Here is a 48,789-nt window from a genome sequence, read left to right as displayed (position 1 = left end):
TGGTTGCGGGGGCCGGATTTGAACCGACGACCTTCGGGTTATGAGCCCGACGAGCTACCAGGCTGCTCCACCCCGCGTCACCGTACTGCTATTACTTCATCAAATTTTGATTGGTTGCGGGGGCCGGATTTGAACCGACGACCTTCGGGTTATGAGCCCGACGAGCTACCAGGCTGCTCCACCCCGCGTCCGTGGATGCGCACTATACTCCGCTCGCGTTTTCATGCAACCTTTTTTTTACTCTGATCACGGATTTGGCATGATTTTGAACAAAAACAAAGCATTGAAGTCTATTTTTTGTACAAAATTTGCATCAGGGAATACTACGGATTTCATTAAAGGCGACGGTTTGTTATCTTCATTAACGCCTTATTTTTTAACCTGAAGAAGAGAACAATGAAAGGACGTTGGGTAAAGTACCTTCTTATGGGCGCGGTTGTGACGATACTGGCCGCCTGCTCCTCCAAACCAACCGATCGCGGACAGCAATATAAAGACGGGAAATTTACCCAGCCTTTCTCTCTGGTGAACCAACCAGATGCTGTTGGCGCGCCGATTAACGCCGGTGATTTTGCCGAACAAATTAACCATATCCGCAACGCGTCGCCGCGTCTGTATGGCAACCAGAGTAGCGTTTATAACGCCGTGCAGGAGTGGCTGCGTGCAGGCGGTGATACCCGCAATATGCGCCAGTTCGGCATTGACGCCTGGCAGATGGAAGGTACGGATAATTACGGTAACGTACAGTTTACGGGCTATTACACGCCGGTGATTCAGGCGCGCCATACTCGTCAGGGCGAGTTCCAGTATCCTATTTATCGAATGCCGCCAAAACGTGGGCGTTTGCCGTCTCGCGCGGAGATCTACGCGGGAGCATTGAGCGATAAATACATCCTCGCTTACAGCAACTCTCTGATGGATAACTTCATTATGGATGTGCAGGGTAGTGGGTATATCGACTTTGGTGATGGCAGTCCGCTTAACTTCTTCAGCTATGCCGGAAAGAATGGTCATGCCTATCGCAGTATTGGCAAGGTGTTGATCGATCGTGGCGAAGTGAAAAAAGAAGATATGTCGATGCAGGCGATTCGTCACTGGGGTGAAACACACAGTGAAGCCGAAGTTCGCGAGCTGCTGGAACAGAACCCGTCTTTCGTCTTCTTTAAACCGCAGTCTTTTGCACCGGTGAAAGGGGCAAGTGCGGTGCCGCTGGTTGGTCGCGCTTCAGTTGCCTCCGATCGTTCCATTATCCCGCCAGGTACAACCTTGCTGGCAGAAGTGCCGCTGCTGGATAATAACGGCAAATTTAACGGTCAGTACGAACTGCGTTTGATGGTGGCGTTAGATGTCGGTGGTGCAATCAAAGGCCAACACTTCGATATCTACCAGGGGATTGGACCGGAAGCCGGACATCGCGCAGGTTGGTACAACCACTATGGACGTGTCTGGGTGCTGAAAACCGCCCCGGGCGCAGGTAACGTCTTTAGCGGCTGATGTGATATTCTGTATGCCGTTTTTACGGATAAGGCAGGGTGAGGGATAATCTCACCTCCTGATTGTTGACTAAGTGCGCGTTGTTCATGCCGGATGCGGCGTGAACGCCTTATCCGGCCTACAAATCATGCAAATTCAATATATTGCAGGAGTTATGTAGGCCTGATAAGCGTAGCGCATCAGGCATTTATGCGTTTAGGGTGAGGGATAACCTCGCCCTTTTTAATTCTGAGGTGCTATGTCTGTTGTAATTAGTGATGCATGGCGTCAGCGTTTTGGTGGCACAGCGCGTCTGTATGGTGAAAAAGCGTTGCAACTGTTCGCTGATGCGCATATTTGTGTGGTGGGTATCGGTGGTGTCGGTTCCTGGGCTGCGGAAGCGCTGGCGCGCACGGGGATTGGCGCAATCACGCTTATTGATATGGATGATGTGTGCGTCACCAATACCAATCGGCAAATTCATGCGCTGCGCGATAACGTCGGGCTGGCAAAAGCGGAAGTGATGGCGGAGCGCATTCGCCAGATTAACCCTGAGTGCCGTGTAACAGTAGTAGATGACTTCGTGACGCCGGATAACGTAGCGCAATACATGAGTGCAGGTTATTCGTATGTAATTGATGCCATTGATAGCGTGCGACCCAAAGCGGCGCTGATTGCTTATTGTCGGCGCAATAAAATTCCGCTAGTCACGACCGGTGGCGCTGGTGGGCAGATTGATCCGACGCAGATTCAGGTTACCGATCTGGCGAAGACGATTCAGGATCCGCTGGCGGCGAAGCTGCGCGAGCGCCTGAAAAGCGATTTCGGCGTGGTGAAAAACAGTAAAGGTAAGCTCGGCGTGGATTGCGTGTTCTCTACCGAAGCACTGGTGTACCCGCAGTCAGACGGCACGGTCTGTGCAATGAAAGCCACGGCGGAAGGGCCAAAGCGGATGGATTGCGCATCTGGATTTGGCGCCGCGACGATGGTAACCGCCACCTTTGGGTTTGTTGCGGTTTCTCATGCGCTAAAGAAGATGATGGCGAAAGCGGCGCGTCAGGGGTAAACATTAGGTCGGATGCGACGTCTGGTGTGTCTTATCCGACCAGAAACTGTGTAGCATCAAGCTTGCTTCGCCGCGGCGAGAATTGCCTCGCTTAACGCATTCAACCCCTGACTGCGAGAGGCGCTAAGTTGCGCACGCAATCCCAGCTCATCAAACAATGCCAGCGGCGACAGTGCTTGTAACTCGGCGGCAGTTTTGCCCTCAACGGCAGTCAGCAATACGGCCAGCAGACCGCGCACAATGCGCCCTTCGCTATCACCAAAGAAATGCATCCTGCCGTTTTCTGCGACGTTATATCCAAGCCAGACGCGGTTTTCACATCCGGCAATTTCTTTGGCCTGTGCTTTTAATTCGTCTGGCAACGCAGGAAGCTGTTTCCCCAACATAATCAGCTGGCGATATTTGTCTTCCCATTGCGTCAATGGCGCGAAAGTATCGCGTAACGTCTCTACGGTAACGGTTGTGCCGAACGGATGTCCGGCGAATTGCGGGTTCGTCATTAATCCACCAATAATTCCAGCGCGCGGTCAACGGCATTCACCAGCGCATCCACATCACTCTTTGTATTATATGGCGCAAAAGAGGCGCGCAGGGTGCCGGTTACGCCTAATTCTGCCAACAGCGGTTGAGCACAGTGTTGCCCGGCGCGCAGGGCAATACCATATTCCGCCAGTAGCGTCACCATATCGCTGTGATGAACACCCGCGAAATCAAAGGCCAGCAGGCTGGAGTCCTGACAGCGGAATGAACGAAAGCTTGGACGTTTTGCCAGAGCGTCTTCTGCAAGCGTCGCCAGGCTACGGCTCCAGCTTTCTGCCTGGTCGATATCATAATCAGCCAGCCATTCCAGCGCTGCGCTTAATCCTATGACACCAGCGACATTTGGCGTTCCGGCTTCCAGTTTCCACGGCGCGGATTGAGTAGTGAAGCCGTCAAAACTCACTTCGTGAATCATTTTGCCGCCACCCAGCCAGGGCGACATCGCTTCCAGCAGTTCTGGTTTGCCGTAAAGCACGCCGATACCCGTCGGGCCATACAGTTTGTGACCAGAGAAAGCATAGAAATCGATATCCAGTTGCTGAACATCGGCAGGGAAATGCACTGCGCCCTGAGCACCATCAACCATCACCACCATCCCGGCTGAATGAGCAAAGGTAATCGCTCGCGCCAGATCCGGGCAACCGCCAGTGACGTTCGACATCTGGCCCAACGCCAGAATTCGACTACGGGGAGTAATTAACTCCGGCAATAAATCGACATCCGGCAACCGCTGCGCATTAAGCGGCAGTTTCACTACTTTGGCTCCGGTTTGTTGGGCAACCATTAGCCAGGGAACGAGGTTAGCGTGATGCTCTGCCACGCTGACAATAATCTCATCGCCCGGTTGCAGACGCGGACGGGCATAGCATTGTGCCACCATGTTGATGGATTCGGTGGTGCCGCGCGTCCAGACGATAGTTTTATCATCCGGTGCATTTAGCAATTGCGCTACTTTTTCCCGTGCAGCTTCATAACGTGCGGTCAGGCGTTGGGCTTCGGCAAACTGGCTGCGATGGACGTTTCCGGCGCTCAGGCTATAGAACTGCCGGGTTGCTTCAACCACAGCTTCGGGTTTGAGTGCGGTCGCTGCACTATCGAGATAAACGCCCGCATCCTGTAGCGCGGGAAACTGGGCGCGAAATTGCGCGGGATTAAAAACGTTCATGAGACTCCTCGGCTTGATTCGCCGATCGTGACGCAAAATTCACTTTGAAACAAGGTGAGTGCTAACCATCGGAATCGTCTGGATATCCTGTCGAAGCCGCGTCAGTAACATATGCTGAATAGTGTTAGGCGTTAATTTTAGCCTGTTAATCAATATTATTAAGATTTAGTAATCGCTTTAAGGAGAAGAAGATGAAAAAGACTGCCGCCATTATCTCTGCCTGTATGCTAACTTTTGCCCTTAGCGCCTGCTCCGGTTCGAACTATGTGATGCACACCAACGACGGACGTACCATTGTATCTGATGGTAAACCGATGACGGATGATGAAACCGGTATGATTTCTTATAAAGACGCTAATGGCAACAAACAGCAGATCAACCGTACCGACGTGAAAGAGATGGTCGAACTGGATCAGTAATTCGCGATCGCAAGGTAAAAAAAAGCACCGCAATTAGGCGGTGCTACATTAATCACTATGGACAGACAGGGTAAATGTACAGGAAGTGAAAAAAGGTAGCTTTGCTACCATGGTCTGAATCGCAGACCAATTGCAAACACAACAACACAACATCACAACCGTAAGCCAAAAGTTCACCAGAACACGCATTCCGATAAAACTTTTCGTTCCGGCTCAGGAAGTGCCGCCACTATAGGTATTTGCTGGTAGAAGCTCAACGGACAATTTATAATGGCTCAGATTAAAAAAACTAATAGGTTACACAGTGTGATCTAATTGTTAAATTCATTTAACATCAAAGTTTAAAAGCCATGTCTAAACGATTACCACCGCTAAATGCCTTACGAGTTTTTGATGCCGCAGCCCGCCATTTAAGCTTCACGCGTGCAGCAGAAGAGCTTTTTGTGACCCAGGCCGCAGTAAGTCATCAAATCAAGTCCCTTGAGGATTTTTTGGGGCTAAAACTGTTCCGCCGCCGTAATCGTTCACTTCTATTGACCGAGGAAGGGCAAAGCTATTTTCTCGATATCAAAGAGATATTTTCGCAATTAACCGAAGCGACGCGTAAACTCCAGGCCCGTAGCGCCAAAGGGGCATTGACGGTTAGCTTACTCCCCAGTTTTGCCATCCACTGGCTGGTACCGCGACTTTCCAGCTTTAATTCAGCTTATCCGGGAATCGACGTTCGAATCCAGGCGGTCGACCGACAGGAAGATAAACTGGCGGATGATGTCGATGTGGCGATATTTTATGGCCGAGGCAACTGGCCGGGGCTGCGGGTGGAAAAGCTTTACGCCGAATACCTGTTGCCAGTGTGTTCGCCTTTACTATTAACCGGTGAGAAATCCTTGAAGACGCCGGAAGATCTGGCTAAACATACGTTATTACACGATGCATCCCGGCGAGACTGGCAGACATATACCCGCCAGTTGGGGCTGACTCATATTAACGTTCAGCAAGGGCCTATCTTCAGCCATAGCGCCATGGTGCTACAAGCCGCCATTCACGGGCAGGGGGTGGCGCTGGCAAATAACGTGATGGCGCAATCTGAAATCGAGGCCGGACGCCTTGTTTGCCCGTTTAATGACGTATTGGTCAGTAAAAATGCTTTTTATCTGGTATGTCATGACAGCCAGGCAGAACTGGGTAAAATAGCCGCCTTTCGCCAATGGATCCTGGCGAAAGCCGCTGCTGAACAAGAAAAATTCCGCTTTCGTTATGAACAATAATTTATGTAGGGTACGACCATGACCAGCCGTTTTATGCTGATTTTCGCCGCCATTAGCGGCTTCATTTTTGTCGCTCTGGGTGCTTTTGGTGCGCATGTTTTAAGTAAAACCATGGGCGCCGTTGAAATGGGCTGGATCCAGACCGGCCTCGAATACCAGGCATTTCATACGCTGGCAATTTTAGGTCTGGCGGTGGCAATGCAACGTCGCATCAGTATCTGGTTTTACTGGAGTAGCGTCTTTCTGGCGCTAGGTACGGTGCTGTTCAGCGGCAGCCTTTATTGCCTGGCGCTGTCTCATCTGCGTTTGTGGGCGTTTGTCACTCCGGTCGGCGGTGTGAGTTTTCTCGCGGGCTGGGCGTTAATGTTAGTTGGTGCTATCCGTTTAAAGCGCAAGGGCGTAAGTCATGAATAAAGTTGTATTGTTGTGCCGTCCGGGCTTTGAAAAAGAGTGCGCCGCAGAAATTACCGATAAAGCCGGGCAGCGGGAAATATTCGGTTTTGCCCGTGTAAAAGAGAATGCGGGTTATGTGATTTATGAATGTTATCAAGCGGAAGATGGCGATAAGTTAATCCGTGAACTGCCATTTAGTTCATTAATTTTTGCCCGCCAGTGGTTTGTGGTGGGGGAACTGCTCCAGCATTTGCCGCAGGAAGACCGCATTACGCCAATAGTTGGCATGTTGCAGGGGGTGGTAGAGAAGGGCGGCGAACTGCGTGTTGAAGTCGCGGACACCAACGAAAGTAAAGAGTTACTGAAATTCTGCCGCAAATTTACTGTACCGTTACGGGCTGCCTTGCGTGATGCGGGCGTCCTGGCGAGCTATGAAACGCCGAAGCGTCCAGTGGTGCATGTGTTCTTTATCGCGCCAGGCTGCTGTTATACCGGCTACTCCTACAGCAATAATAACTCGCCGTTCTATATGGGCATTCCGCGCCTGAAGTTTCCGGCAGATGCACCAAGTCGTTCCACACTCAAACTGGAAGAGGCATTTCATGTGTTTATTCCTGCGGATGAATGGGATGAACGCCTGGCGAACGGGATGTGGGCGGTGGATTTGGGCGCTTGCCCGGGCGGCTGGACCTACCAACTGGTGAAGCGCAACATGTGGGTTTACTCCGTTGATAACGGCCCGATGGCGCAAAGTCTGATGGATACCGGACAGGTGACGTGGCTGCGGGAAGATGGTTTTAAATTCCGCCCGACACGTAGCAATATCTCGTGGATGGTGTGTGACATGGTGGAAAAACCGGCGAAGGTCGCGGCTTTGATGGCGCAGTGGCTGGTTAATGGCTGGTGTCGTGAAACTATCTTCAACCTTAAATTGCCGATGAAAAAACGCTACGAAGAAGTGTCACACAATCTGGCGTACATTCAGGCACAGCTTGATGAACATGGCATTAACGCCCAGATCCAGGCGCGTCAGTTGTATCACGATCGCGAAGAAGTGACGGTGCATGTCCGTCGCATCTGGGCTGCGGTAGGTGGTCGTCGCGACGAGCGCTAATCGCTGACTCCGTGTGCCGGAAGCTATAACTGTCTGCTCCCGGCATTGGTTTATCAGCGTTTAAGTCTTAGCTGCTGTAAATTGCCGTCGATATGCAAATCAGTCTGTAAGCGGGCGATATCACGGCACAGGAACGCCATCTCTTTATGGGCTTCTAATTTCTTGCGCCACTTTTCGGCAACCACTTCCAGATTCTCATAGATCCCTTCCAGACTCTGAAACTCGACCAGCAACTGCGTGGCGCTTTTGGGCCCAATTCCCGCAACGCCTGGCACCTTTGAACTACTGATCCCCGCCAGCCCCCAGTAATCGGGCAATTGCTGCGGTTGAACGCCAAATTCTTTATCGATAAACGGTGCATCCAGCCAGCGTTTCTGGAAGTAATCGCGAATACGTAATGTAGGTGAAAGTAGCTGACAGTAGCCTTTATCTGTCGAAACGATGGTTGCCTGATGCCCCGCCTGGGTCACTTTGACCGCCAGCGTGGCGGCTAAGTCATCGGCTTCGTTGCCGCTGGCTGACCAGCACGGGACACCGCGTTGCTCAAAGGCTGCGCGTAACGCGGGCATCTCGTTGTGCAACTCTTCCGGCATTGGCGGGCGACCCGCTTTGTAATCTGGCAGGCGCTGATGACGCCAGCCGCTACTGCGGTTTTCATCATCAAAAACGGCGACGGCGTGGGTCGGCTGGCTGTGCATAATAAGTTGATCAAGGGCGTGCTGACAGGTTTCCACGCAGGGTGAACCCTGCACGGCATGAATGCGACGAATAAGATTCAGTGCATCGACAATAAGCAAATGAACAGCCACGATAACCCCCTTAAAGATCAGGCGATAAGGGTAACATTCGATGCCGGAACAGGCTACGGCTGGATGAGAAAACAGGAAGAAGGCTCGCAAAACGAGATCTGATATTGATGACAACGCCAAATTGCCTGATGCGCTGCGCTTATCATGCCTACAAAAGAATCGCAATCTATTGAATTTGCGCTGTTTTATAGGTCGGATAAGGTGTTTACGCCGCATCCGACATAAACAACAGGTACATTCTCAACAATGTGAGGCCTCGCAAAACGAGGCCTCTGGAGAGCGATTAATCGCAGGCAACGATCTTCATTGCCAGGCCGCCGCGAGAGGTTTCGCGGTACTTGGCGTTCATGTCTTTACCTGTTTCGTACATGGTTTCGATAACTTTATCGAGGCAGACGCGCGGTTCGCTGGTACGGCGCAGTGCCATACGCGCGGCGTTCACCGCTTTCACTGCCGCAATGGCGTTACGCTCAATGCACGGTACCTGAACCTGTCCAGCAACCGGGTCACACGTCAGGCCGAGGTTATGCTCCATAGCGATTTCCGCCGCGATGCACACCTGCGCCGGGCTTGCGCCTAACAGTTCTGCCAGACCCGCCGCCGCCATTGAGCACGCCACGCCAACTTCACCCTGGCAACCCACTTCGGCACCAGAAATCGACGCGTTCATCTTATAAAGAGAACCAATGGCGCTGGCTACCAGCAGGTAACGAGCCAGAGAGTTAGCGTTCACTTCACGGATAAACTTGTCGTAGTACGCCAGCACTGCCGGGATAATCCCGCATGCACCGTTAGTCGGCGCAGTCACCACACGACCGCCCGCAGCGTTCTCTTCGTTCACTGCCAGTGCGAACATGTTGATCCAGTCAACAACCGCCATCGGGTCAGTGGTGGTTTTATCCTGGCTGACCAGCATCCGGCGCAGTGCCGCGGCGCGACGTGGAACACGCAGTTTGCCCGGCAGCACACCTTCGGTGGAAATACCGCGTTCAATACCGCCACGCATCACTTCCCAGACGTTCGCCAGGTGCTGTTCCAGCTCTTCTTTGCTGTGCAGCGCCAGCTCGTTTTTCATCATCAGACCAGAGAGTGACAGCCCGGTTTCCTGGCAATGTTTTTGCAGGTCGGCTGCTGAACTGTAAGGATACGGAACTTCAACCGGTGCGCTATCCTGCTGGCCAAAATGCTCTTCATCAACGATAAAGCCACCGCCGATGGAGTAATACGTCTGGCTGTAAACAACTTTATCGCCCGCCAGCGCGGTAATGCGCATGCCGTTCTCATGCAGAGAAAGGTTATCGGCATGGAAGTTCATGCATTCATCAACTGGAAACTCGACTTCGTGCTGACCGTTTGCCAGCATCAGGCGACCGTGAGTATTCACATCCTGAATAAAACCAGGGATAGAATCGATATCCACGGTATCCGGCAGATTCCCTGCCAGGCCCATAATAATGGCGATATCAGTGTGGTGCCCTTTGCCGGTCAGAGAGAGCGAACCATAGACGTCAACCACCACGCGGGTCACGTCTTTAAGCAGGTTACGGGCAATCAGATCGTCGGTAAATTGTTTACCCGCTTTCATTGGTCCAACGGTATGAGAACTGGAAGGGCCAATGCCGATTTTGAAAATATCGAATACGCTAATCATAGAAAATACATCGCGTTAAAACGGAGGAAGCGCCGCCCGAAAGCGGCGCGAAAGGACTTAGCTGAACAGAGAGTAGAAGATTGCGGAGATTGCAATCAGACCCATCACGACAACGAATACGTTGCTGATGTGACCGCTGTATTTACGCATTGCCGGTACTTTCTGAATGGCGTACATCGGCATCAGGAACAGGATCATCGCGATGATTGGGCCGCCCAGGGTTTCAATCATACCCAGGATGCTCGGGTTCAGGGTGGCAACAATCCAGGTCGTTACCAGCATGAACAGCGCAGTGATACGGTTCAGCTTGTTGATTTCGATAGACTTACCTTTACCACGCAGTGATTTGATCACCATACCGTTGAAGCCTTCACGTGCGCCCAGGTAGTGGCCCAGGAAGGATTTGGTGATAGCGATAATCGCGATAATCGGAGCCATCCACGCGATGATCGGCGCGTTAAAGTGGTTAGCCAGGTAAGACAGAATCGAGATGTTCTGCTCTTTAGCCGCAGCCAAGTCTGCCGGAGTCAGGCTCAGTACACAGCTGAATACGAAGAACATTACGGTCAGCACCATCATGATGTGAGCGAATGCCAGGATCTTCGAGCATTTCTGTTCTGCCATATCGCCGTACTCTTCACGCTTCGCAACGGCGAAAGAAGAGATGATCGGAGAGTGGTTGAACGAGAACACCATTACCGGAATTGCCAGCCACAGGGTCATCCACAGACCGTTTCCGGTTGCCGATGCAGTGTCCAGAGACAGAGTTTCCAGTGCTGCGCCGTTCCACTGCGGGATCAGGTACAGAGCCAGCAGCATCAGTACGCCAACAAACGGGAATACCAGAATACTCATCGCTTTAACGATCATCTGCTCACCGAAGCGAACGATGGTCATCATACCCACGATCAGGATCAGTGACAGAATCGCACGCGGCGGTGGCGTCATACCCAACTGGTGAGACATGAAGCTTTCAACCGTGTTGGTGATTGCCACGCTGTAAACCAGCAGAATCGGGTAGATAGCGAAGAAGTAAAGCAGGGTAATCAGTTTACCTGCGCCAATACCAAAGTGTTCTTCTACTACCTCGGTGATGTCTTCGCCTGGGTTTTTGCCAGACAGCACGAAGCGAGTCAGGCCACGATGCGCAAAGTACGTCATCGGGAACGCAAGGATAGCCATGATGATCAGCGGGATCATACCGCCAACACCGGCGTTGATTGGCAGGAACAGCACGCCCGCGCCGATCGCCGTGCCGTAAAGGCCCAGCATCCACATGGTATCTGTCTTGCGCCAGGCACTGCGAGAGTCTTTCGACGCAATCGTGCTGGTTTGAGTCGTTTCCATCTATTTCTCCTGGAGGAATGCAAATAATTCAGCTTTTAGCCAGTTCAGCCCGGGAAGGTGCCTGGCCGTAAAAATGAAATCTGTCTATCGGCGATGGCTTAATCATTTTCCGCCGTAATAATTTGAGGGCGGAAAGATACACACAAGTTATGTATCTATCAGTGATCTTGATCTCAAATACAATAATCTACTTGGAAGATAGATAATCCCAATGCTTTACTCTGTAAATCAAAAGTAAAAGAGAATTTAAGGGCAATATTTGGCAGATTAACGACATCTGGCCTCTTCCGGGGCGCGCAATATATGTAGGTTGAACTGCAAAAATCAATACTTTTAGTTAATGATTGCAAGATTTTCTTTTTTGCGGAGATAAAATGCGGTCTTCAAATTAAGGGAAACGTTTGCGTTGCAACATAAATTGTATGACATATTACAGGTGGTGATATTAATGACATGATGACGCGCTTAAACATTCATATAACAAATGAAATAGATTGATTAGTGAGCGACCAAAAAAGAGAAAAAACCGGCAACAAACGTTACCGGGGAAGGGAGGATTAGGTGCAGATTTCGTAGCAAGGGATGTAGGCAGAGCCTGGTAACTTCATACGATGTTGGGCAACAAACCCCTGAAGCAGGTCGTCCATACGGCGCATGATCTCTTTATCACCGTTGATTTTGTATGGCCCAAACTCTTCAATGGCGCGAATGCCGACTTCTTTTACGTTACCGGCTACAATGCCAGAAAATGCACGACGCAGGTCGGCAGCCAGCACTTCAACGGGCTGATCCGGGTAAAGCTTCAGATTAGCCATATTCTCGTGAGACGGCTCAAACGGCATTTGCAAATCTGGCGTAATGCGCATTGACCAGTTAAAGCTGTAGGCATCGCCCGTATCGCGACGGTTTTCTTTCACCTGCGCCATCGCTTTTTTCATCTGACGGGCTACTTCTGCAGCGTCATCAATGATGATGCGATAATGGCGGCGCGCGTTTTCTCCCAACGTATGCACGACAAACTCGTCCAGTACGCGGAAGTAATCAGCACTCTCTTTCGGGCCGGTGAGGATCAATGGCAAGACCTGATCTTTGTTGGCCGGATTCATTAAAATTCCCAGCAAATACAGTAGCTCTTCCGCTGTACCCACACCGCCAGGGAAGATAATGATGCCGTGGGCGATACGGACAAACGCTTCCAGACGTTTTTCGATATCCGGCATGATGATCAGTTCGTTAACCAGCGGGTTAGGCGGTTCAGCGGCGATAATTGATGGTTCAGTCATACCAATAAAACGGCTGTCTTTGTAACGCTGTTGGGCGTGTCCAACCGCTGCGCCTTTCATCGGCGCTTCCATCGCGCCTGGACCACAGCCAGTGCAAATATTTAACTCACGCAGCCCCAACTGATTACCAACGCGACGGGCATACAAATACTCGTTTTCGTTGATGGAGTGACCGCCCCAGCACACCACCATATTGGGCGCTTCGCCCACGTGCAGCGCGCGAGCATTGCGCAAGATAGAAAAGACCAGGTTGGTAATATGAACAGAGTTGTCGAGATTCAGATTTGGAAAACGAACGGTGTTATGGATTTGCCCATAGACGAAGAGAATGTCGCGCAGAACGGCAAACAAGTTGGCCTGCAAGGAGCGAATGATACGCCCATCGACAAAAGCTTCTTCCGGGGGATTGATCAGTTCTAACTTAACGCCGCGTTCACGGCGTAGCACGTTAATGTCGAAATTCTCAAAACGGGACAGCAATTCTTTGCTGTTATCGGTGAGGCTACCGGAGTTCAGAACAGCGAGTGAACAGTTGCGAAATAGTTGATAGAGGTCGCTGCTGGCGGTGCGTTTAAGCATGTCCACTTCCAACTGCGACAACATATCCATGGAGCCAAGAGGGCTAATATGTGTAATCAAGAAAAACTCCTTATGGGACGATTATCGTCATTCCCTTTGATTACAATAGCCCTGCCTGATGACCTTTCACAACCTTATGCGTGAATCCAGCCCGCAAAATTGAGAAAAATTTTATTGCCGTGCCAGACGGGTTGTCGATGGGACAAAATCACAGTTACTGCGCCATGGGTTAATGTCCAGACCGCCACGACGGGTATAACGTGCGTAAACGCTTAATTTCTCTGGCTGGCAGAAGCGTAACAGGTCATTAAAAATGCGCTCTACGCACTGTTCATGGAACTCGTTATGATGACGGAAAGAAACCAGATAACGCAGCAGTTTTTCCCTGTCAATCTTGCGTCCACGATACTGAATCTGGATAGATCCCCAGTCTGGTTGATGAGTAATCAGGCAGTTTGATTTCAGCAGGTGGCTAACGAGTGTTTCTTCCACCACTTTCTCGCCGCTGATGGCATTCTCAAGATAGTCAGTGGTGAATTCATAGTTATCGATAGCGATATCCTGGTCATCAATGCAGGTGCCATTGAAATGCCCCACCGGCTGACCTTCCAGTTCATCAAGACGATATAACGCCACGCTAACGTTACCCTGGGCGCAAGTGCTTAAGTCGCGCTCCAGCGTCTGGCGCACTTCATCCCAATTGTTAAAGCGTGTCTGGTTAAAGCTGTTGAGATAGAGCTTAAAACTCTTCGACTCAATGAGATTTACGCTGGTGTAATCAAGTTCAACATGACCCACGGCAACCTGCGGCAAACCTTTCGCATTCAGCCAGGAAAGTTCATATAGCGTCCAGATATCCGTACCGTGAAAAGGCAGATTATCTGCTTTCAGGCCCAGCGGATCGCGATTCAAACTACGTGGAACGCCTTGTAGCAGGCTGGCGTCATAGGTATCCCGGTAATCGGTTGATTTTCCAAGAGTCAGGCCCGCAAGTGCCTGATGGTTTGCATAAGAAGACATGTTTCACCGTCATAAACCAGATAAACTAAACGACAAGTGTATCTGGTTTAAGTGAAGAGAGAAATTAGTGGACGAATTGACCGCACAAGCCTTGAGAGATTTTACCACGCGTTACTGTGATGCATGGCACGAACAGCACAATAGTTGGCCGTTAAGCGAGGAGCTGTATGGCATTCCTTCACCGTGCATTATTTCAACCACTAATGATGCTGTGTTCTGGCAACCGCAGCCGTTTAGCGATGAGCAAAATGTAAACGCGGTTGAGCGTGCGTTTGATATTGTGATACAACCCGCAATTCATACCTTCTATACGACCCAGTTTGCCGGGGATATGCATGCGCAGTTTGGCGATATCAAACTGACATTACTGCAAACCTGGAGCGAAGATGACTTCCGCCGGGTGCAGGAAAACCTGATTGGACATCTGGTTACCCAGAAACGTCTGAAACTGCCCCCCACGTTATTTATCGCCACACTGGAAGAGGAGCTGGAAGTGATTTCGGTATGTAATCTCTCTGGCGAAGTAAGCAAAGAGACGCTGGGGACGCGGAATCGTATGCATTTAGCCTCAAATCTTGCGGAATTCCTTACGCAGCTTAAGCCTCTTCTGTAATCCAAATACCCCGTCTGGTTGTGAGAGATCTCTTACAGACCCTGTAGGAGATCGCCAGGAAGTAAGTGAATACTTAAAAAGATAAGAATCGATATTTCTATTTTAAATCAACGTATTGAAGAAAGATTCTTAACTTTCATATGAAATTTTCCTTAAGGCATTGTCTGTAAGCGCCTTGTAAGACTCAGCGAAAAAGACGATTCTATCTTCGTCGACAGGGAGTCAGACAACGAAGTGAACATCAGGATGATGACACTTCTAAAGGACACGCCAGGATGGTGCTTCAGGGAAAGGCTTCTGGATGAAGCGAAGAGGAAAACGCTGGATGCGTTAAAGGACACCTCCAGGACGGAGAATGAGAACCGGTTAGGATGATTCGGTGGGTCAGGATGGCCAGGGACACTTCAGGATGAAGTATCACATCGGGGTGGTGTGAGCAGGAAGCATTAGTTCAGGATGAACGATTGGTCGCAAGACCACAGGAAAAGTTGTCAAGGATGAGCAGGGAGCAACAAAAGTAGCTGGAATGCTGCGAAACGAACCGGGAGCACTGTTAATACAGTGCTCCCTTTTTTTATTCCTGCTATCCTTCGCGGCAGTTTTTTCTTCTTGAGGTTGTTTTATGACCACTCATGACCGCGTTCGTCTTCAGTTGCAGGCGCTTGAAACATTACTGCGTGAACATCAGCACTGGCGGAGCGATGAACCGCAGCCGCATCAATTCAACAGTACCCAACCTTTCTTTATGGATACGATGGAGCCACTGGAATGGTTGCAATGGGTACTGATCCCGCGAATGCACGATCTCTTAGATAATAATCAGCCATTGCCAGGGGCTTTCGCCGTGGCGCCGTATTATGAAATGGCGCTGGCGACGGACCACCCCCAGCGCGCGCTTATTCTGGCGGAGCTGGAAAAACTGGATGCGCTTTTTGCGGATGATACAAACTGATGCTGGAAATACTCTACCAGGATGAATGGCTGGTTGCGGTTAACAAACCGTCTGGCTGGCTGGTTCACCGCAGCTGGCTGGATCGTGACGAAAAAGTGGTGGTCATGCAAACCGTACGTGACCAGATTGGTCAGCACGTGTTTACCGCGCATCGGCTGGACCGACCGACTTCCGGCGTATTGCTGATGGGATTATCCAGCGAGGCCGGACGGCTGTTAGCGCAACAGTTTGAACAGCACCAAATCCAGAAACGTTACCATGCGATTGTGCGTGGCTGGCTGATGGAAGAAGCGGTGCTGGATTATCCGCTGGTGGAAGAACTGGATAAAATCGCCGATAAGTATGCCCGCGAAGATAAAGGCCCGCAGCCAGCAGTGACGCATTATCGCGGTCTGGCGACGGTTGAAATGCCAGTCGCGACCGGGCGTTACCCGACGACACGCTACGGTCTGGTGGAACTGGAGCCGAAAACCGGACGCAAACATCAGCTTCGTCGCCATCTCGCCCATTTGCGCCATCCGATTATTGGCGACAGCAAACATGGCGATTTGCGCCAGAATCGCAGCGCGGCTGAACATTTTGGCCTCCAGCGGTTAATGTTGCACGCCAGTAAGTTGTCATTGACGCATCCTTTTACTGGCGAGCCGCTGACTATCCACGCCGGTCTGGACGACACCTGGATGCAGGCATTATCACAATTTGGCTGGCGCGGTCTGCTTCCTGAAAATGAAAGGGTTGAGTTCAGCGCGCCATCGGGTCAGGATGATGAGATAAGTTCCTAACCCAGGGAGAAAACGGTATGGCGGAAATTGGTATTTTTGTAGGCACCATGTACGGGAATTCACTGCTAGTGGCCGAAGAAGCGGAAGCGATTCTGACCGCACAGGGCCACAAAGCAACGGTGTTTGAAGACCCAGAATTAAGCGACTGGTTACCCTATCAGGACAAGTATGTTCTGGTAGTTACGTCCACCACCGGGCAGGGCGACCTTCCTGACAGCATTGTGCCGCTCTTTCTGGGCATAAAGGATAACCTCGGTTTCCAGCCGAACCTGCGTTACGGCGTGATTGCGCTCGGCGACAGTAGTTATGTGAATTTCTGCAACGGTGGCAAACAGTTTGATGCTTTGTTACAGGAACAGAGCGCGCAGCGGGTAGGGGAAATGCTGCTGATCGATGCCAGTGAAACCCCGGAACCAGAAACGGAATCCAATCCGTGGGTTGAGCAGTGGGGGACGCTGTTGCCCTGATTTGTTCAGCGATCGGCAAAATACCGTTTTAGCGGTGCTGAATCGAGTCTTTTCAGGCAAATGCCTGTAAAAACTGCTTCTTAGCGCGGATTTTTACTGGCGTTTGCCTGGAGTCAAGCGATCCATTTCATACTCTTCTTTATTTCTCCGATTTAACCCTTCCTTTCTTGTTCTTGTTTTCATTTCCGTGAAGTGGATTCCACCGTCCAGGGCTAATGCCAAAATCGAGCCTCATTGAACGCATTAATGTTGTGTTGTTGCACGGTGAGCCGCTATGGCGCGCTTTTTATACTGCTATTGCCAGATATAAAACACGCGCCGCATTCGGCGAACGACCTATAAAAACGGCAAAAACACCCTACGTCACCTCTGATTTCCTGGCGATGTCGCAGTCCAGAGTGAGCGTGGCTAACGCGAATTTTCAGGAGTGCAACAATGAGTTCTTTAAGTCAGGCTGCGAGCAGTGTGGAAAAACGCACGAATGCTCGTTACTGGATAGTGGTGATGCTGTTTATCGTCACATCTTTCAACTACGGCGATCGCGCTACGCTCTCGATCGCCGGTTCGGAAATGGCCAAAGATATCGGTCTTGATCCAGTGGGTATGGGCTATGTGTTCTCTGCTTTCTCATGGGCTTATGTTATTGGGCAGATCCCTGGCGGCTGGTTGCTGGATCGCTTTGGTTCAAAACGCGTCTACTTCTGGTCAATCTTTATCTGGTCGATGTTCACCTTGCTGCAAGGTTTCGTCGATATCTTTAGTGGATTCGGCATTATCGTTGCCTTGTTTACTCTCCGCTTCCTGGTAGGGCTTGCCGAAGCACCTTCTTTTCCCGGCAACAGCCGAATCGTGGCAGCCTGGTTCCCGGCGCAGGAAAGGGGAACGGCGGTGTCGATTTTTAACTCCGCCCAATACTTTGCAACGGTGATCTTCGCGCCGATTATGGGCTGGCTGACTCATGAAGTGGGTTGGTCACACGTCTTCTTCTTTATGGGCGGTCTGGGCATTGTCATCAGTTTTTTCTGGCTGAAAGTCATCCACGAGCCAAATCAACATCCGGGCGTAAATCAGAAAGAGCTGGAGTACATCGCCGCTGGCGGCGCGCTGATCAATATGGATCAGCAAAACACCAAAGTTAAAGTGCCGTTCAGCGTGAAGTGGGGGCAGATCAAACAGCTGCTCGGTTCGCGGATGATGATCGGTGTTTATATCGGTCAGTATTGTATCAACGCCCTGACTTACTTCTTTATTACCTGGTTCCCGGTTTATCTGGTGCAGGCGCGCGGGATGTCGATTCTGAAAGCGGGCTTTGTGGCTTCCGTTCCTGCTGTTTGCGGTTTTATCGGCGGCGTGCTGGGGGGGATTATTTCCGACTGGCTGATGCGCCGCACGGGCTCGCTGAACATTGCGCGTAAAACACCGATCGTGATGGGCATGTTGCTGTCGATGGTGATGGTGTTCTGTAACTACGTCGATGTTGAGTGGATGATCATCGGTTTCATGGCGTTGGCCTTCTTCGGTAAAGGCATCGGGGCGCTGGGCTGGGCGGTAATGGCAGATACTGCGCCGAAAGAGATTAGCGGTCTTTCCGGCGGCCTGTTCAATATGTTCGGTAACATTTCCGGTATCGTCACGCCAATCGCAATTGGTTATATCGTTGGCACGACTGGCTCCTTTAATGGGGCGCTGATTTATGTCGGGGTTCATGCCTTAATTGCGGTGCTGAGCTACCTGGTGCTGGTGGGCGATATTAAACGTATTGAGCTGAAACCTGTCGCGGGGCAATAAGATGACGACACAATCCAGTCCAGTCATTACTGATATGAAAGTCATTCCGGTCGCCGGACATGACAGCATGTTGCTCAATATTGGTGGTGCACATAACGCATATTTCACCCGCAACATTGTGGTACTCACCGATAATGCCGGACATACCGGCATTGGTGAAGCACCGGGCGGAGAGGTGATTTATCAAACGCTTGTCGATGCTATTCCGATAGTTCTGGGCCAGGAAGTCGCGCGACTGAATAAAGTGGTCCAGCAGGTGCATAAAGGTAATCAGGTCGCCGATTTTGATACCTTCGGCAAAGGTGCCTGGACCTTTGAATTGCGCGTTAACGCCGTGGCGGCGCTGGAAGCCGCTTTGCTTGACCTGTTAGGTAAGGCGCTGAATGTTCCGGTCTGTGAACTGCTTGGCCCAGGTAAGCAACGCGATGCTATTACCGTCCTCGGTTATCTGTTTTATATCGGTGATCGGACTAAAACCGATCTTGCTTATCTGGAAAGTACACCAGGTAACCATGAGTGGTATCAGTTGCGTCACCAGAAAGCGATGAACAGCGAAGCCGTTGTGCGTCTGGCGGAGGCTTCACAGGATCGCTATGGCTTTAAAGATTTCAAACTCAAAGGTGGCGTATTACCTGGCGAGCAAGAAATCGACACCGTTCGTGCATTGAAGAAACGCTTCCCTGATGCGCGGATTACCGTTGATCCCAACGGTGCCTGGCTACTTGATGAAGCCATTTCTCTATGCAAAGGGCTGAATGATGTTCTTACCTATGCTGAAGATCCATGCGGCGCAGAACAAGGCTTCTCCGGCCGTGAAGTGATGGCGGAGTTTCGGCGGGCGACCGGCTTGCCCGTCGCGACCAACATGATCGCCACCAACTGGCGTGAAATGGGTCATGCGGTGATGCTCAATGCGGTAGATATTCCACTTGCCGATCCGCACTTCTGGACGCTTTCCGGTGCAGTCCGCGTGGCACAGCTTTGCGACGACTGGGGGCTGACCTGGGGCTGTCATTCCAACAACCACTTCGATATCTCTCTGGCGATGTTTACCCATGTGGGCGCGGCGGCACCGGGTAATCCCACCGCTATCGATACCCACTGGATTTGGCAGGAGGGCGATTGTCGCCTGACCAAAAATCCGCTGGAGATTAAAAACGGAAAAATTGCCGTTCCTGATGCGCCCGGCCTGGGCGTGGAACTGGACTGGGAACAGGTACAAAAGGCGCACGAAGCCTATAAACGTCTGCCTGGCGGCGCGCGTAACGACGCGGGTCCGATGCAGTACCTGATCCCCGGCTGGACCTTTGACCGTAAACGTCCCGTTTTCGGCCGTCATTGATTTTGAATAAGGATATAAATATGAATTCTCAATTTACGACGCCTGTTGTTACTGAAATGCAGGTCATCCCGGTGGCGGGTCATGACAGTATGCTGATGAATCTGAGTGGCGCACACGCACCGTTCTTCACGCGTAATATTGTGATCATCAAAGATAATTCTGGTCACACCGGCGTAGGGGAAATTCCCGGCGGCGAGAAAATCCGTAAAACGCTGGAAGATGCGATTCCGCTGGTGGTAGGTAAAACGCTGGGTGAATATAAAAACGTTCTGACGCTGGTGCGTAATACTTTTGCCGATCGTGATTCTGGCGGGCGCGGTTTACAGACTTTTGACCTGCGTACCACTATCCATGTAGTTACCGGGATAGAAGCGGCAATGCTGGATCTGCTTGGGCAACACCTTGGGGTTAACGTGGCATCCCTGCTGGGCGATGGTCAACAGCGTAGCGAAGTCGAAATGCTGGGTTATCTGTTCTTTGTCGGCAATCGCAAAGCCACACCGTTACCGTATCAAAGCCAGCCGGATGACAAATGCGACTGGTATCGTCTTCGTCACGAAGAAGCGATGACGCCGGATGCGGTGGTGCGCCTGGCGGAAGCGGCGTATGAAAAATATGGCTTCAACGATTTCAAACTGAAGGGCGGTGTACTGGCCGGGGAAGATGAAGCCGAATCTATTGTGGCACTGGCGCAACGCTTCCCGCAGGCACGTATTACGCTCGATCCTAACGGTGCCTGGTCGCTGAACGAAGCGATTAAAATTGGTAAATACCTGAAAGGTTCGCTGGCTTATGCAGAAGATCCATGTGGTGCGGAGCAAGGTTTCTCCGGGCGTGAAGTGATGGCAGAGTTCCGTCGCGCGACTGGTCTGCCGACTGCAACCAATATGATCGCCACCGACTGGCGGCAGATGGGCCATACGCTCTCCCTGCAATCTGTTGATATCCCGCTGGCGGACCCGCATTTCTGGACGATGCAGGGCTCGGTACGTGTGGCGCAAATGTGCCATGAATTTGGCCTGACCTGGGGTTCACACTCTAACAACCACTTCGATATTTCCCTGGCGATGTTTACCCATGTTGCCGCAGCTGCACCGGGTAAAATCACCGCGATTGATACGCACTGGATCTGGCAGGAAGGTAATCAGCGCCTGACTAAAGAGCCTTTTGAGATCAAAGGCGGTTTGGTACAAGTGCCGGAAAAACCGGGTCTGGGTGTAGAAATCGATATGGATCAGGTGATGAAAGCCCACGAGCTGTATCAGAAATACGGGCTTGGCGCGCGTGATGATGCGATGGGGATGCAGTACCTGATTCCTGGCTGGACGTTCGATAACAAGCGTCCGTGCATGGTGCGTTAAGACAGAAAACAAAAACCGGCTCTGTCAGGAGCCGGTTTGAGACTGATGCCAAACACAAAATTGCCTGATGCGCTACGCTTATCAGGCCCACATGCTTTTTTAATTCATTGAATTTGAATGGTTTCGTAGGCCGGTAAGGCGTTTTCGCCGCATCCGGCATAAACACAGGCACCTTGTCACCAGTCTGAAACCGGCTTCATAAGAAGCCGATTTTTACTCGATAAAATATTTATTACCCAAGAATTTTACTGGCTTCGCGTGCCACATTATCCATCTCGTCCAACAATTCCAGTAGCTCCGGCTCCAAATCTTCTTCTTTAGTACCGCTTCGTAGCTGTTGTTCGATAAGTTGACAGAGATTCTTCATACGCGGCACACCGCTATAGCCGCAACTGCCATGCAGTTTATGAATCAAATCAACCAGACCTTCCGGATTTTCCCCAACCAGTTGTTCCTCAACTTTGTTGCGAACTTCTGGCAGGAAATCGAGCAACATTTGCAGCATATCGCGCGCCAGATCGGTTTTGCCAGCGGCCTGGCGTAGCGCCAGTTGCCAGTCCAGAGTCGCATTCTGGTTCACCACAATTTCGTTCACTTCTGGCGTCACAACGCGGGAAGAAATGCCGCTGCCGGGTTTGTAGCGCAGCAGCAAATTATGCAATCGCTCTTCTTCTATCGGTTTCGCCAGATAATCGCTCATCCCCGCGCCAAGTAATTTCTCTTTTTGCCCAGCCATTGCATGTGCAGTCACCGCGATGACTGGCGTTTGTTGCTGGTGCGGAAGCTGGTGGATAAGTTCGCATGCACGAATGCCGTCCATGTCCGGCATTTGAATATCCATTAAGATTAAATCGAACGGCATCTGTTTTGCTCGTTCAACCGCCTGATGCCCGCTATCGCACAACTCCACATGCTGAACCATGTCCTCCAGCAATGCGCCGATAAGTTTCAGGTTGGCGGGATTATCATCAACAGCCATAACCGTCATTACCAGCTTACTTTCGTCGGTGACAGGCAACAGCGTATTTTGTGTTTGATGGCAAAACTCGGTCAGTACAGGTAACAGACGTGTAGGCGTCAGGGGTTTCAGCAGACACGCGCCGATACCATCTTGCTTGAGTTTTTCGGCATTGACCTGTGCATGGCACGGAAGGGCGAGCATCAGAAAATCGGTCATCGACACCGCTTTCGCTAACCGCTCATGTTGCATCGTTAGCGGTTCGCGGAAAGTCACCGCAATCCCTAACAACATCATGTCGTAATGCGCGGGAGGGAGTGCCGAGAAGCTTGGGCTGTAGACCACCTCAAGCGGTGTTTCGCTTAAAATATCCAGCGTGCACTGCGCGGCTGCCGAGTTCGGTTCGACATAAGCCAGGCGTTTGCCTGTGAGGCATTGGGTGGATGGTCCTTCAATAATAATATTCGGGTTCAGATCGAGATTAATATGGAACCAGAAGGTTGAGCCACGATTCGGCTGGCTATGGAACGAGATATCTCCGCCCATCTCATTAACCAGTTTTTGCGTAATTACCAGCCCCAGCCCGGTGCCGCCATGACGGCGTGAAATACTGGCATCTGCCTGCCTGAAAGCCTGGAACAGGCGCGATTGATCGCGTTCAGGAATACCAATACCGGTATCGCGGATCTGCACTTCAATCTGAACTTTGGTATTACTCAGCGCTCGTTTTTCCACCAGAATATCGATGTTGCCATTCTCGGTGAATTTAATCGCATTCCCTACCAGGTTAGTGATGATTTGCTGTAAACGCAGCGGATCGCCTATCACGTTATCTGGCACGTCGCTCTTAATATTGAGCGTCAATTCCAGCCCTTTATCGTGAGAAGAATGCGCCAGAAGAGTAACCACTTCATCCAGCGTGCTGCGCAGCGGGAACGGAATACTTTCCAGAATCAGCTTGCCCGCTTCCAGTTTCGAGAAGTCGAGAACATCATTAATAATTGCCAGCAAATTATTTGCCGAGCGTTCAATCGTGTTCAGGTGATCGCGCTGCGTTGGCGTTAATTCTGTTTTCAGCGTCAGGCGGGTAAAGCCAATAACCCCATTCAGCGGTGTACGCAGCTCATGTGACATGTTCGCCAGAAACTCGGACTTAATACGCGCCGCTTCCTGGGCGCGCTTTTTCGCCAGGTCCAACTCAACGTTCTGAATTTCCATCTGCTCCAGCGTTTCACGCAGATCGGACGTCGCCTGGTCGATATTGTGCTGCATCTCTTCGTGATAAGCCGCCAGAGACATTGCCATCGAGTTGATGCCGTTTTTCAGCATATCCAACTCGCCGAGCATAAATCCTTCCACCCGGCTGTCGAGTTGTCCTCGGCGGATGCGGTCGACAGTATTCACCATGTTGCGAATCGGGCCGGTTACATCGCGCATGAGTCGCCAGCCAAAAATAAGCGCAATACCAATACAGAACAGCATCATCACGCTGGAAATAAAAATCTCTTTATATTGCTGTAAGCGCACCGATTTAAGGTCCAGCTCAAGGGCAATATACCCCAGCATATTCTGACTATTTTTGGCATCGCTAATGGGCGATTCGTCGGGAGAATAACTCTCGGAGATAATCGGCGTACGCAAAATCATAATATCGCCATCACGTGTGACAGTGAGCTGGCGCGGAAATGGCACGTTACTACCGAGCTGCATTGCTGAAGGGTCGAGATGAAAATTGGAGGTGACAAAGAGTCGGTTATTTTCATCGTAAACTGAAATGGCGCGAACAATATCAGAATGGCGACGATGCAAAACGCTTATCAACTGACCGATAGATTCGCGATTTTGCAGGCTCATGCCATATTCAGTAGAAACTGCAAGCGGCTCAATAATGCTGGCACCGGCATCTTCCAGTTGACGCTGCAAGTCGTTATATCGATGCACGACGAAAAAGATACTGAGCAATAAACCAATAAGGACGGTCGGCGCCAGGATCAGAATCATCATGCGTGCGCGCAGGCTGTAGTTGGTCATGGAGTTCCGTTATGGGACAATTAAGGTCACACTGTTAAATTGAGAAAGTCTCGCCAATGGCGCAATTCTACTCTGCAAAACGACGCGTGACGACGCGTCAGATCATAACCGTTTCAGTCAACGACCTCGACTCTTTTGGTCAGGGCGTGGCACGACATAACGGAAAAGCGTTATTTATCCCCGGGCTATTGCCGCAGGAAGACGCGGAAGTTACTGTTACTGAAGATAAAAAACAGTATTCCCGCGCTAAAGTCGTGCGCAGGCTAAGCGACAGCCCGGAACGCGAAACGCCACGCTGCCCTCATTTTGGCGTATGCGGCGGCTGTCAGCAACAACACGCCAGCATCGAACTACAGCAGCGAAGCAAAAGTGCGGCGCTCGCCCGGTTAATGAAGCACGACGTCTCTGAAGTGATCGCCGATGTTCCCTGGGGGTACCGTCGCCGCGCGCGCTTAAGCCTGAACTATCAGCCGAAAACACAACAATTACAGATGGGATTTCGCAAAGCGGGTTCCAGTGACATTGTCGATGTTAAGCAATGCCCCATTTTAGCGCCCCAACTTGAAGCATTGCTGCCCAAAGTCAGGGCATGCCTGACCAGCTTACAAGCCACGCGCCATCTTGGTCACGTTGAACTGGTGCAGGCAACCAGCGGCACGCTGATGATTTTACGCCATACCGCACCGCTAAGTTCGGCTGATCGTGAAAAACTGGAACGCTTTTCGCATTCTGAAGGCCTGGATCTGTTTCTCGCTCCCGATAGTGAGATACTCGAAACCGTCTCTGGCGAGATGCCCTGGTATGACTCAAATGGGTTGCGTTTAACTTTTAGCCCGCGTGATTTTATTCAGGTCAACGCGGGTGTGAACCAGAAAATGGTGGCTCGCGCGCTGGAGTGGTTGGATGTGCAGGCTGAAGACAGCGTGCTTGATCTGTTCTGCGGTATGGGCAATTTCACACTGCCATTAGCGACACGAGCGGCTAGCGTGGTAGGGGTAGAAGGTGTTGCGGCGCTGGTGGAGAAAGGTCAGGAAAATGCGCGACTTAATGGTTTACAAAATGTGACGTTTTATCATGAAAATCTTGAAGATGATGTCACAAAGCAACCGTGGGCTAAAAACGGCTTTGACAAAGTGTTGCTGGACCCGGCGCGAACAGGTGCTGCTGGCGTCATGCAGCAAATTATAAAACTGGAACCCATTCGTATAGTTTATGTATCCTGTAACCCTGCGACGCTGGCTCGGGATAGCGAGGCGTTATTAAAAGCAGGATATACCATTGCGCGACTGGCGATGCTGGATATGTTCCCACACACGGGGCATCTGGAATCGATGGTGCTTTTTTCGCGCGTTAAATAGTTACGATTTGCTGATTTCGGCAGGTCAGGTCCCTAAAGGAGAGGACAATGGTTGCGGTAAGAAGTGCACATATCAATAAGGCTGGTGAATTTGATCCGGACAAATGGATCGCAAGTCTGGGGATTGCCAGCCAGAAGTCGTGTGAGTGCTTAGCCGAAACCTGGGCGTATTGTCTGCAGCAGACGCAGGGGCATCCGGATGCCAGTTTGCTGTTGTGGCGTGGTGTCGAGATGGTGGAGATCCTCTCGACATTAAGTATGGACATTGACACGCTGCGGGCGGCGCTACTGTTCCCTCTGGCCGATGCCAACGTAGTCAGCGAAGACGTACTGCGCGAGAGCGTCGGTAAGTCGGTCGTTAATCTTATTCACGGTGTGCGCGATATGGCGGCAATCCGCCAGCTGAAAGCGACGCACACTGATTCTGTTTCCTCCGAACAGGTCGATAACGTTCGCCGGATGTTATTGGCGATGGTCGATGATTTCCGCTGCGTGGTCATCAAACTGGCGGAGCGTATTGCTCATCTGCGCGAAGTAAAAGATGCGCCAGAAGATGAACGCGTACTTGCAGCAAAAGAGTGCACCAATATCTACGCGCCGCTGGCGAACCGTCTCGGGATCGGGCAACTGAAATGGGAACTGGAAGATTACTGCTTCCGTTATCTCCACCCGACTGAATACAAGCGCATCGCCAAATTGCTGCATGAACGCCGTCTCGACCGCGAACACTATATCGAAGAGTTTGTCGGTCATCTGCGCGCTGAGATGAAAGCTGAAGGCGTTAAAGCTGAGGTGTATGGTCGTCCGAAACACATCTACAGCATCTGGCGCAAAATGCAGAAAAAGAACCTCGCCTTCGATGAGCTGTTTGATGTCCGTGCAGTACGTATTGTTGCCGAGCGTTTACAAGACTGCTACGCCGCGCTGGGGATAGTGCACACTCACTATCGCCACTTGCCGGATGAATTTGATGATTACGTCGCAAATCCGAAACCAAACGGCTATCAGTCTATTCATACTGTGGTACTGGGGCCGGGTGGCAAAACCGTTGAGATCCAAATCCGCACCAAACAGATGCATGAAGATGCAGAGCTGGGTGTCGCTGCGCACTGGAAATACAAAGAAGGTGCGGCTGCTGGCGGGGCGCGTTCGGGACATGAAGACCGGATTGCCTGGCTGCGTAAACTGATTGCGTGGCAGGAAGAGATGGCTGATTCCGGCGAAATGCTCGACGAAGTACGCAGCCAGGTCTTTGACGACCGGGTATACGTCTTTACGCCGAAAGGTGATGTCGTTGATTTGCCTGCGGGATCAACGCCGCTGGACTTCGCTTACCACATCCACAGTGATGTCGGACACCGCTGCATCGGGGCAAAAATTGGCGGGCGCATTGTGCCGTTCACCTACCAGCTGCAAATGGGTGACCAGATTGAAATTATCACCCAGAAACAGCCCAATCCCAGCCGTGACTGGTTAAACCCAAACCTGGGCTATGTCACAACCAGCCGTGGGCGTTCGAAAATTCATGCCTGGTTCCGTAAACAGGATCGTGACAAAAACATTCTGGCTGGACGACAAATCCTTGATGACGAGCTGGAACATCTGGGGATCAGCCTGAAAGAAGCAGAAAAACACCTGCTGCCGCGTTACAACTTCAATGATGTCGACGAGTTGCTGGCGGCGATTGGGGGCGGGGATATCCGGCTCAATCAGATGGTGAATTTCCTGCAATCGCAATTTAATAAGCCGAGTGCCGAAGAGCAGGACGCCGCCGCGCTGAAGCAGCTTCAGCAAAAAAGCCATGCCCCGCAAAACCGCAGTAAAGATAACGGGCGCGTGGTAGTAGAAGGTGTCGGCAATCTGATGCACCACATCGCGCGCTGCTGTCAGCCGATTCCTGGTGATGAAATTGTTGGTTTCATTACTCAGGGTCGCGGTATTTCTGTGCACCGCGCCGATTGTGAACAACTGGTGGAGCTACGCTCCCATGCGCCAGAACGCATTGTTGATGCAGTATGGGGCGAGAGCTACTCCGCCGGATATTCGCTGGTGGTCCGCGTGCTGGCTAATGATCGTAGTGGGTTGTTGCGTGATATCACGACCATTCTCGCCAACGAGAAGGTGAACGTGCTTGGCGTTGCCAGCCGTAGCGATACCAAACAGCAACTGGCAACCATCGATATGACCATTGAGATTTATAACCTGCAGGTGCTGGGCCGCGTGCTGGGTAAACTCAATCAGGTGCCGGATGTTATCGACGCGCGTCGACTGCACGGGAGTTAGGCCGAAATTTGCTCGTATCTACAATGTAGATTGATATATACTGTATCTACATATGATAGCGGTTTGAGGAAAGGGTTATGATCCACAGTAGCGTAAAGCGTTGGGGAAATTCTCCTGCAGTGCGGATCCCGGCTACGTTAATGCAGGCGCTCAATCTGAATATTGATGATGAAGTGAAGATTGACCTGGTGGATGGCAAATTAATTATTGAGCCAGTGCGTAAAGAGCCCGTATTTACGCTTGCTGAACTGGTCAACGACATCACGCCGGAAAACCTCCACGAGAATATCGACTGGGGGGAGCCGAAAGATAAGGAAGTCTGGTAATGGTAAGCCGATACGTACCCGATATGGGCGATCTGATTTGGGTTGATTTTGACCCGACAAAAGGTAGCGAGCAAGCCGGACATCGTCCGGCTGTTGTCCTGAGTCCGTTCATGTATAACAACAAAACAGGTATGTGTCTGTGTGTTCCTTGTACAACACAATCAAAAGGATATCCGTTCGAAGTTGTTTTGTCCGGTCAGGAACGTGATGGCGTAGCGTTAGCTGATCAGGTAAAAAGTATCGCCTGGCGGGCAAGAGGAGCAACGAAGAAAGGAACGGTTACCCCAGAGGAATTACAACTCATTAAAGCCAAAATTAACGTGCTGATTGGGTAAGTGTTACTAACTCACTTCTATTCTGGTCACAGGCTTCCACCTGACAGACCCGCAATTTTCAGGACATTCCAATGAATCAAATCGACCGTTTACTCACTATCATGCAGCGCCTGCGCGATCCGGAAAACGGCTGCCCGTGGGATAAGGAGCAGACATTTGCGTCTATTGCGCCTTATACCCTTGAAGAAACCTACGAAGTGCTGGACGCCATTGCCCGCGAAGACTTTGACGATCTGCGCGGTGAACTGGGCGATCTGTTGTTCCAGGTGGTGTTTTACGCGCAAATGGCCCAGGAAGAAGGGCGCTTTGACTTTAATGATATTTGTGCTGCGATCAGCGATAAATTAGAGCGTCGCCATCCGCATGTTTTTGCTGATAGTTCTGCCGAAAACAGCAGTGAAGTTCTCGCCCGTTGGGAGCAGATCAAAACCGAAGAACGCGCGCAGAAAGCACAGCATTCGGCGCTGGACGATATTCCTCGCAGTTTGCCGGCTTTAATGCGCGCACAAAAAATCCAGAAACGTTGTGCCAACGTTGGCTTCGACTGGACGACGCTTGGCCCGGTGGTTGATAAAGTCTACGAAGAGATCGACGAGGTGATGTACGAGGCGCGGCAGGCTGTTGTCGACCAGGCTAAACTGGAGGAGGAAATGGGCGACCTGCTGTTTGCCACGGTTAATCTGGCTCGCCATTTAGGGACGAAAGCAGAAATCGCATTGCAAAAAGCGAACGAAAAATTCGAGCGTCGTTTTCGCGAAGTGGAGCGTATTGTTGCCGCGCGTGGACTGGAAATGACAGGTGTTGACCTCGAAACAATGGAAGAAGTCTGGCAACAGGTAAAACGGCAGGAAATTGATCTCTAAGGGAATTACGCGGTCAAGCGCCATTTGTGTCATTTTTTAAATGACAAGCGCTTGATTTGCGTCAAAAACATTTACCCCAAAGGGGCTATTTTCTCACTCCTGATTTCAATGGTGCGCTGGCGAAGAGGAGGGATAATGAAAGTTTGTGGCACAGGTCATGTTCGGGTATACTGCTTTCCCGTCCTGGTTATTCCATCGTCTTTTCAACCTAACTTCTCAGGTTCAGCATGACAACGAACTATATTTTTGTGACCGGCGGGGTCGTATCCTCTCTGGGTAAAGGCATTGCCGCAGCCTCCCTCGCAGCCATTCTTGAAGCCCGTGGCCTCAATGTGACTATCATGAAACTGGATCCGTACATCAACGTCGATCCAGGTACTATGAGCCCAATCCAACACGGGGAAGTGTTCGTTACTGAAGACGGCGCTGAAACCGACCTGGACCTGGGTCACTACGAGCGTTTCATTCGTACCAAAATGAGCCGCCGCAACAACTTCACCACGGGTCGTATCTACTCAGACGTTCTGCGTAAAGAACGCCGCGGTGACTACCTCGGCGCAACCGTACAGGTTATTCCACACATCACTAACGCTATCAAAGAACGCGTTCTTGCAGGTGGCGAAGGCCACGACGTGGTTCTGGTCGAAATCGGCGGTACCGTAGGTGACATCGAATCCCTGCCGTTCCTCGAAGCGATTCGCCAGTTGGCTGTTGAAATTGGCCGTGAGCACACTCTGTTTATGCACCTGACGCTGGTGCCGTACATGGCTGCGTCTGGTGAAGTCAAAACCAAACCGACCCAGCACTCTGTAAAAGAGCTGCTCTCCATCGGTATCCAGCCTGACATCCTGATTTGTCGTTCAGATCGCGCCGTTCCGGCGAACGAACGTGCGAAGATTGCATTGTTCTGTAATGTTCCGGAAAAAGCGGTTATTTCTCTGAAAGACGTCGATTCCATCTATAAAATTCCGGGCCTGTTGAAATCTCAGGGGCTGGACGATTATATTTGTAAACGATTCAGCTTAAACTGCCCGGAAGCGAATCTGTCCGAATGGGAACAGGTTATCTTCGAAGAAGCGAATCCGGTGAGTGAAGTCACCATCGGTATGGTCGGTAAGTACATTGAACTGCCGGACGCTTACAAATCAGTGATTGAAGCACTGAAACACGGCGGGCTGAAAAATCGTGTCAGCGTCAACATCAAACTGATCGATTCACAAGATGTTGAAACGCGCGGTGTTGAAATCCTTAAAGGTCTGGACGCGATCCTCGTACCTGGCGGTTTCGGCTATCGTGGCGTAGAAGGCATGATTACTACCGCGCGCTTTGCGCGTGAGAACAATATTCCTTATCTGGGCATTTGCCTGGGTATGCAGGTGGCGTTAATTGATTACGCTCGCCATGTTGCCAACATGGAGAACGCCAACTCTACGGAATTTGTGCCAGACTGTAAGTACCCGGTTGTGGCGCTGATTACCGAGTGGCGCGATGAAAACGGCAACGTTGAAGTTCGTAGCGAGAAGAGCGATCTCGGTGGCACTATGCGTCTTGGCGCACAGCAGTGCCAGCTGGTTGACAATAGCCTGGTTCGCCAGCTGTACAATGCGCCGACAATTGTTGAGCGTCATCGTCACCGCTACGAAGTCAACAACATGCTGCTGAAACAGATTGAAGATGCAGGTCTGCGCGTTGCGGGCCGTTCCGGGGATGATCAGTTGGTCGAGATCATCGAAGTTCCGAATCACCCGTGGTTCGTGGCTTGTCAGTTCCATCCGGAGTTTACTTCTACTCCACGTGATGGCCACCCGCTGTTTGCTGGCTTTGTAAAAGCCGCCAGCGAGTTCCAGAAACGTCAGGCGAAGTAAGTAAAAAAGTTAGAACGGCAACGCGTACCCTGGGTACGCGTTGTTTGTCTGGAGTTTCAGTTTAACTAGTGACTTGAGGAAAACCTAATGTCCAAAATCGTAAAAATCATCGGTCGTGAAATCATCGACTCCCGTGGTAACCCGACTGTTGAAGCCGAAGTACATCTGGAGGGTGGTTTCGTCGGTATGGCAGCTGCTCCATCAGGTGCTTCTACTGGTTCCCGTGAAGCTCTGGAACTGCGCGATGGCGACAAATCCCGTTTCCTGGGCAAAGGCGTAACCAAAGCTGTTGCTGCGGTTAACGGCCCGATCGCTCAGGCGCTGATTGGCAAAGATGCCAAAGATCAGGCTGGCATTGACAAGATCATGATCGACCTGGACGGCACCGAAAACAAATCTAACTTCGGCGCAAACGCAATCCTGGCTGTGTCTCTGGCTAACGCCAAAGCTGCTGCAGCTGCTAAAGGTATGCCGCTGTACGAGCACATCGCTGAACTGAACGGTACTCCGGGCAAATACTCCATGCCGGTTCCGATGATGAACATCATCAACGGTGGTGAGCACGCTGACAACAACGTTGATATCCAGGAATTCATGATTCAGCCGGTTGGCGCGAAAACTGTGAAAGAAGCCATCCGCATGGGTTCTGAAGTTTTCCATCACCTGGCAAAAGTTCTGAAAGCGAAAGGCATGAACACTGCAGTTGGTGACGAAGGTGGCTATGCGCCGAACCTGGGTTCCAACGCTGAAGCTCTGGCTGTTATCGCTGAAGCTGTTAAAGCTGCTGGCTATGAACTGGGCAAAGACATCACTCTGGCGATGGACTGCGCAGCTTCTGAATTCTACAAAGACGGTAAATACGTTCTGGCTGGCGAAGGCAACAAAGCTTTCACCTCTGAAGAATTCACTCACTTCCTGGAAGAACTGACCAAACAGTACCCGATCGTTTCTATCGAAGACGGTCTGGACGAATCTGACTGGGACGGTTTCGCATACCAGACCAAAGTTCTGGGCGACAAAATCCAGCTGGTTGGTGACGACCTGTTCGTAACCAACACCAAGATCCTGAAAGAAGGTATCGAAAAAGGCATCGCTAACTCCATCCTGATCAAATTCAACCAGATCGGTTCTCTGACCGAAACTCTGGCTGCAATCAAGATGGCGAAAGACGCTGGCTACACTGCAGTTATCTCTCACCGTTCTGGCGAAACTGAAGACGCTACCATCGCTGACTTGGCTGTTGGTACTGCTGCAGGCCAGATCAAAACTGGTTCTATGAGCCGTTCTGACCGTGTTGCTAAATACAACCAGCTGATTCGTATCGAAGAAGCTCTGGGCGAAAAAGCACCGTACAACGGTCGTAAAGAGATCAAAGGCCAGGCATAAGTCTGACTTTATCTGATTTAAAAATGCTAGCCTTCGGGCTGGCATTTTTTATGGTCGAGTTACCAGCGGCCTGAGGAACCACCGCCTCCAGATGAACCACCGCCACCGCTAAATCCGCCACCGCCGCTAAACCCACCACCACTTGAGCCTCCACCGGAAGAGGATGAAGAAGAACCTTTTCTTGAAGCTCTTTCTTTACCGAGTTTCTTATATTTGGCGCGTAGTTTTTTACTAACGATAAGCCAAAAGATAAGCAGCACTACGATCGCAAAAGGCGTTAACATACCGCAGGCAACGATTAAATTCGTCCATGGTCCTGGCTCTGCAACATAGAGGAATACCATCCCGTAAATTGCGCCAGTGAGTGCTATCCAGGGGAGATTTGACGGATCGGTAAAAACAATAAAATATGAAAGCACCGCCAGTAATATAATTACAGCAAGCGATAATGGAATAGGGGGATTGATACTGTAGTAATTCCCCCTGTTTTCCGGTAATTCACCATTCAGCAGAAGTGCGCCAATATTTTCGCTTGCCAGTGTTAACCCACCCATAAGGTCATCACTTTTGAAAGCAGGGATTAATATATCACGGATAATCTTCGCCGCTTGCAGGTCGGTAACCACCCCTTCCAGCCCGTAGCCCACTTCAATGCGAACTTTACGATCTTCCCAGACGACCAGGATCAGAATACCATCGTCACGACGCTCATCCCCCAGTTTCCAGCTATCAAAAACGCGAGTTGCATATTGTTCAATGGTATCGTCCCCGGTGGATGGCACAATTAATACGGCGACCTGGGCTCGTGTTTTTTGTGTAATATCCTGCAGCTGCTGTGTCAGTGATTGTTGTTCAGACGAGCTTAACGTACCAGTAATATCGGTCACCTGGTGGCGCAGCTCCGGCACAGCAATTTGCTGGGCAAGCACCGGAAGGCACCACAAAGCGAGTAAAATAAAGATTAAGCGCATTACGATCACCAGCGCCCGGAAGCGCCACCGCCACCAGACGAACCGCCGCCACCGCTGAAATTGTCATTGTCGAAAGACGATGAAGAGGAAGATGACGACGATGATGAAGAATGCCAGGAGGCCGAGTTGCTTCTTTCGTAACGTGACGGTCGGTTGGCGCTACGCATTGAATCACGCACCTTTCTGCCGAAAGGTGTGAAAGCGATAGCTACGGTCAGGAATGGTGTGGCGAAACATAATAATGTGGCAAGAACTCCCCAGCTCCCGCTATATCCAGCGATGGGAAGTACAAAAGCCAGTACTATGGCAGCAAAGCAAATCACTCCCAGCGTTTTGACATATCCTCTGGCGGAAATAAAGGTCAGTACTATCGCCCAGACTATCAAAGCCCACCAACCGCTAAAGGGCAAAGGGTGATCGGGCGATGTGTTATTGACTAAATCATTTCCTGATAGTCGGGTTTCAATATCACTGATACCCTGTTGCAAGCCGCCAGTAAGGTCGCCTTTTTTAAACGCTGGAATAATACTGTTGCGAATAATTTGCCCGGACTGTGCATCAGTAAGAATACCCTCAAGCCCGTAACCGATTTCAATATGAACTGTATGATCTTGCCAGGCAACTACCAGTAAAATACCGTCATCACGACCTTTATGGCCGGGCTGCCAACTCTCGAACACACGTGTTGCATATTGCTCGATGGTTTCTTCGCCTGTGGTTTCAACCACCAATACCACAAGCTGCGTCTGTTCTTTTTGCGTCAGGGCTTTAATCTGGCTGGTCAGCGTACTTACTTCCCCTCTGGTTAATGTCCCTGTTAAATCATTCATATATTTAGGTAATTCAGGTACTGGAACTTGCACTGCAAACGCAGATGAACAGACCAGAACAAGAAGTAAGATAAAATTTTTCATATAATTAACTCGCCTAATGAGCATTAGCATTCTGGCTAAAATCTATTGTTGGGGCTTTGCTTACTGTGGCGACATCATCCGGCAAATAATTTTTCTTCGGTGTGTAATCCATGACCTTTGCGGTTAACACTGTGGGAAATTTGCGGATAGTGACATTATATTGTTCAATGGCTTTAATATATCTTCCTCGCGCGACAGCAATTCGATTTTCGCTTCCTTCGAGTTGTACCATTAAATTTTGATAGAGTTCCTGAGCCTTTAATTCTGGATAACGTTCACTAATAATTGTTAACTGCCCGAGAGTGCGAGTCACCTGCGCCTGAGCTTGTTGCCAGGCTTGTAATTTTTGCTCATCTCCCGGAGCTTGCTGAAGATCGCTGCTGGCACGATTAGCTTGACTACGGGCTAACGTAACGGCCTCCAGTACCTCTTTTTCATGGCTGGAATAACCTTTAATACTTGCGACAAGATTAGGAATAAGATCGGCGCGACGTTGATACTGATTCAGTACTTCTGACCAGGAGGCATTAACCTGCTCATCATAGGTTTGAATATCGTTATAACCGCAACCTGATAAATTGAAAATAAATATAAATACGATGAATATTCTAAACATGTTTAAATCCCTTTTATTTAATCCTTTAAAACATAATACGCCGCTTCATTTTATTCTTAATGATCTGATTCACTTTTTACCTTAAACCCGCCTGTAACAGAATGTTAATAAGACATGATTGTTGCGGCAGGATCTGCAATAATTAACAATTATCCACTTCTCAGAGAATGCTATGCAGTACCCGATTAACGAGATGTTCCAGACCCTGCAAGGTGAGGGTTACTTTACCGGCGTCCCCGCCATTTTTATTCGTTTACAGGGATGCCCGGTCGGCTGTGCCTGGTGCGACACCAAACACACATGGGAAAAGCTTGAGGATCGGGAAGTTTCCCTTTTCAGCATTCTGGGGAAAACGAAAGAGAGTGATAAGTGGGGAGCAGCAAGCAGTGAAGACTTGCTCGCAGTCATCGGTCGTCAGGGATACACCGCGCGTCACGTGGTGATTACGGGTGGTGAACCTTGTATTCATGACTTGATGCCACTAACTGACCTGCTCGAAAAGAACGGTTTCAGTTGCCAGATAGAAACCAGCGGTACTCATGAAGTGCGTTGTACGCCGAATACCTGGGTCACCGTGTCGCCAAAACTGAATATGCGTGGCGGTTATGAAGTATTGTCGCAAGCCCTGGAGCGAGCTAACGAAATCAAACACCCAGTTGGACGCGTACGGGATATCGAAGCACTGGATGAATTGCTGGCGACGCTGACCGATGATAAACCGCGAATCATTGCACTTCAGCCAATTAGCCAGAAGGAAGATGCTACGCGTTTGTGCATTGAAACTTGCATTGCGCGTAACTGGCGTTTGTCGATGCAAACACATAAATATTTAAATATTGCCTGATTAAACATTTATAAGCGTTGTAAATGGGTGGGGTTTGTAAAGACTCCCACTCATTTATATTTTTGTCTCCTCTGAACACTCATCCATTTTGCCCATTCCGGGCTAATCATTGTCATTCTCTACAAATTCTGTAGCGTTAATTTTTCACTGGAGTGAAAATTATTACGTCGGAGTTTGGTAGATTTTAGTTTGTATAGAGTTATTTTATATATTTATCTTTTCAATCAATGGATTAAGTGCTCTTTAACATAATGGATATGTTGTTTGTGTGATTCTGTAAAGTTGGTAGATTGTGGCTGGCTTAAAAATCATTAATTAATAATAGGTTATGTTTAGAGAGTTCCCCGCGCCAGCGGGGATAAACCGAATATCAAGGAAGTCATGAAGACTTCGACTATGAGCTCCCCGCGTCAGCCGGGGATAACCATTCAGGTATGTTCAGGCCGGGCAGTTTCCCGCCCGGTCTTCCTCATTTACGCATTCGACCAGCTCTGGATTGAATCCGCATTCCCCAGCTCACCATGCATCACTTCATACGATTTTTTCAGGATCACATCAGTATGTTTGGTTAAATCTTTGAAAATACCTTTATTCATCGCATCGTAGCGTTTGGCATTGCTCTCAATCGGCATAAAGACATCTTTCACGCGAACCATTTTGTCGACAGCCGTTGCGTAATCTGGATACAGACCAAGCCCTACAGCCGTGTTGATCGCCGCCCCCAGGCTTGCACAACCGTTAATGGCATTACGGCGCGCCGGAAGATTGAATACATCGGCAAAAATCTGCATAAACAGATCGCTGTTCGAACCACCGCCAGTAATGATCACATGCTTCGCAAAGTGATTCATTTCATTACACATATTGTCGTAATTGTTCTTCAGCGTTAGCGCCACGCTTTCCAGTATCGAACGATATATCCATGCGTAATCCATGCTGGAATCAAAGCCGATCATAATCCCACGCTTGTAGGGTTCCCACGGATTGGTCAGCCAGTCCAGCACTGTCATCAGACCATTACAGCCAGGTGGCACACAAGAAGCTTTTTTGTTGAGCAAATCTTCCGGTGAAAGATCTTGTGCTTTGGCATCCTGAATTAACGACTCGCCTAACATGTCGCGCAGCCAGCTCACCGTCCACATGCCTTTTCGGATACCGTAACCTTCATAAAGCAACGTTTGCGGAATAGAAGACATAATCGGCCAGTACGCCAGCGGATCTTTCGGCAGTGCTTTGCCGTTCATCATCAACGCGATGTAAGTGCCAAGAGAAATCACCGCCGTTTCATCATCCAGTAACCCGGCTCCCAGAGCTTCTACCGGTTTATCACTGGTGGTACAAACAACCGGCAGTCCTGCCGGGAAATGCGTCGCCAGCGCGGCTTGAGGTGTGATATGCCCAAGAACAGTGCCTGGCATTTGCACATCAAAAAGCATCTGGCGGGGGATATTAAACTTCTCCATTACCGCAGCATCTTCACTCCATGCCCAGCTCTTATAATCCACCGGCCACTGACCAAAATAGTTGGCGATATTATCTTTTAATTCCCCCGTTAAACGGTGCGTCAGATAACCCGAAAAAGAGGTGACATACGCCACGTCAGGATTCGTATGTTCGTAAGGGCGTGTAACGCGTGCATCCTGCCAGCTAATCAACGGAGCAGCAGGCGTGCCATCGGCTTTTAGTAACGCACGGCAGCAACGGATTGATCCCAGGCCGATGCCAACAATATCTTCTTTATTCCCGGCAAACTGGCTCATTAAATCGTGACCGGCAAAACATAATGATGCCCATAAATCGTCGTCAGGATGTTCTGCGGTATCGGCATCCGGCGTGTGCATCGGCTGTAATAAGCCTTTACCTTCGCAAACTACATTACCTTCCAGATCGTACATCACTACTTTTGTGCTCTGACTTCCGCCATCAATCCCTATGATGTATTTCTTCGACATGATTTTTCTCCTGTAATTTTTCTGGCTTACTTGCTGTTAGCCGTTGCGGGGGCGATATCAGCAGTACGAATTTTTTGGAACAGCAAAAAGGTAAAGACGATCACCATGCCGAGGGCCGCCATGCCCATCAGCCACATGTTGCGGTAGGCTTCTGCAGCGGGCAGGGTGTCCTGCCAGTGACCGATAATCGGGTAAACGAAGACATCCGGCAGGAATCCAATCACCGAACAAATACCTACCGTGGTACCCATAATGTAAGACGGTGTTCTCGCTTCGCCGGGGCAGGCCCAGTACAGCCCGCGTGAGGCGTAACAGGTGAATCCCAGTAGTAAAATCAGGCCAATCCCCATCGCGACCGATTGCGGGTTAGAGTTGGTAACGAGTAGGGCAGTCAGTGCCAGCAGGCCGATGATGGAAAGGATTTGGATCACGCGGGTAGGGGATTTCACTTTGCTGTAGGTGGTGATGATGCCGCCAAGTGGACCACACAGTGCGCGGAAGATTTTGTTGATCACAATCCCCATGTAGCTCGCCGCCACCAGCGACATGCCGTACATCTCGGTCAGATAGTTGGTGGAGTAACTCAGAATGGCGTAGATGGTGAAGACGCCAAAAATCACCATGCTGCAATACCAGGTGGTGCTGATGCGCAAAACGGCCAGGATGTCGCTAAGCTGGAATGACTGTTTTTCTTCGTTATTGGCACTGCGCAGGTTGTTGTTATCGCTAACAAAAAACCAGCACAGAATCCCCAATAAGATGTAAACCACACTGTAGATAATAATGACCGTTTTCAGGCTGGCGCTGTCATCCGGTGCAAAGCGAGAAAAGACCCACATGGTAAACACCGCCAGCGACATTACACCGACGCCGCGCAGCCCTTCCATCCAGCCCATGATCTTCCCTTGCTCGCTATGATCGCCAAGTAATGAGGCGGCTTTAATCGACACTGACCACAGCATTAAAATAGTGGTTATCGCAAAGGCGACCTGAATACAGAGCATTACCCAGAGTGGTGGATAGGTTGCCATTATCAGGCCCAGCAACCCGGTAATGATCATCGCGGAAGTAATCATTTTGCGGTGTGAAAATTTATCGGCAATAACGCCGCTGGGGGCATAAAGAATAATGGCCGCAATACCAAATGTACTCATTATTAAACCTATCTCGGTATTGCTGAATCCCATAAATTTCGCCATGGGAATTTGATAAATATAACGTAAATAAGCCAGATCAAAACTTACGCCGCCGCTAAAACTAATTATCGCGAGAGTTATCCAACGGCGATATGAGTTGTGTTGCATATCGTATTCCCATTTGTAATAGACAAAAAAAAGAGAAAAGTAAGCCGCCCTTTCAGGTGGATTACTTTTCTCAGGTCTCTAGTAATTGCGATAAGAAATAACATGGAAAGCAGAGATGTTGTGTGAGAGTAATCACGCTTCTGCTTTTTAAAACTATTTGATAATACGAACAGCACACTGTGATTACGATCACATTAGCAGTTATGCCCTTATGCTAAAAATTATCTCCAGTTACCAGAGATAATGAGAAAGGTAACTTCCCTCTCGCGGGGGAAGTTACCTTTCTTTTTTTTGCCTTACGGAAATTGGAGCTAACTATGTCAATCGAATCTCTCAATGCGTTCTCAATGGATTTTTTCTCCCTGAAAGGTAAAACAGCAATTGTTACCGGCGGGAATAGCGGTTTAGGTCAGGCATTTGCAATGGCGTTGGCCAAAGCTGGCGCAAATATTTTTATTCCAAGTTTTGTCAAAGATAACGGCGAAACAAAGGAAATGATTGAAAAACAGGGTGTTGAAGTGGACTTCATGCAGGTGGATATCACCGCAGAAGGCGCACCGCAGAAGATTATCGCTGCCTGCTGTGAGCGCTTCGGTACCGTCGATATTCTGGTTAACAATGCCGGTATTTGTAAGCTGAATAAAGTGCTGGACTTCGGTCGTGCCGACTGGGATCCAATGATTGATGTGAACCTGACCGCCGCATTCGAGTTAAGCTATGAAGCGGCAAAAATTATGATCCCGCAGAAAAGCGGTAAAATCATTAATATCTGTTCATTGTTCTCTTACTTAGGTGGACAATGGTCACCTGCATATTCTGCCACTAAACATGCTCTTGCCGGATTCACCAAAGCCTATTGCGATGAATTAGGTCAATATAATATTCAGGTAAATGGTATTGCCCCGGGATATTACGCTACCGATATCACTCTGGCGACCCGTAGTAATCCAGAAACTAACCAGCGCGTTCTTGATCATATTCCGGCAAACCGTTGGGGCGACACTCAGGATTTAATGGGCGCAGCCGTATTCCTCGCAAGTCCGGCATCGAATTATGTCAACGGACATTTATTAGTGGTCGATGGCGGTTATTTAGTGCGCTAATCCATAACGGTGGTTTCTGTTTTCTCTTATTAATGATTATTCCATTTTTATTATCAGGAAGGAATTACTATGTCTTTATCTCGCGCAGCGATTGTCGACCAGCTAAAGGAAATTGTTGGTGCAGATCGCGTAATTACCGATGAAACAGTATTAAAGAAGAACAGTATTGACCGTTTTCGTAAATTTCCGGATATTCATGGCATTTATACTTTGCCGATTCCGGCAGCGGTCGTAAAACTCGGTTCCACAGAACAAGTCTCCCGTGTGTTGAATTTTATGAATGCGCACAAAATTAATGGTGTGCCGCGTACCGGCGCTTCCGCCACCGAGGGGGGACTGGAAACCGTTGTGGAAAACTCGGTAGTGCTCGACGGCTCCGCCATGAATCAAATCATTAATATTGATATTGAGAATATGCAGGCCACGGCGCAATGTGGCGTTCCGCTGGAGGTGCTGGAAAACGCGTTGCGTGAAAAAGGTTACACCACAGGGCATTCTCCGCAATCAAAACCGCTGGCGCAGATGGGCGGCCTGGTAGCAACCCGCAGTATCGGGCAGTTCTCCACACTCTACGGCGCAATCGAAGATATGGTCGTTGGTCTGGAAGCAGTATTGGCTGATGGCACCGTCACACGCATTAAAAACGTGCCACGCCGCGCGGCTGGCCCGGACATTCGTCACATCATCATCGGCAACGAAGGTGCATTGTGCTATATTACTGAAGTAACAGTGAAAATCTTTAAATTCACCCCAGAAAACAACCTCTTCTACGGCTATATCCTGGAAGACATGAAAACCGGCTTCAACATCCTGCGTGAAATCATGGTGGAAGGTTATCGTCCGTCGATCGCTCGTTTGTATGACGCTGAAGATGGCACCCAACACTTCACCCATTTTGCCGACGGAAAATGTGTGCTGATCTTTATGGCTGAAGGTAACCCTCGCATTGCGAAGGCAACGGGCGAAGGGATTGCGGAAATTGTTGCCCGCTACCCGCAATGCCAGCGAGTGGACAGCAAACTGATCGAAACCTGGTTTAATCACCTGAACTGGGGACCAGATAAAGTGGCTGCCGAACGTGTACAGATCCTCAAAACTGGCAACATGGGCTTTACCACCGAAGTGTCCGGCTGCTGGAGCTGCATCCACGAAATCTACGAAAGCGTTATTAACCGTATTCGTACCGAGTTCCCGCACGCCGACGACATCACCATGCTGGGCGGTCACTCCTCTCATAGCTACCAGAACGGCACCAACATGTACTTCGTCTACGACTACAACGTCGTTGACTGTAAGCCGGAAGAGGAAATCGACAAGTACCACAATCCGCTCAACAAAATCATCTGCGAAGAAACTATTCGCCTCGGTGGTTCGATGGTGCACCACCACGGCATTGGTAAACATCGCGTTCACTGGAGCAAGCTGGAACACGGCAGCGCGTGGGCGTTGCTGGAAGGGCTGAAAAAGCAGTTCGATCCTAACGGCATTATGAATACGGGTACTATCTATCCGATTGAAAAATAATGTGTCAGGCAGCGTCCCGTGATGTCGGGGCGTTGCCTTTTCGGCTTCTCAACCGGGAAGCCGTTCTTATTACCGGACAATGAAGGGGTAAAGATGAACACTTCACCGGTGCGAATGGATGATTTACCACTTAACCGTTTTCACTGCCGCATTGCTGCGCTCACTTTCGGTGCGCACCTGACCGACGGTTATGTCCTCGGCGTCATTGGTTACGCCATTATTCAGCTTACTCCAGCCATGCAACTGACGCCGTTTATGGCGGGTATGATTGGCGGCTCGGCGTTACTTGGCCTGTTTATCGGCAGCCTGGTTTTGGGGTGGATCTCCGACCATATTGGGCGACAAAAAATCTTCACCTTCAGTTTTTTGCTGATTACGCTTGCTTCGTTTTTACAATTTTTTGCCACCACGCCAGAGCATCTTATTGGACTGCGCATTTTGATTGGCATTGGTCTGGGAGGCGATTACTCAGTCGGTCACACCTTGCTGGCTGAATTTTCCCCGCGCCGCCATCGCGGTATTTTGCTGGGCGCGTTCAGCGTGGTGTGGACCGTAGGCTATGTGTTGGCAAGTATTGCCGGACATCACTTTATTTCAGAAAGCCCTGAAGCCTGGCGCTGGTTGCTGGCATCGGCAGCTCTGCCCGCGTTGTTGATTACGTTATTACGCTGGGGAACGCCAGAATCGCCACGCTGGCTACTTCGCCAGGGACGTTTTGCAGAAGCTCACGCTATCGTACATCGCTATTTTGGTCCCCATGTTTTATTGGGCGATGAAGTGGCAGCGGCGACCCATAAACACATCAAAACCTTGTTCTCTTCGCGCTACTGGCGGCGCACGGCGTTTAACAGCGTCTTCTTTGTCTGCCTCGTAATCCCATGGTTTGTGATTTATACCTGGCTGCCGACCATTGCCCAAACTATTGGTCTGGAAGATGCGCTGACCGCCAGTCTGATGCTTAATGCGTTGTTAATTGTTGGCGCGCTGCTGGGATTAGTTCTGACGCACTTGCTGGCACATCGCAAATTTTTGCTGGGAAGTTTTTTGCTGCTGGCGGCAACGCTGGTAGTGATGGCCTGTTTGCCTTCCGGCGGTTCATTAACGCTGCTGCTTTTTGTTCTCTTCAGCACCACCATTTCGGCGGTCAGTAATCTGGTGGGCATTTTGCCTGCGGAAAGTTTTCCTACTGACATTCGCTCGCTGGGCGTCGGTTTTGCCACTGCCATGAGTCGACTTGGCGCGGCGGTAAGTACGGGTCTGCTGCCGTGGATTCTGGCGCAGTGGGGGATGCAAGTTACCTTATTGATCCTGGCGGCAGTGTTGTTAGTTGGTTTTGTCGTGACCTGGCTATGGGCACCAGAAACTAAAGCCCTCCCGCTGGTGGCGGCGGGAAATGTATGAGGTGCGAATGAACATACTGTTAGCGTTTAAAGCCGAACCGGATGCCGGGATGCTGGCGGAAAAAGAGTGGCTGGCGGCGGCTCAGGGTAATAGCGGACCGGATGTTTCGCTACTGCGAAGTTTACTCGGTGCTGATGAACAGGCCGCTGCCGCGCTGCTGTTGGCGCAGAGAAAAAATGGCACGCCGATGACTTTAACCGCGTTGAGCATAGGCGATGAACGGGCGTTGCACTGGCTGCGCTATCTCATGGCTCTTGGGTTTGAGAAAGTTGTATTGCTGGAGACGGCGGCAGATCTGCGCTTTGCGCCGGAATTTGTCGCCTGGCATATTGGCGAATGGCAGCGCCAGAATCCGCTGGATCTGCTAATTACCGGCTGCCAAAGCAGCGAAGGACAAAATGGGCAAACGCCATTTTTGCTGGCGGAAATGCTGGGCTGGCCCTGTTTCACCCAGGTGGAGCGTTTCACTCTCAACGCGCCGTTTATCACCCTCGAACAGCGTACTGAAAATGGGCTGCGCTGTTGTCGTGTCCGCTTGCCCGCGGTGATTGCTGTGCGCCAGTGTGGCGAAGTGGCCTTGCCAGTACCGGGAATGCGCCAGCGTATGACGGCGGGGAAAGCGGAAATTATCCGCAAAACTGTTGCTGCTGAATCGCCAGCGATGCAGTGCCTGCAACTGGCAAGGCCAGAGCAACGACGCAGAGCGACGCTGATTGATGGGCAAACGGTAGCAGAAAAAGCGCAAAAGCTATGGCAGGACTATTTACGCCAAAGGATGCAGCCATGAATATCGCAATTGTGACAATAAATCAGGAACATGCCGCAATAGCGGGCTGGCTGGCGGAGCAGGATTTCAGCGGCAGCACACTAACGCACTGGCAAATCGAGCCGCAGCCGATGGTCGCGGAACAGGTGCTGGATGCGCTGGTAGAACAGTGGCAGCGAACGCCTGTGGACGTTGTTCTCTTTCCGCCGGGAACGTTTGGTGATGAACTGTCGACCCGGCTGGCCTGGCGTTTACATGGTGCAAGCATCTGCCAGGTGACTTCGTTAGATATTCCAACCGTAAGCGTGCGCAAATCCCACTGGGGAAATGCGCTAACGGCGACGTTGCAAACAGAAAAACGCCCGCTATGTCTTTCGCTGGCACGTCAGGTGGGAGCAGCGAAAAACACCACGTTGCCCTCTGGTATGCAGCAACTGAACATTGTTCCCGGGGCGCTTCCCGACTGGCTGGTTAGCACAGAGGATCTTAAAAATGTTATCCGCGATCCATTAGCTGAGGCCAGACGGGTGCTGGTAGTGGGGCAGGGCGGCGAGGCAGATAGCCATGACATCGCTACGCTGGCTGAAAAGCTGGGGGCAGAAGTGGGCTACAGTCGGGCGCGAGTGATGAACGGTGGCTTTGAAGCCGAAAAGGTCATTGGCATTTCCGGGCATTTGTTGGCGCCAGATGTTTGCATTGTGGCGGGCGCATCCGGTGCGGCAGCGTTAATGGCGGGCGTACGTAATAGTAAGTTTGTGGTGGCGATTAATCATGACGCCAGCGCGGCGGTATTTTCGCAGGCAGATGTTGGTGTGGTAGATGACTGGAAAGCCGTGCTGGAGGCACTGGTGACAAACATTCACGCAGATTGCCAATAACGTACAGCCGGATGCGGCGTGGACGGGGGCCAGGCTCGGGACTTGTAGGCCTGATAAGACGCGTCAATCGTCGCATCAGGCGCTGAATGCCGGATTTGGCGTGCAGCCTACAAATCACACAAATTCAATTCGTTACGATTATCCCGTCAAAGCAATTTTTTTGCTAACGTCCAGACCCCGGTATTCGTGGTGGAAAGCGCCACCACACCCGCGTTAATCGCATTACGCGCATCTTCTTCATCGCACACCAACCCACCAGCAATCAGCGGTTGGCGGATTTTCTCCGTCACCCAGCCCAGCACTTTGGGCATACAGCCTGGGAGGATCTCAATACAATCTGGGTTCGATTGCGCAACCTGCTTATCAATGTTGTGAAACGAAATCGAATCGACAATAAACAGGCGATGAATACAGAAAAAACCTTCCGCTCTTGCCGCTTTCAGCATCGATGCTTTCGTGCTGATAATGCCGTCCGCTTCGGTCACCAGTTTCAGAAACTGAATCACCACTTCTTTGTTCGATGCACCTTCCAGCAAATCGACATGAATAAAGGCATATTTCCCGGCGTTCTTAATCTTTTTAACGATATGGCTGATGGTGCAGATATTGCCGTACAACACGGAAATAAACTGGCATTCAGAATCGATTGCCAGTTGCAGGCTGGCATTATCTTTAACGGCAGCAATCACCGGATTCTGGCGGAGCAGGTGTAAGAGGGACATAAATTATCCTTATTATTTATCCAAAGCGGTAGGTGATGCCGAATCCGGAAGGCGGATAGCGCCACTGTTGTAGTGTTTTTTCGTCGCACAGCAAACGGCAGGTTCCGCACTCAAGGCAACCGCGATAATCAACACGCAAGTCCCCTTCCGGCGTGAGCGAAAAAAGACCTGCCGGACAGGCGTTAATCAATCGTTCTGCCGTCTGACGCTCAACGGAGTCAGCCGGAACAATGTGCGGCGCATCAGCAACGCGCCAGAGATTACGGGCTACAGACATCGCAGACTCCTGATAACATCGCCCGCCAGATGCCACAGGCCATGACGACGTATATGACGCCAGAGTAACTGGCGCAGCGGCGGAACAGGTTTATCCCCCTGATCCCATAAATCACGGGAAATATCCTGCATTAACGCAGGCCACGCACGGTACCATCCCGGGCGTTGCAAAAGCGCCGGAACATGCTGATAACGTTGTAGAACATCCCACAGCTGACTGCGTTCTATGTTTTGATGATAAAGCGGAAACAGATTTTGCGGCTCGCGGTGCTGGCAGGCGCTTATCAGCGTTTGTGCCGCCGCCTGTGCGCCAGTCAGCGCCATATCCATGCCGCGTACGGAAATTCCGGTATTGACGCAACTGCGTAACGCATCGCCCACCAGTAGCCAGCCGTTACCGGCGTATTGCACCGGCATACTGTGCAGGCCACCTTCTGGCACCAGATGCGCGCCATACTCCAGCGATTCCGTGTTTTTGATAAGCGGGTGCACTGCTGGATGCGTTTTAAAGCGGGCCAGCAGCTCGCTTGCCGGAACACGACTTTGCGTAAGGGAAGAGAGCGGGCAAACAATCCCTAACGAGAGCGTTTGTTGATTAGTATAAAGAAATGCGCCGCCGGGCAAGTCATCACAGATTTCGCCGCTGAACAGCAACGCTGCGCCTTCGTTATTCTCCAGATGAAAACGTTCTTCAATAGCGGATGGTTCCAGCGCCAGCACTTCTTTGATTCCTAACGCCATTGATTCGCCAGCAGGGCGGGTAACTAATCCGTGGCGTTCCGCCAGGAGGCTATTGGCACCTTCTGCCAGGACGACATAACGGGTGCGGAGAATATCGTCACCACAGATAACGCCACACACTCTGCCGTTTTCTTCATACAGCGCATCTACCGTCGCACCAGGGATACACTCGACACCTTCTTTTTCGGCTTCGGCAACCAGCCACGGATCGAATCGCGGGCGTAACACGCTCCATGACTCGCCGTTGGGCAGTAAGCTGGAAAATCTTGTGGCGCCATCTGGTGTTAATAAAGAAAGGCTTTCGTGGGTGATGCGACGCTCAAGGGGCGCGGTCAGATGAAATTGCGGGAGGAGTTCAGCGAGCGCATGGGTATATAAACGCCCGCCGGAAAGGTTTTTACTGCCGGGAATTTCAGCGCGTTCCAGTAACAGAACGGACAAACCTGCCCGCGCGCAACGTAAAGCACAAGCGGTGCCTGCTATACCCGCACCGATGATAATAATGTCGCAGTCATCTTCCATGGTGTGCTCCAGATATCCTGAGCGCAACACCCTAACATAGCGTTACTTAAGGGAAATTGACCGCCGACACACTCTTATCATTCGCCGCGATAGATACAGCCTGCAGTGCAGGTTTCTTTCACCATCACCGCACTTAATAGCGGCACAACGGGTTTAACTTGATCCCAAATCCATTTTGCTAAAACTTCGCTGGTTGGGTTTTCCAGACCGGGTATATCATTGAGGTAATAGTGGTCGAGGCGATCGTAGGTTGGTTTAAACGCCGCTTTCAGTTCAGCGAAATCGATAATCCAGCCCGTATGCGGATCGACTTCCCCTGTGATTTCCAGGCGCACCATAAAAGAATGCCCGTGTAAGCGCCCGCACTTATGTCCCTGTGGGACGTGCGGCAGACGGTGAGCGGCTTCGAAGGTGAAATCTTTAAATAACGTGGTGGACATCATAATTTCTCTACAGGACGATAAAACCGCCGTAGAGTACCGGAAAGCCTGTTTTTTCGCATTACTAAAAACGGGTTTGTTGCGCAAAATGACCGATTTAACTTAATTGCGGTCGATATTTATTTATTTTTCATTGAGTTAATAAATCTATTTTGTTGTTAAAGACTATTGCTAAAACAGGTTAGTCGATTTGGTTATTAGTTATCGCTATCCCGTCTTTAATCCACCCCCTTCGCGCCGTTAACCTTACCTTCTCTTCTGTTTTATGGGCGCTGACAGGGCCGATAAACAGCTTTGCTTACTGGAACATAACGACGCATGACGACACAGGTCCCACCTTCCGCTTTGCTTCCGCTGAACCCGGAGCAACTGGCACGCCTCCAGGCGGCCACGACCGATTTAACGCCCACCCAGCTTGCCTGGGTTTCTGGCTATTTCTGGGGCGTGCTCAATCAGCAGCCTGCTACGCTTGCAGCGACGCCAGCGCCCGCCGCAGAAATGCCGGGTATTACTATTATCTCCGCTTCGCAAACCGGCAATGCGCGTCGGGTCGCCGAAGCGTTACGCGATGACTTATTAGCGGTAAAACTGAACGTTAAGCTGGTGAACGCGGGCGACTATAAATTCAAACAAATCGCCAGCGAAAAACTGCTTATCGTGGTGACGTCAACACAAGGGGAAGGGGAACCGCCGGAAGAAGCCGTCGCGCTGCATAAGTTTCTGTTCTCCAAAAAAGCGCCGAAGCTGGAAAACACCGCGTTTGCCGTGTTTAGCCTTGGCGATAGCTCTTATGAATTTTTCTGCCAGTCCGGGAAAGATTTCGACAGCAAGCTGGCGGAACTGGGCGGTGAACGCCTGCTCGATCGCGTTGATGCGGATGTGGAATACCAGGCCGCTGCCAGCGAGTGGCGCGCCCGCGTGGTTGATGCGCTTAAATCGCGCGCGCCTGTCGCAGCACCTTCACAATCCGTCGCTACTG

At 50.6% G+C, this 48,789-nt stretch carries 43 protein-coding genes, 2 tRNA genes and 1 pseudogene (1 of these 46 running past the window's edge); 27 read left to right on the top strand and 19 right to left on the bottom strand.

Annotated features, from left to right (window positions below; translation table 11 throughout):
* Both FEK50_RS20950 and FEK50_RS20945 read right to left on the bottom strand, forming a co-directional pair.
* Window positions 1-77 (bottom strand) — tRNA-Met (locus FEK50_RS20950).
* Between the two features lie 34 nt (window positions 78-111).
* A tRNA-Met gene (locus FEK50_RS20945) sits at window positions 112-188 on the bottom strand.
* Window positions 189-396: 208 nt separating this feature from the next.
* Between FEK50_RS20945 and mltA the strand changes: the two genes are divergently transcribed.
* Complete coding sequence (mltA, locus tag FEK50_RS20940; RefSeq protein WP_130259363.1) at window positions 397-1,494, top strand: murein transglycosylase A; 1,098 nt, start codon at window positions 397-399, stop codon at window positions 1,492-1,494.
* 238 nt (window positions 1,495-1,732) lie between these two features.
* Window positions 1,733-2,539, top strand: a complete 807-nt coding sequence (tcdA, locus tag FEK50_RS20935) for a tRNA cyclic N6-threonylcarbamoyladenosine(37) synthase TcdA (RefSeq protein ID WP_000117724.1) — start codon at window positions 1,733-1,735, stop codon at window positions 2,537-2,539.
* 56 nt (window positions 2,540-2,595) lie between these two features.
* Here tcdA and csdE read toward each other — a convergent pair whose 3' ends face one another.
* Together csdE and csdA are read right to left on the bottom strand one after the other, a co-directional pair.
* Window positions 2,596-3,039 carry a cysteine desulfurase sulfur acceptor subunit CsdE gene (csdE, locus tag FEK50_RS20930; RefSeq protein ID WP_131162401.1) on the bottom strand — a complete coding sequence of 148 codons (444 nt, stop codon included), beginning with the start codon at window positions 3,037-3,039 and terminating at the stop codon, window positions 2,596-2,598.
* The gene (csdA, locus tag FEK50_RS20925) at window positions 3,039-4,244 is read right to left on the bottom strand and encodes a cysteine desulfurase CsdA (RefSeq protein WP_131162400.1); all 1,206 of its coding nucleotides are present in this window, start codon (window positions 4,242-4,244) and stop codon (window positions 3,039-3,041) included. The genes csdE and csdA overlap by 1 nt, the downstream gene beginning before the upstream one ends.
* A gap of 191 nt (window positions 4,245-4,435) precedes the next feature.
* On the opposite strand from csdA, the gene FEK50_RS20920 reads away from it, so the two are divergent.
* The 4 genes from FEK50_RS20920 (at window position 4,436) to rlmM (ending at window position 7,438) form a co-directional block, all read left to right on the top strand.
* Window positions 4,436-4,663: a YgdI/YgdR family lipoprotein gene (locus FEK50_RS20920; RefSeq protein ID WP_130207708.1), complete on the top strand. Its 228-nt coding sequence runs from the start codon at window positions 4,436-4,438 to the stop codon at window positions 4,661-4,663.
* 350 nt (window positions 4,664-5,013) lie between these two features.
* Window positions 5,014-5,931 (top strand): glycine cleavage system transcriptional regulator GcvA, encoded by a 918-nt coding sequence (gene gcvA / locus FEK50_RS20915; RefSeq protein ID WP_130207706.1) that lies wholly within the window; start codon window positions 5,014-5,016, stop codon window positions 5,929-5,931.
* 18 nt (window positions 5,932-5,949) lie between these two features.
* Window positions 5,950-6,345, top strand: a complete 396-nt coding sequence (locus tag FEK50_RS20910; RefSeq protein WP_000203905.1) for a DUF423 domain-containing protein — start codon at window positions 5,950-5,952, stop codon at window positions 6,343-6,345.
* Window positions 6,338-7,438, top strand: coding sequence for a 23S rRNA (cytidine(2498)-2'-O)-methyltransferase RlmM (gene rlmM / locus FEK50_RS20905; protein WP_130214557.1), 1,101 nt, complete (start codon window positions 6,338-6,340; stop codon window positions 7,436-7,438). The genes FEK50_RS20910 and rlmM overlap by 8 nt, the downstream gene beginning before the upstream one ends.
* Before the next feature lie 53 nt (window positions 7,439-7,491).
* On the opposite strand, the gene xni is transcribed toward rlmM, so the two are convergent.
* The 5 genes from xni to queF form a co-directional block, all read right to left on the bottom strand.
* Window positions 7,492-8,247 (bottom strand): flap endonuclease Xni, encoded by a 756-nt coding sequence (xni, locus tag FEK50_RS20900; protein WP_130207702.1) that lies wholly within the window; start codon window positions 8,245-8,247, stop codon window positions 7,492-7,494.
* Between the two features lie 283 nt (window positions 8,248-8,530).
* Window positions 8,531-9,898 carry an L-serine ammonia-lyase II gene (gene sdaB / locus FEK50_RS20895; protein WP_130207700.1) on the bottom strand — a complete coding sequence of 456 codons (1,368 nt, stop codon included), beginning with the start codon at window positions 9,896-9,898 and terminating at the stop codon, window positions 8,531-8,533.
* Between the two features lie 57 nt (window positions 9,899-9,955).
* Window positions 9,956-11,245, bottom strand: coding sequence for an HAAAP family serine/threonine permease SdaC (sdaC, locus tag FEK50_RS20890; protein WP_064528228.1), 1,290 nt, complete (start codon window positions 11,243-11,245; stop codon window positions 9,956-9,958).
* A gap of 557 nt (window positions 11,246-11,802) precedes the next feature.
* The gene (gene ppnN, locus FEK50_RS20885) at window positions 11,803-13,167 is read right to left on the bottom strand and encodes a nucleotide 5'-monophosphate nucleosidase PpnN (protein WP_130207698.1); all 1,365 of its coding nucleotides are present in this window, start codon (window positions 13,165-13,167) and stop codon (window positions 11,803-11,805) included.
* A gap of 111 nt (window positions 13,168-13,278) precedes the next feature.
* Window positions 13,279-14,127 (bottom strand): NADPH-dependent 7-cyano-7-deazaguanine reductase QueF, encoded by an 849-nt coding sequence (queF, locus tag FEK50_RS20880; RefSeq protein ID WP_131162399.1) that lies wholly within the window; start codon window positions 14,125-14,127, stop codon window positions 13,279-13,281.
* Window positions 14,128-14,194: 67 nt separating this feature from the next.
* Here queF and syd point away from each other — a divergent pair, with 67 nt between their 5' ends.
* From syd to gudD, 7 genes are all read left to right on the top strand, one after another.
* Entirely contained in the window at window positions 14,195-14,740 is a 546-nt protein-coding gene (gene syd / locus FEK50_RS20875) for a SecY-interacting protein (RefSeq protein WP_131162398.1), read from the top strand.
* Between the two features lie 622 nt (window positions 14,741-15,362).
* Window positions 15,363-15,692: a YqcC family protein gene (locus tag FEK50_RS20870; RefSeq protein WP_130207692.1), complete on the top strand. Its 330-nt coding sequence runs from the start codon at window positions 15,363-15,365 to the stop codon at window positions 15,690-15,692.
* Window positions 15,692-16,474: a tRNA pseudouridine(65) synthase TruC gene (gene truC / locus FEK50_RS20865; protein ID WP_130214547.1), complete on the top strand. Its 783-nt coding sequence runs from the start codon at window positions 15,692-15,694 to the stop codon at window positions 16,472-16,474. The genes FEK50_RS20870 and truC overlap by 1 nt, the downstream gene beginning before the upstream one ends.
* A 17-nt stretch (window positions 16,475-16,491) precedes the next feature.
* Window positions 16,492-16,941 (top strand): flavodoxin, encoded by a 450-nt coding sequence (locus FEK50_RS20860; RefSeq protein ID WP_130207688.1) that lies wholly within the window; start codon window positions 16,492-16,494, stop codon window positions 16,939-16,941.
* Between the two features lie 435 nt (window positions 16,942-17,376).
* The gene (gudP, locus tag FEK50_RS20855; RefSeq protein WP_135407692.1) at window positions 17,377-18,729 is read left to right on the top strand and encodes a galactarate/glucarate/glycerate transporter GudP; all 1,353 of its coding nucleotides are present in this window, start codon (window positions 17,377-17,379) and stop codon (window positions 18,727-18,729) included.
* A 1-nt stretch (window position 18,730) separates the two neighbouring features.
* Window positions 18,731-20,071, top strand: coding sequence for an enolase C-terminal domain-like protein (locus tag FEK50_RS20850; protein WP_131162396.1), 1,341 nt, complete (start codon window positions 18,731-18,733; stop codon window positions 20,069-20,071).
* Between the two features lie 20 nt (window positions 20,072-20,091).
* Window positions 20,092-21,432, top strand: a complete 1,341-nt coding sequence (gene gudD / locus FEK50_RS20845; protein WP_130259346.1) for a glucarate dehydratase — start codon at window positions 20,092-20,094, stop codon at window positions 21,430-21,432.
* 232 nt (window positions 21,433-21,664) lie between these two features.
* Here the strand turns inward: gudD and barA are convergent, their stop codons facing one another.
* Entirely contained in the window at window positions 21,665-24,421 is a 2,757-nt protein-coding gene (gene barA / locus FEK50_RS20840) for a two-component sensor histidine kinase BarA (protein ID WP_130207684.1), read from the bottom strand.
* Between the two features lie 56 nt (window positions 24,422-24,477).
* On the opposite strand from barA, the gene rlmD reads away from it, so the two are divergent.
* The 7 genes from rlmD (at window position 24,478) to eno (ending at window position 32,836) form a co-directional block, all read left to right on the top strand.
* Window positions 24,478-25,779, top strand: coding sequence for a 23S rRNA (uracil(1939)-C(5))-methyltransferase RlmD (gene rlmD, locus FEK50_RS20835; RefSeq protein WP_131162395.1), 1,302 nt, complete (start codon window positions 24,478-24,480; stop codon window positions 25,777-25,779).
* Between the two features lie 47 nt (window positions 25,780-25,826).
* On the top strand, window positions 25,827-28,061 hold the full coding sequence (gene relA / locus FEK50_RS20830) for a GTP diphosphokinase (RefSeq protein WP_130207682.1): 2,235 nt from the start codon (window positions 25,827-25,829) through the stop codon (window positions 28,059-28,061).
* 77 nt (window positions 28,062-28,138) lie between these two features.
* On the top strand, window positions 28,139-28,387 hold the full coding sequence (gene mazE, locus FEK50_RS20825) for a type II toxin-antitoxin system antitoxin MazE (RefSeq protein WP_000581937.1): 249 nt from the start codon (window positions 28,139-28,141) through the stop codon (window positions 28,385-28,387).
* Complete coding sequence (gene mazF / locus FEK50_RS20820) at window positions 28,387-28,722, top strand: endoribonuclease MazF (protein ID WP_131162394.1); 336 nt, start codon at window positions 28,387-28,389, stop codon at window positions 28,720-28,722. Before mazE ends, mazF begins: the two co-directional genes overlap by 1 nt.
* 71 nt (window positions 28,723-28,793) lie before the next feature.
* Window positions 28,794-29,585, top strand: a complete 792-nt coding sequence (gene mazG, locus FEK50_RS20815) for a nucleoside triphosphate pyrophosphohydrolase (protein ID WP_112912024.1) — start codon at window positions 28,794-28,796, stop codon at window positions 29,583-29,585.
* Window positions 29,586-29,812: 227 nt separating this feature from the next.
* Window positions 29,813-31,450: a CTP synthase (glutamine hydrolyzing) gene (gene pyrG / locus FEK50_RS20810; RefSeq protein WP_130207680.1), complete on the top strand. Its 1,638-nt coding sequence runs from the start codon at window positions 29,813-29,815 to the stop codon at window positions 31,448-31,450.
* Between the two features lie 87 nt (window positions 31,451-31,537).
* The gene (eno, locus tag FEK50_RS20805; protein WP_064528183.1) at window positions 31,538-32,836 is read left to right on the top strand and encodes a phosphopyruvate hydratase; all 1,299 of its coding nucleotides are present in this window, start codon (window positions 31,538-31,540) and stop codon (window positions 32,834-32,836) included.
* 59 nt (window positions 32,837-32,895) lie between these two features.
* On the opposite strand, the gene FEK50_RS20800 is transcribed toward eno, so the two are convergent.
* The 3 genes and pseudogenes from FEK50_RS20800 to FEK50_RS20790 all read right to left on the bottom strand — a co-directional run bounded on the left by FEK50_RS20800 (window position 32,896) and on the right by FEK50_RS20790 (window position 35,337).
* Window positions 32,896-33,816 (bottom strand): YgcG family protein, encoded by a 921-nt coding sequence (locus tag FEK50_RS20800; protein WP_130207679.1) that lies wholly within the window; start codon window positions 33,814-33,816, stop codon window positions 32,896-32,898.
* A 233-nt stretch (window positions 33,817-34,049) separates the two neighbouring features.
* Window positions 34,050-34,721: pseudogene (locus FEK50_RS20795) on the bottom strand (YgcG family protein); the annotation flags it as partial.
* 13 nt (window positions 34,722-34,734) lie between these two features.
* Window positions 34,735-35,337 carry a LemA family protein gene (locus FEK50_RS20790; RefSeq protein WP_131162393.1) on the bottom strand — a complete coding sequence of 201 codons (603 nt, stop codon included), beginning with the start codon at window positions 35,335-35,337 and terminating at the stop codon, window positions 34,735-34,737.
* Window positions 35,338-35,509: 172 nt separating this feature from the next.
* Here FEK50_RS20790 and queE point away from each other — a divergent pair, with 172 nt between their 5' ends.
* Window positions 35,510-36,181, top strand: coding sequence for a 7-carboxy-7-deazaguanine synthase QueE (gene queE, locus FEK50_RS20785; RefSeq protein ID WP_130207676.1), 672 nt, complete (start codon window positions 35,510-35,512; stop codon window positions 36,179-36,181).
* 473 nt (window positions 36,182-36,654) lie between these two features.
* Here the strand turns inward: queE and FEK50_RS20780 are convergent, their stop codons facing one another.
* Entirely contained in the window at window positions 36,655-38,133 is a 1,479-nt protein-coding gene (locus tag FEK50_RS20780; RefSeq protein WP_130207675.1) for an FGGY-family carbohydrate kinase, read from the bottom strand.
* A 26-nt stretch (window positions 38,134-38,159) separates the two neighbouring features.
* On the bottom strand, window positions 38,160-39,437 hold the full coding sequence (locus FEK50_RS20775) for an MFS transporter (RefSeq protein WP_130207674.1): 1,278 nt from the start codon (window positions 39,435-39,437) through the stop codon (window positions 38,160-38,162).
* A 317-nt stretch (window positions 39,438-39,754) separates the two neighbouring features.
* Here FEK50_RS20775 and FEK50_RS20770 point away from each other — a divergent pair, with 317 nt between their 5' ends.
* The 5 genes from FEK50_RS20770 (at window position 39,755) to FEK50_RS20750 (ending at window position 45,109) form a co-directional block, all read left to right on the top strand.
* A complete protein-coding gene (locus FEK50_RS20770) occupies window positions 39,755-40,540 on the top strand; it encodes an SDR family oxidoreductase (protein ID WP_000021321.1) in 786 nt (261 codons plus the stop codon).
* A gap of 69 nt (window positions 40,541-40,609) precedes the next feature.
* The gene (locus FEK50_RS20765; RefSeq protein ID WP_000059295.1) at window positions 40,610-42,064 is read left to right on the top strand and encodes an FAD-binding oxidoreductase; all 1,455 of its coding nucleotides are present in this window, start codon (window positions 40,610-40,612) and stop codon (window positions 42,062-42,064) included.
* A 21-nt stretch (window positions 42,065-42,085) separates the two neighbouring features.
* A complete protein-coding gene (locus FEK50_RS20760) occupies window positions 42,086-43,465 on the top strand; it encodes an MFS transporter (RefSeq protein WP_165489012.1) in 1,380 nt (459 codons plus the stop codon).
* Window positions 43,466-43,472: 7 nt separating this feature from the next.
* Complete coding sequence (locus FEK50_RS20755) at window positions 43,473-44,252, top strand: electron transfer flavoprotein subunit beta/FixA family protein (protein ID WP_131162391.1); 780 nt, start codon at window positions 43,473-43,475, stop codon at window positions 44,250-44,252.
* The gene (locus FEK50_RS20750; RefSeq protein ID WP_131162390.1) at window positions 44,249-45,109 is read left to right on the top strand and encodes an electron transfer flavoprotein subunit alpha/FixB family protein; all 861 of its coding nucleotides are present in this window, start codon (window positions 44,249-44,251) and stop codon (window positions 45,107-45,109) included. Before FEK50_RS20755 ends, FEK50_RS20750 begins: the two co-directional genes overlap by 4 nt.
* 146 nt (window positions 45,110-45,255) lie before the next feature.
* Here FEK50_RS20750 and FEK50_RS20745 read toward each other — a convergent pair whose 3' ends face one another.
* The 4 genes from FEK50_RS20745 to queD all read right to left on the bottom strand — a co-directional run bounded on the left by FEK50_RS20745 (window position 45,256) and on the right by queD (window position 47,813).
* Window positions 45,256-45,831: a glycerol-3-phosphate responsive antiterminator gene (locus FEK50_RS20745; protein WP_130207669.1), complete on the bottom strand. Its 576-nt coding sequence runs from the start codon at window positions 45,829-45,831 to the stop codon at window positions 45,256-45,258.
* 16 nt (window positions 45,832-45,847) lie between these two features.
* A complete protein-coding gene (locus FEK50_RS20740; RefSeq protein WP_130207668.1) occupies window positions 45,848-46,108 on the bottom strand; it encodes a ferredoxin family protein in 261 nt (86 codons plus the stop codon).
* Complete coding sequence (locus FEK50_RS20735; protein ID WP_131162389.1) at window positions 46,099-47,370, bottom strand: FAD-dependent oxidoreductase; 1,272 nt, start codon at window positions 47,368-47,370, stop codon at window positions 46,099-46,101. Before FEK50_RS20735 ends, FEK50_RS20740 begins: the two co-directional genes overlap by 10 nt.
* Window positions 47,371-47,447: 77 nt before the next feature.
* Window positions 47,448-47,813, bottom strand: coding sequence for a 6-carboxytetrahydropterin synthase QueD (gene queD / locus FEK50_RS20730; protein WP_016159619.1), 366 nt, complete (start codon window positions 47,811-47,813; stop codon window positions 47,448-47,450).
* 315 nt (window positions 47,814-48,128) lie between these two features.
* Here queD and cysJ point away from each other — a divergent pair, with 315 nt between their 5' ends.
* Window positions 48,129-48,789, top strand: the start of a protein-coding gene (cysJ, locus tag FEK50_RS20725) for an NADPH-dependent assimilatory sulfite reductase flavoprotein subunit (protein WP_131162388.1). Its footprint extends 1,139 nt past the window's final position; the window shows 661 of its 1,800 coding nt (coding positions 1-661); it begins with the start codon at window positions 48,129-48,131; the stop codon falls past the right edge of the window.

Source organism: Escherichia sp. E2586 (assembly GCF_005781105.1).
Classification (GTDB): domain Bacteria; phylum Pseudomonadota; class Gammaproteobacteria; order Enterobacterales; family Enterobacteriaceae; genus Escherichia.
The sequence above is the reverse complement of the archived record's forward strand: the minus strand, read 5'-3'. Positions and strand labels throughout refer to the sequence as shown.

What these genes read in the sequence shown, in the direction of transcription:
- relA (WP_130207682.1), top strand. Translation starts at nt 25,827, where the DNA reads ATGGTTGCGGTAAGAAGTGCACATATCAATAAGGCTGGTGAATTTGAT.
- mazG (WP_112912024.1), top strand. Translation starts at nt 28,794, where the DNA reads ATGAATCAAATCGACCGTTTACTCACTATCATGCAGCGCCTGCGCGAT.
- FEK50_RS20755 (WP_131162391.1), top strand. Translation starts at nt 43,473, where the DNA reads ATGAACATACTGTTAGCGTTTAAAGCCGAACCGGATGCCGGGATGCTG.
- FEK50_RS20760 (WP_165489012.1), top strand. Translation starts at nt 42,086, where the DNA reads ATGTCGGGGCGTTGCCTTTTCGGCTTCTCAACCGGGAAGCCGTTCTTA.
- rlmD (WP_131162395.1), top strand. Translation starts at nt 24,478, where the DNA reads ATGGCGCAATTCTACTCTGCAAAACGACGCGTGACGACGCGTCAGATC.
- gudP (WP_135407692.1), top strand. Translation starts at nt 17,377, where the DNA reads ATGAGTTCTTTAAGTCAGGCTGCGAGCAGTGTGGAAAAACGCACGAAT.
- FEK50_RS20910 (WP_000203905.1), top strand. Translation starts at nt 5,950, where the DNA reads ATGACCAGCCGTTTTATGCTGATTTTCGCCGCCATTAGCGGCTTCATT.
- eno (WP_064528183.1), top strand. Translation starts at nt 31,538, where the DNA reads ATGTCCAAAATCGTAAAAATCATCGGTCGTGAAATCATCGACTCCCGT.
- truC (WP_130214547.1), top strand. Translation starts at nt 15,692, where the DNA reads ATGCTGGAAATACTCTACCAGGATGAATGGCTGGTTGCGGTTAACAAA.
- sdaB (WP_130207700.1), bottom strand. Translation starts at nt 9,898, where the DNA reads ATGATTAGCGTATTCGATATTTTCAAAATCGGCATTGGCCCTTCCAGT.
- queE (WP_130207676.1), top strand. Translation starts at nt 35,510, where the DNA reads ATGCAGTACCCGATTAACGAGATGTTCCAGACCCTGCAAGGTGAGGGT.
- mazE (WP_000581937.1), top strand. Translation starts at nt 28,139, where the DNA reads ATGATCCACAGTAGCGTAAAGCGTTGGGGAAATTCTCCTGCAGTGCGG.
- FEK50_RS20740 (WP_130207668.1), bottom strand. Translation starts at nt 46,108, where the DNA reads ATGTCTGTAGCCCGTAATCTCTGGCGCGTTGCTGATGCGCCGCACATT.
- pyrG (WP_130207680.1), top strand. Translation starts at nt 29,813, where the DNA reads ATGACAACGAACTATATTTTTGTGACCGGCGGGGTCGTATCCTCTCTG.
- FEK50_RS20870 (WP_130207692.1), top strand. Translation starts at nt 15,363, where the DNA reads ATGACCACTCATGACCGCGTTCGTCTTCAGTTGCAGGCGCTTGAAACA.
- FEK50_RS20850 (WP_131162396.1), top strand. Translation starts at nt 18,731, where the DNA reads ATGACGACACAATCCAGTCCAGTCATTACTGATATGAAAGTCATTCCG.
- FEK50_RS20750 (WP_131162390.1), top strand. Translation starts at nt 44,249, where the DNA reads ATGAATATCGCAATTGTGACAATAAATCAGGAACATGCCGCAATAGCG.
- csdE (WP_131162401.1), bottom strand. Translation starts at nt 3,039, where the DNA reads ATGACGAACCCGCAATTCGCCGGACATCCGTTCGGCACAACCGTTACC.
- FEK50_RS20765 (WP_000059295.1), top strand. Translation starts at nt 40,610, where the DNA reads ATGTCTTTATCTCGCGCAGCGATTGTCGACCAGCTAAAGGAAATTGTT.
- rlmM (WP_130214557.1), top strand. Translation starts at nt 6,338, where the DNA reads ATGAATAAAGTTGTATTGTTGTGCCGTCCGGGCTTTGAAAAAGAGTGC.
- FEK50_RS20775 (WP_130207674.1), bottom strand. Translation starts at nt 39,437, where the DNA reads ATGCAACACAACTCATATCGCCGTTGGATAACTCTCGCGATAATTAGT.
- FEK50_RS20790 (WP_131162393.1), bottom strand. Translation starts at nt 35,337, where the DNA reads ATGTTTAGAATATTCATCGTATTTATATTTATTTTCAATTTATCAGGT.
- queF (WP_131162399.1), bottom strand. Translation starts at nt 14,127, where the DNA reads ATGTCTTCTTATGCAAACCATCAGGCACTTGCGGGCCTGACTCTTGGA.
- FEK50_RS20735 (WP_131162389.1), bottom strand. Translation starts at nt 47,370, where the DNA reads ATGGAAGATGACTGCGACATTATTATCATCGGTGCGGGTATAGCAGGC.
- FEK50_RS20860 (WP_130207688.1), top strand. Translation starts at nt 16,492, where the DNA reads ATGGCGGAAATTGGTATTTTTGTAGGCACCATGTACGGGAATTCACTG.
- gudD (WP_130259346.1), top strand. Translation starts at nt 20,092, where the DNA reads ATGAATTCTCAATTTACGACGCCTGTTGTTACTGAAATGCAGGTCATC.
- barA (WP_130207684.1), bottom strand. Translation starts at nt 24,421, where the DNA reads ATGACCAACTACAGCCTGCGCGCACGCATGATGATTCTGATCCTGGCG.
- FEK50_RS20780 (WP_130207675.1), bottom strand. Translation starts at nt 38,133, where the DNA reads ATGTCGAAGAAATACATCATAGGGATTGATGGCGGAAGTCAGAGCACA.
- csdA (WP_131162400.1), bottom strand. Translation starts at nt 4,244, where the DNA reads ATGAACGTTTTTAATCCCGCGCAATTTCGCGCCCAGTTTCCCGCGCTA.
- FEK50_RS20770 (WP_000021321.1), top strand. Translation starts at nt 39,755, where the DNA reads ATGTCAATCGAATCTCTCAATGCGTTCTCAATGGATTTTTTCTCCCTG.
- mazF (WP_131162394.1), top strand. Translation starts at nt 28,387, where the DNA reads ATGGTAAGCCGATACGTACCCGATATGGGCGATCTGATTTGGGTTGAT.
- gcvA (WP_130207706.1), top strand. Translation starts at nt 5,014, where the DNA reads ATGTCTAAACGATTACCACCGCTAAATGCCTTACGAGTTTTTGATGCC.
- queD (WP_016159619.1), bottom strand. Translation starts at nt 47,813, where the DNA reads ATGATGTCCACCACGTTATTTAAAGATTTCACCTTCGAAGCCGCTCAC.
- FEK50_RS20745 (WP_130207669.1), bottom strand. Translation starts at nt 45,831, where the DNA reads ATGTCCCTCTTACACCTGCTCCGCCAGAATCCGGTGATTGCTGCCGTT.
- FEK50_RS20920 (WP_130207708.1), top strand. Translation starts at nt 4,436, where the DNA reads ATGAAAAAGACTGCCGCCATTATCTCTGCCTGTATGCTAACTTTTGCC.
- sdaC (WP_064528228.1), bottom strand. Translation starts at nt 11,245, where the DNA reads ATGGAAACGACTCAAACCAGCACGATTGCGTCGAAAGACTCTCGCAGT.
- mltA (WP_130259363.1), top strand. Translation starts at nt 397, where the DNA reads ATGAAAGGACGTTGGGTAAAGTACCTTCTTATGGGCGCGGTTGTGACG.
- tcdA (WP_000117724.1), top strand. Translation starts at nt 1,733, where the DNA reads ATGTCTGTTGTAATTAGTGATGCATGGCGTCAGCGTTTTGGTGGCACA.